The organism is Microbacterium sp. NPDC087592, from assembly GCF_044743585.1.
In the GTDB taxonomy this organism is placed as follows: domain Bacteria; phylum Actinomycetota; class Actinomycetes; order Actinomycetales; family Microbacteriaceae; genus Microbacterium.
In genome coordinates this window covers 228413-283474 of sequence record NZ_JBIUWT010000004.1, presented here as the reverse complement: position 1 = coordinate 283474, position 55062 = coordinate 228413, and the positions used below count along the sequence as shown (strand labels likewise).

General features: G+C 68.9%; 60 protein-coding genes, 1 tRNA gene and 1 riboswitch (2 of these 62 only partly in view). Of the genes, 14 read left to right on the top strand and 47 right to left on the bottom strand.

The genetic code is table 11. The annotated features are described in order from the left end of the window. Nucleotides 1-63 carry the 3' portion of a MerR family transcriptional regulator gene (locus tag ACIOTO_RS19595; RefSeq protein ID WP_372466483.1) on the top strand. Its footprint begins 294 nt before the window's first position, so 63 of the gene's 357 nt are visible here — the last part of the coding sequence; its start codon lies off the left edge, out of view; its stop codon occupies nt 61-63. A 13-nt stretch (nt 64-76) separates the two neighbouring features. Here ACIOTO_RS19595 and ACIOTO_RS19590 read toward each other — a convergent pair whose 3' ends face one another. Together ACIOTO_RS19590 and ACIOTO_RS19585 are read right to left on the bottom strand one after the other, a co-directional pair. Beyond that, entirely contained in the window at nt 77-907 is an 831-nt protein-coding gene (locus tag ACIOTO_RS19590; protein ID WP_400859146.1) for a hypothetical protein, read from the bottom strand. Beyond that, nucleotides 904-1548, bottom strand: coding sequence for a SatD family protein (locus ACIOTO_RS19585; protein ID WP_400859144.1), 645 nt, complete (start codon nt 1546-1548; stop codon nt 904-906). Before ACIOTO_RS19585 ends, ACIOTO_RS19590 begins: the two co-directional genes overlap by 4 nt. A 60-nt stretch (nt 1549-1608) precedes the next feature. On the opposite strand from ACIOTO_RS19585, the gene ACIOTO_RS19580 reads away from it, so the two are divergent. Continuing rightward, the gene (locus tag ACIOTO_RS19580) at nt 1609-2193 is read left to right on the top strand and encodes a DUF1349 domain-containing protein (RefSeq protein WP_400859142.1); all 585 of its coding nucleotides are present in this window, start codon (nt 1609-1611) and stop codon (nt 2191-2193) included. 30 nt (nt 2194-2223) lie between these two features. Here the strand turns inward: ACIOTO_RS19580 and argH are convergent, their stop codons facing one another. From argH to infC, 22 genes are all read right to left on the bottom strand, one after another. Next, on the bottom strand, nt 2224-3654 hold the full coding sequence (gene argH, locus ACIOTO_RS19575; protein WP_372466479.1) for an argininosuccinate lyase: 1431 nt from the start codon (nt 3652-3654) through the stop codon (nt 2224-2226). Then, nucleotides 3654-4583, bottom strand: coding sequence for an ornithine carbamoyltransferase (argF, locus tag ACIOTO_RS19570; protein ID WP_400859140.1), 930 nt, complete (start codon nt 4581-4583; stop codon nt 3654-3656). The genes argH and argF overlap by 1 nt, the downstream gene beginning before the upstream one ends. Next, a complete protein-coding gene (locus ACIOTO_RS19565; RefSeq protein WP_400859138.1) occupies nt 4580-5785 on the bottom strand; it encodes an acetylornithine transaminase in 1206 nt (401 codons plus the stop codon). The genes argF and ACIOTO_RS19565 overlap by 4 nt, the downstream gene beginning before the upstream one ends. Then, nucleotides 5782-6699, bottom strand: a complete 918-nt coding sequence (gene argB, locus ACIOTO_RS19560) for an acetylglutamate kinase (RefSeq protein WP_400859136.1) — start codon at nt 6697-6699, stop codon at nt 5782-5784. Before argB ends, ACIOTO_RS19565 begins: the two co-directional genes overlap by 4 nt. Next, complete coding sequence (gene argJ, locus ACIOTO_RS19555; protein WP_400859134.1) at nt 6696-7853, bottom strand: bifunctional glutamate N-acetyltransferase/amino-acid acetyltransferase ArgJ; 1158 nt, start codon at nt 7851-7853, stop codon at nt 6696-6698. The genes argB and argJ overlap by 4 nt, the downstream gene beginning before the upstream one ends. Continuing rightward, on the bottom strand, nt 7850-8902 hold the full coding sequence (gene argC / locus ACIOTO_RS19550; protein WP_400859133.1) for an N-acetyl-gamma-glutamyl-phosphate reductase: 1053 nt from the start codon (nt 8900-8902) through the stop codon (nt 7850-7852). The genes argJ and argC overlap by 4 nt, the downstream gene beginning before the upstream one ends. A gap of 240 nt (nt 8903-9142) precedes the next feature. After that, on the bottom strand, nt 9143-11293 hold the full coding sequence (locus tag ACIOTO_RS19545; RefSeq protein ID WP_400859131.1) for a bifunctional hydroxymethylpyrimidine kinase/phosphomethylpyrimidine kinase: 2151 nt from the start codon (nt 11291-11293) through the stop codon (nt 9143-9145). Continuing rightward, the gene (gene thiM / locus ACIOTO_RS19540) at nt 11290-12138 is read right to left on the bottom strand and encodes a hydroxyethylthiazole kinase (protein ID WP_400859129.1); all 849 of its coding nucleotides are present in this window, start codon (nt 12136-12138) and stop codon (nt 11290-11292) included. The genes ACIOTO_RS19545 and thiM overlap by 4 nt, the downstream gene beginning before the upstream one ends. After that, a riboswitch (TPP riboswitch) is annotated at nt 12129-12222 on the bottom strand. Its footprint overlaps the gene before it by 10 nt. A gap of 27 nt (nt 12223-12249) precedes the next feature. Then, nucleotides 12250-13212, bottom strand: coding sequence for an NAD-dependent epimerase/dehydratase family protein (locus ACIOTO_RS19535; RefSeq protein ID WP_400859127.1), 963 nt, complete (start codon nt 13210-13212; stop codon nt 12250-12252). 77 nt (nt 13213-13289) lie between these two features. Continuing rightward, on the bottom strand, nt 13290-15800 hold the full coding sequence (pheT, locus tag ACIOTO_RS19530) for a phenylalanine--tRNA ligase subunit beta (protein WP_105710840.1): 2511 nt from the start codon (nt 15798-15800) through the stop codon (nt 13290-13292). Beyond that, nucleotides 15800-16840, bottom strand: coding sequence for a phenylalanine--tRNA ligase subunit alpha (gene pheS, locus ACIOTO_RS19525; protein WP_105710841.1), 1041 nt, complete (start codon nt 16838-16840; stop codon nt 15800-15802). The genes pheT and pheS overlap by 1 nt, the downstream gene beginning before the upstream one ends. A gap of 42 nt (nt 16841-16882) precedes the next feature. Next, the gene (locus ACIOTO_RS19520; RefSeq protein ID WP_029262478.1) at nt 16883-17785 is read right to left on the bottom strand and encodes an amino acid ABC transporter permease; all 903 of its coding nucleotides are present in this window, start codon (nt 17783-17785) and stop codon (nt 16883-16885) included. Beyond that, nucleotides 17782-18429 (bottom strand): amino acid ABC transporter permease, encoded by a 648-nt coding sequence (locus ACIOTO_RS19515; protein ID WP_029262479.1) that lies wholly within the window; start codon nt 18427-18429, stop codon nt 17782-17784. Before ACIOTO_RS19515 ends, ACIOTO_RS19520 begins: the two co-directional genes overlap by 4 nt. A gap of 82 nt (nt 18430-18511) precedes the next feature. After that, nucleotides 18512-19426: a glutamate ABC transporter substrate-binding protein gene (locus ACIOTO_RS19510; RefSeq protein WP_029262480.1), complete on the bottom strand. Its 915-nt coding sequence runs from the start codon at nt 19424-19426 to the stop codon at nt 18512-18514. Between the two features lie 48 nt (nt 19427-19474). After that, a complete protein-coding gene (locus ACIOTO_RS19505; RefSeq protein ID WP_372466466.1) occupies nt 19475-20224 on the bottom strand; it encodes an amino acid ABC transporter ATP-binding protein in 750 nt (249 codons plus the stop codon). 253 nt (nt 20225-20477) lie between these two features. Beyond that, nucleotides 20478-21440 carry a TAXI family TRAP transporter solute-binding subunit gene (locus ACIOTO_RS19500; protein ID WP_400859124.1) on the bottom strand — a complete coding sequence of 321 codons (963 nt, stop codon included), beginning with the start codon at nt 21438-21440 and terminating at the stop codon, nt 20478-20480. Continuing rightward, entirely contained in the window at nt 21437-22813 is a 1377-nt protein-coding gene (locus ACIOTO_RS19495; RefSeq protein ID WP_029262483.1) for a HAMP domain-containing sensor histidine kinase, read from the bottom strand. The genes ACIOTO_RS19500 and ACIOTO_RS19495 overlap by 4 nt, the downstream gene beginning before the upstream one ends. Nucleotides 22814-22816: 3 nt before the next feature. After that, complete coding sequence (locus ACIOTO_RS19490; RefSeq protein ID WP_105710843.1) at nt 22817-23488, bottom strand: response regulator transcription factor; 672 nt, start codon at nt 23486-23488, stop codon at nt 22817-22819. A 35-nt stretch (nt 23489-23523) separates the two neighbouring features. Continuing rightward, on the bottom strand, nt 23524-24336 hold the full coding sequence (locus tag ACIOTO_RS19485; protein WP_091030501.1) for an RNA methyltransferase: 813 nt from the start codon (nt 24334-24336) through the stop codon (nt 23524-23526). A gap of 84 nt (nt 24337-24420) precedes the next feature. After that, the gene (rplT, locus tag ACIOTO_RS19480; RefSeq protein ID WP_029262486.1) at nt 24421-24807 is read right to left on the bottom strand and encodes a 50S ribosomal protein L20; all 387 of its coding nucleotides are present in this window, start codon (nt 24805-24807) and stop codon (nt 24421-24423) included. Nucleotides 24808-24842: 35 nt separating this feature from the next. Further along, nucleotides 24843-25037: a 50S ribosomal protein L35 gene (gene rpmI / locus ACIOTO_RS19475; RefSeq protein ID WP_017828564.1), complete on the bottom strand. Its 195-nt coding sequence runs from the start codon at nt 25035-25037 to the stop codon at nt 24843-24845. 71 nt (nt 25038-25108) lie between these two features. Further along, nucleotides 25109-25759: a translation initiation factor IF-3 gene (infC, locus tag ACIOTO_RS19470; protein ID WP_081860006.1), complete on the bottom strand. Its 651-nt coding sequence runs from the start codon at nt 25757-25759 to the stop codon at nt 25109-25111. A 231-nt stretch (nt 25760-25990) separates the two neighbouring features. Here infC and ACIOTO_RS19465 point away from each other — a divergent pair, with 231 nt between their 5' ends. Next, nucleotides 25991-26389, top strand: coding sequence for a DUF1844 domain-containing protein (locus ACIOTO_RS19465; RefSeq protein WP_029262488.1), 399 nt, complete (start codon nt 25991-25993; stop codon nt 26387-26389). Between the two features lies 1 nt (nt 26390). On the opposite strand, the gene ACIOTO_RS19460 is transcribed toward ACIOTO_RS19465, so the two are convergent. The 7 genes from ACIOTO_RS19460 to ACIOTO_RS19430 all read right to left on the bottom strand — a co-directional run bounded on the left by ACIOTO_RS19460 (nt 26391) and on the right by ACIOTO_RS19430 (nt 31225). Beyond that, entirely contained in the window at nt 26391-26804 is a 414-nt protein-coding gene (locus tag ACIOTO_RS19460; RefSeq protein WP_400859122.1) for a hypothetical protein, read from the bottom strand. A 23-nt stretch (nt 26805-26827) separates the two neighbouring features. Beyond that, nucleotides 26828-27625 (bottom strand): SseB family protein, encoded by a 798-nt coding sequence (locus ACIOTO_RS19455; RefSeq protein WP_029262490.1) that lies wholly within the window; start codon nt 27623-27625, stop codon nt 26828-26830. Beyond that, nucleotides 27609-28355 (bottom strand): bifunctional 1-(5-phosphoribosyl)-5-((5-phosphoribosylamino)methylideneamino)imidazole-4-carboxamide isomerase/phosphoribosylanthranilate isomerase PriA, encoded by a 747-nt coding sequence (priA, locus tag ACIOTO_RS19450; RefSeq protein ID WP_029262491.1) that lies wholly within the window; start codon nt 28353-28355, stop codon nt 27609-27611. Before priA ends, ACIOTO_RS19455 begins: the two co-directional genes overlap by 17 nt. Before the next feature lie 103 nt (nt 28356-28458). After that, nucleotides 28459-29094 carry an imidazole glycerol phosphate synthase subunit HisH gene (hisH, locus tag ACIOTO_RS19445; protein WP_262002624.1) on the bottom strand — a complete coding sequence of 212 codons (636 nt, stop codon included), beginning with the start codon at nt 29092-29094 and terminating at the stop codon, nt 28459-28461. Next, nucleotides 29091-29708, bottom strand: coding sequence for an imidazoleglycerol-phosphate dehydratase HisB (hisB, locus tag ACIOTO_RS19440; protein WP_400859120.1), 618 nt, complete (start codon nt 29706-29708; stop codon nt 29091-29093). The genes hisH and hisB overlap by 4 nt, the downstream gene beginning before the upstream one ends. Beyond that, nucleotides 29705-30790, bottom strand: coding sequence for a histidinol-phosphate transaminase (locus tag ACIOTO_RS19435; protein ID WP_036303599.1), 1086 nt, complete (start codon nt 30788-30790; stop codon nt 29705-29707). The genes hisB and ACIOTO_RS19435 overlap by 4 nt, the downstream gene beginning before the upstream one ends. A gap of 66 nt (nt 30791-30856) precedes the next feature. Further along, on the bottom strand, nt 30857-31225 hold the full coding sequence (locus ACIOTO_RS19430; protein ID WP_400859119.1) for a LysM peptidoglycan-binding domain-containing protein: 369 nt from the start codon (nt 31223-31225) through the stop codon (nt 30857-30859). 290 nt (nt 31226-31515) lie between these two features. Between ACIOTO_RS19430 and lexA the strand changes: the two genes are divergently transcribed. After that, nucleotides 31516-32202: a transcriptional repressor LexA gene (lexA, locus tag ACIOTO_RS19425; protein WP_029262496.1), complete on the top strand. Its 687-nt coding sequence runs from the start codon at nt 31516-31518 to the stop codon at nt 32200-32202. Nucleotides 32203-32223: 21 nt separating this feature from the next. Next, the gene (locus ACIOTO_RS19420) at nt 32224-34089 is read left to right on the top strand and encodes a prolyl oligopeptidase family serine peptidase (RefSeq protein ID WP_400859117.1); all 1866 of its coding nucleotides are present in this window, start codon (nt 32224-32226) and stop codon (nt 34087-34089) included. A 10-nt stretch (nt 34090-34099) separates the two neighbouring features. Here ACIOTO_RS19420 and smpB read toward each other — a convergent pair whose 3' ends face one another. The 3 genes from smpB to ftsE form a co-directional block, all read right to left on the bottom strand. Beyond that, complete coding sequence (smpB, locus tag ACIOTO_RS19415) at nt 34100-34576, bottom strand: SsrA-binding protein SmpB (RefSeq protein WP_021199784.1); 477 nt, start codon at nt 34574-34576, stop codon at nt 34100-34102. 63 nt (nt 34577-34639) lie between these two features. Continuing rightward, nucleotides 34640-35554, bottom strand: coding sequence for a permease-like cell division protein FtsX (ftsX, locus tag ACIOTO_RS19410; RefSeq protein ID WP_029262498.1), 915 nt, complete (start codon nt 35552-35554; stop codon nt 34640-34642). Beyond that, complete coding sequence (gene ftsE, locus ACIOTO_RS19405; protein WP_400859116.1) at nt 35551-36693, bottom strand: cell division ATP-binding protein FtsE; 1143 nt, start codon at nt 36691-36693, stop codon at nt 35551-35553. The genes ftsX and ftsE overlap by 4 nt, the downstream gene beginning before the upstream one ends. 184 nt (nt 36694-36877) lie before the next feature. Between ftsE and ACIOTO_RS19400 the strand changes: the two genes are divergently transcribed. Both ACIOTO_RS19400 and ACIOTO_RS19395 read left to right on the top strand, forming a co-directional pair. Beyond that, nucleotides 36878-37930: a DUF2510 domain-containing protein gene (locus tag ACIOTO_RS19400; protein ID WP_400859114.1), complete on the top strand. Its 1053-nt coding sequence runs from the start codon at nt 36878-36880 to the stop codon at nt 37928-37930. Between the two features lie 25 nt (nt 37931-37955). Then, the gene (locus tag ACIOTO_RS19395; RefSeq protein ID WP_400859112.1) at nt 37956-38912 is read left to right on the top strand and encodes a DUF2510 domain-containing protein; all 957 of its coding nucleotides are present in this window, start codon (nt 37956-37958) and stop codon (nt 38910-38912) included. A gap of 50 nt (nt 38913-38962) precedes the next feature. Here the strand turns inward: ACIOTO_RS19395 and prfB are convergent, their stop codons facing one another. Further along, nucleotides 38963-40072 (bottom strand): peptide chain release factor 2, encoded by a 1110-nt coding sequence (gene prfB, locus ACIOTO_RS19390; RefSeq protein ID WP_029262501.1) that lies wholly within the window; start codon nt 40070-40072, stop codon nt 38963-38965. Nucleotides 40073-40190: 118 nt separating this feature from the next. Between prfB and ACIOTO_RS19385 the strand changes: the two genes are divergently transcribed. Together ACIOTO_RS19385 and ACIOTO_RS19380 are read left to right on the top strand one after the other, a co-directional pair. Then, nucleotides 40191-41444 (top strand): MFS transporter, encoded by a 1254-nt coding sequence (locus ACIOTO_RS19385; RefSeq protein ID WP_105710853.1) that lies wholly within the window; start codon nt 40191-40193, stop codon nt 41442-41444. Continuing rightward, nucleotides 41441-42001, top strand: a complete 561-nt coding sequence (locus ACIOTO_RS19380; RefSeq protein ID WP_400859110.1) for an NUDIX hydrolase — start codon at nt 41441-41443, stop codon at nt 41999-42001. The genes ACIOTO_RS19385 and ACIOTO_RS19380 overlap by 4 nt, the downstream gene beginning before the upstream one ends. A 13-nt stretch (nt 42002-42014) precedes the next feature. On the opposite strand, the gene ACIOTO_RS19375 is transcribed toward ACIOTO_RS19380, so the two are convergent. The 7 genes from ACIOTO_RS19375 to ACIOTO_RS19345 are packed head-to-tail and all read right to left on the bottom strand — an operon-like array spanning nt 42015 to nt 46435. After that, nucleotides 42015-42455: a pilus assembly protein TadG-related protein gene (locus ACIOTO_RS19375; RefSeq protein WP_400859108.1), complete on the bottom strand. Its 441-nt coding sequence runs from the start codon at nt 42453-42455 to the stop codon at nt 42015-42017. Beyond that, nucleotides 42452-42907, bottom strand: coding sequence for a TadE family protein (locus ACIOTO_RS19370; protein ID WP_400859106.1), 456 nt, complete (start codon nt 42905-42907; stop codon nt 42452-42454). Before ACIOTO_RS19370 ends, ACIOTO_RS19375 begins: the two co-directional genes overlap by 4 nt. Continuing rightward, on the bottom strand, nt 42876-43277 hold the full coding sequence (locus ACIOTO_RS19365; protein ID WP_400859105.1) for a TadE/TadG family type IV pilus assembly protein: 402 nt from the start codon (nt 43275-43277) through the stop codon (nt 42876-42878). The genes ACIOTO_RS19370 and ACIOTO_RS19365 overlap by 32 nt, the downstream gene beginning before the upstream one ends. Nucleotide 43278: 1 nt before the next feature. Then, a complete protein-coding gene (locus ACIOTO_RS19360) occupies nt 43279-43509 on the bottom strand; it encodes a hypothetical protein (RefSeq protein WP_400859104.1) in 231 nt (76 codons plus the stop codon). Nucleotides 43510-43542: 33 nt separating this feature from the next. After that, nucleotides 43543-44481 (bottom strand): type II secretion system F family protein, encoded by a 939-nt coding sequence (locus tag ACIOTO_RS19355; RefSeq protein WP_400859102.1) that lies wholly within the window; start codon nt 44479-44481, stop codon nt 43543-43545. Further along, entirely contained in the window at nt 44478-45335 is an 858-nt protein-coding gene (locus ACIOTO_RS19350; protein WP_400859100.1) for a type II secretion system F family protein, read from the bottom strand. The genes ACIOTO_RS19355 and ACIOTO_RS19350 overlap by 4 nt, the downstream gene beginning before the upstream one ends. After that, nucleotides 45332-46435, bottom strand: coding sequence for a CpaF family protein (locus tag ACIOTO_RS19345; protein ID WP_400859099.1), 1104 nt, complete (start codon nt 46433-46435; stop codon nt 45332-45334). Before ACIOTO_RS19345 ends, ACIOTO_RS19350 begins: the two co-directional genes overlap by 4 nt. Before the next feature lie 228 nt (nt 46436-46663). On the opposite strand from ACIOTO_RS19345, the gene ACIOTO_RS19340 reads away from it, so the two are divergent. The 3 genes from ACIOTO_RS19340 (at nt 46664) to ACIOTO_RS19330 (ending at nt 47907) form a co-directional block, all read left to right on the top strand. Next, on the top strand, nt 46664-46879 hold the full coding sequence (locus ACIOTO_RS19340) for a hypothetical protein (RefSeq protein WP_146114827.1): 216 nt from the start codon (nt 46664-46666) through the stop codon (nt 46877-46879). 85 nt (nt 46880-46964) lie between these two features. Then, nucleotides 46965-47046, top strand: a tRNA-Leu gene (locus ACIOTO_RS19335). A 96-nt stretch (nt 47047-47142) separates the two neighbouring features. Next, on the top strand, nt 47143-47907 hold the full coding sequence (locus ACIOTO_RS19330; RefSeq protein ID WP_029262511.1) for a DedA family protein: 765 nt from the start codon (nt 47143-47145) through the stop codon (nt 47905-47907). 32 nt (nt 47908-47939) lie between these two features. Here the strand turns inward: ACIOTO_RS19330 and ACIOTO_RS19325 are convergent, their stop codons facing one another. Next, entirely contained in the window at nt 47940-48749 is an 810-nt protein-coding gene (locus tag ACIOTO_RS19325) for a Ku protein (protein WP_400859096.1), read from the bottom strand. 58 nt (nt 48750-48807) lie between these two features. Here ACIOTO_RS19325 and ligD point away from each other — a divergent pair, with 58 nt between their 5' ends. Beyond that, a complete protein-coding gene (gene ligD, locus ACIOTO_RS19320) occupies nt 48808-50784 on the top strand; it encodes a non-homologous end-joining DNA ligase (protein ID WP_400859094.1) in 1977 nt (658 codons plus the stop codon). Between the two features lie 21 nt (nt 50785-50805). On the opposite strand, the gene ACIOTO_RS19315 is transcribed toward ligD, so the two are convergent. The 4 genes from ACIOTO_RS19315 to murI form a co-directional block, all read right to left on the bottom strand. Next, nucleotides 50806-51726: a cation diffusion facilitator family transporter gene (locus tag ACIOTO_RS19315; protein ID WP_400859093.1), complete on the bottom strand. Its 921-nt coding sequence runs from the start codon at nt 51724-51726 to the stop codon at nt 50806-50808. Nucleotides 51727-51832: 106 nt separating this feature from the next. Next, nucleotides 51833-52426, bottom strand: coding sequence for an RdgB/HAM1 family non-canonical purine NTP pyrophosphatase (rdgB, locus tag ACIOTO_RS19310; RefSeq protein ID WP_372466453.1), 594 nt, complete (start codon nt 52424-52426; stop codon nt 51833-51835). A 2-nt stretch (nt 52427-52428) separates the two neighbouring features. Further along, on the bottom strand, nt 52429-53166 hold the full coding sequence (rph, locus tag ACIOTO_RS19305) for a ribonuclease PH (RefSeq protein WP_029262516.1): 738 nt from the start codon (nt 53164-53166) through the stop codon (nt 52429-52431). 53 nt (nt 53167-53219) lie between these two features. Further along, the gene (gene murI, locus ACIOTO_RS19300) at nt 53220-54050 is read right to left on the bottom strand and encodes a glutamate racemase (protein ID WP_029262517.1); all 831 of its coding nucleotides are present in this window, start codon (nt 54048-54050) and stop codon (nt 53220-53222) included. Nucleotides 54051-54113: 63 nt separating this feature from the next. Between murI and ACIOTO_RS19295 the strand changes: the two genes are divergently transcribed. Further along, on the top strand, nt 54114-55062 hold the 5' portion of the coding sequence (locus ACIOTO_RS19295) for a nicotinate phosphoribosyltransferase (protein WP_262002609.1). 377 nt of this gene lie beyond the right edge of the window; the window shows 949 of its 1326 coding nt (coding positions 1-949); it begins with the start codon at nt 54114-54116; its stop codon lies beyond the right edge, outside the window.

Genomic DNA, 55062 nt, shown 5'->3' with positions numbered 1-55062 from the left:
GAGGTTCTCGCGCAACAGCAGCGACTCGCGGAGAAGCTGGACTGGTACCGCTCCGTGGGCTGATTCGGAACCGTCGTCAGCTGTGCGCCGCCCACCAGACGAGGAAGGCGGCGCCGAGGGCGATGACCCAGCTGACGAGACTGCCCACGAGGAAGTACTCGGCTCTGGCGCCGGTCTCACCGTCGCGGGAGATCTCCGGGAAGCGGACGATCCCCTTCGCCGCCAGCATCGCCGCGAGGATCGGGTACGCGGCGGCGAGCGTGAGGATCAGGACGAGGAGGCGTTCGAGCGGGCCGATCAGTCGCCCGCCCTGGAAGCCGGCCCGCGGATCAGGGGCGGCCGCCACCACAGGTGCCGGATCCATCGTCGGTTCTGCGAGGGCTGTCGTCGGTTCTGGGAGGGTCTGGCTCATCTCCGCGCCGACCGATGCAGCCCCGACGACGGGTGTGGCCTCGGTGACCTGCTCGGCGGGGCGCCAGGTGTGTTCGCCGTCGAGAGCGGCGCGCACCACGAGGTTCGCGGACTCGAGGAGGAACGCCGACACCCCGAGCACCAGGATCGCCAGGTCGAACGTGACCTCACCGAACGGCGAACGCAACTGCCACACCTCGCCGATGAGACCGGCCTGGGCGCGTGCGCCCATCGAGATCACGGCTCCGACGACGACGAGAGCGAGGACGACGGCGGGCCAGAAGCCGGCGCGCGACGCCCGCCCGTCGGGCATGCACCAGACCCAGAGCGCGCCGGACGCGAGCGCGGCGATCATTGGCAGGAGAGCATCGCTGACGCTGCCGAGCAGGAGCAGCACGACGGCCGCGGCCAGGTATCCGATCCAACGCCGCGGGACGAACTGCCGCACGAGGTCTGCGGCTCCGATGGCGAGCAGGGTGAATCCGGCGATGATCATGCCGGCTCTCCCTTCAGGGCGGCGAGTCCTTCGATGAGCGCGGCGGATCCGGCACGTCGCAGCGACTTCGAGACGCTCGGCTGGGAGATGCCCTCCTGCGCCGCGAGCTCCTGCTGCGAGCGGCCGACCAGGCGCCCGTAGGTGAGTCGCCGCTCGCGCGCACTCATCGCACCCACGAGCTCGTCACGCGCGAGCAGGTAGGCATTGGAGACCGCGATCGTCGACGCCATGACCTCATCCTGCCCCGGGGCTCCGACAATCCAGGTGCGCGTGCGCGGCACGGCGCGCTGCTCGCGGGAGTGCACGGTCTCGATCGCGGCCCGCGCGGCGTACCAGCCCGGCCCGTCGGCGAGCTCGCCGTGCACGGAGGCGACGGCGCGCACCTCCCCCACGCCGATGCCGAACCGGAAGGCGATCCCTTCGGGCAGTCGCAACTGGATGAGGAAGAGTGAGCGGAGCGCATCGCCGAGCTCCCGATAGACGCCCTGCTGCTCGTCTCCTACGGTGGGCGTCAACGGCTGCGCCGCCAGCGGCAGGTCGATCTCGGCCTGCGCGATGGTCTCATCCAGCACGCGCTGTGCGGCGCCGCGGTCCCCGAGTTCACGCGAGCCCACGATGTCTGCGATCACAGCGATGACCATGCGATAACCTTATCACGAATATTCTTAGTTATATGCACTATGTGGTTATGGAATGGAAATATGCCTGATTCAAGCATCATTGCCTGGTCCGAGGGAACCTGGACCCACGACCCCGCCGCCGTGGAAGACGCCGAGCACTTCGACGTCACTGCCATCGAAGGCAGCGACGCCTGGCGGCACACCGCCTACGGGTTCGTGCACGACACCGAACACGCCCTGCTCGCACCGCTCGCCGTGGGCGAGGCGATGGAGGTGTCGTTCCGGGCGCCGTGGGACGGCCAGTTCGACCAGGCGGGCATCTTCGTGCGGATCGACGACGAGCACTGGGTGAAGACCGGCGTCGAGTACGCCGACGACCACCTCGGGCTCGGCGCCGTGGTCACCGACGGAGGGTCGGACTGGTCCGTCGGCTTCGTCGACGAGTGGCTCGAGAGCGAGATCACAGTGCGCGTGAGCCGCTGGGCGGACTCCGTGATCGTGCGGGCGCGCACCGCCGAGGAGCCGTGGCGGCTCGTGCGGGTCGCTCCGTTCGACGGCCAGGCAGCGGCATCCGCCGGGCCCTTCCTCGCCGCCCCGACACGTGCGGGTCTCACCGTACGGTTCACCCGGTGGGCGCGGTCCGCGGCCGACGCCGAACTGCACTGAGCTCGACACGGCCGCCGACCGCGAGTCCGGCTACAGGCCGAGCGCGTGGGCGGCGGCCTGGGCGCGGGCGACGAGCTCGGCGCGCTGCTCCGCGACGCGGACCGGTGCGGTGCCGCCGACACCGGTCCGAGACGCGACCGAACCCTCGATCGTGAGGACCTCGCGGACCTCGGGGACGAGATGCGGGGACACCGACAACAGCAGTTCATCGGAAGCGTCTTCCAGCCCGATCCCCTCTTCTTCACACGCACGCACGAGCGCGCCGGAGATCTCGTGGGCGTCGCGGAACGGCACCCGCCGCTTCACCAGCCACTCCGCTACATCCGTCGCGAGCGAGAAGCCCTGGGGCGCCAGCGCCGCCATCCGCTCGGTGTCGAAACGCAGCGTCGCGATCATGCCGGCGAACGCGGGGAGCACCACCTCCAGGGTCTGCACCGAGTCGAAGACCGGCTCCTTGTCCTCCTGCAGATCGCGGTTGTACGCCAGCGGGAGCCCCTTGAGCGTGGCCATCAGCCCGGAGAGGTTGCCGATGAGACGGCCCGACTTGCCTCGCGCGAGCTCGGCGATGTCGGGGTTCTTCTTCTGCGGCATGATGCTCGACCCCGTCGAGTACCCGTCGTCGAGCGTGACGAAACCGAACTCGCGGGTATTCCAGAGGATGATCTCCTCGGACAGGCGCGAGATGTCGACACCCGTCATGGCCGTGATGAAGGCGAACTCCGCCACCACATCGCGGGCGGCGGTGCCGTCGAGGGAATTCTCGGCCGGGCGGTCGAGTCCGAGCTCGGTCGCCACGAGCGCGGGGTCGAGACCGAGCGTGGAACCGGCCAGCGCTCCCCCGCCGTAGGGCGAGACACCGGCACGACGACGCCAGTCCACCAGGCGTTCGAGTTCGCGCACGAGCGGCCAGCCGTGCGCCTGCAGGTGGTGGGCGAGGAGCACGGGCTGCGCATGCTGCAGGTGCGTGCGCCCGGGGAGGATGGCATCGGGGTGGGCCTCGGCCTGGGCGACCAGCGCGTCGATGACCCGCAGGATGTCACGGGCGATCACCCGCGCATGGTCGATCAGATACATGCGCACCAGCGTCGCGATCTGGTCGTTGCGGCTGCGACCGGCGCGGAGGCGCCCGCCCAGCTCCGGCCCGAGCTCGGCGATCAGCGCCTGCTCGAGCGCGCCGTGCACGTCCTCGTCGGTCGGCACCGGGCGCAGGACGCCGTCGGCGACCTTGCGGGCTACGGCATCCAGCCCCTCGTGCATCCGCCGCGCCTCATCGGGCTCGAGATATCCGGCCGCCTCGAGCGCCGTGGCATGCGCGTGGGAGCCGGCGATGTCGTACGGCGCGAGGATCCAGTCGAAGTGCGTGGAGCGGCTGAGCTCCACCAGCTCCGGCGACGGCCCGGTGGCGAAGCGGGCACCCCAGAGCGCGCCCTCGTTGGTGCCTTCGTGCGAGGAGTCGGCCATCACGCGTCCTTCTTGCCGAGCAGCCAGACCAGGAGGGCCTTCTGCGCATGCAGCCGGTTCTCGGCCTCGTCCCAGACCACACTCTGCGGCCCGTCGATCACGCTGGAGTCGACCTCGTAGCCGCGATCGGCGGGGAGGCAGTGGATGAAGATCGCCTCGGGGTCGGCGAGCGTCATCGTCTCGGGGGTGACCTTGTAGCCGCCGAGATCGCGGATGCGCGCGAGCTTCTCCTCCTCCTTGCCCATCGAGACCCAGGTGTCGGTGACGACGACGTCGGCACCGGCTGCGGCCTCGACCGGATCGGTGTAGAGCGCGATCGAACCGCCGGTCTCGGCGGCACGGCGATCGGCGTCCTCGATGACGTCGGCACGAGGGGCGTAGTCCTCGGGCGAGGCGATGCGCACGTGCATGCCGGCCGTGACACCCGCGAGCGCGTAGGAGTGCGCCATGTTGCTCTGGCCATCACCGAGGAAGGTGAGCGTGAGCCCCTTCAGTTCGCCCTTGTGCTCACGGATCGTCAGCAGGTCGGCGAGCAGCTGGCACGGGTGGAAGTCGTCCGACAGCGCGTTGATCACGGGGACGCGCGTTCCTGCCGCCATCTCCTCGAGTCCGGACTGCGCGTAGGTGCGCCACACGATGGCCGCGACCTGGCGCTCGAGCACCCGCGCAGTGTCGGACGGGGTCTCCTTGCCGCCGAGCTGGCTGCTCGCGGTCGAGATGATGAGGGGGGAGCCGCCGAGGTCGGCGATGCCCACCGCGAACGAGACGCGGGTGCGCGTGGAGGACTTGTCGAAGATCACTGCGACGGTCTGCGGGCCCGCGAGACTCTTGTCGGCCCAGCGGTCCTTCTTCAGCTCGATGGCGAGATCGAGGATCTCGGCCTGCTCGGCGGGGGTCAGGTCGTCGTCGCGCAGCAGGTGGCGGGTCATGCGGATACCTTTCCGGCAACAGAGGCCTGGACGTCGGCGAGGGAAGCCGTGAACAGCTCGCGGAACTCGGCGAGTTCGGCGTCGCCGATGGTGAGGGCGGGCGCGATGCGCACGGTCTCGGGGTTGGCGGCGTTGACGATGAGGCCGCGCTCCTGCGCAGCCGCGACCACCGCGCCGGCGACCGGAGCGGTGAGCGCGACACCGACGAGCAGACCACGTCCACGCACGCCCGCGATAAGCGGGGAGTCGAGGCCGAGGAGGATCTCCCGCAGCTCCGCCCCACGACGGGCCGCGTTCTCCACCAGGCCGGCGCTCTCGATCTCGGCGAGCACGGCGTCGGCGACAGCGGTCGCGAGCGGGTTTCCGCCGAAGGTCGAGCCGTGCGAGCCCGGGGTGAAGAGGGCGCTCGCGGCACCGTAGGTGACCAGAGCGCCGATCGGGAAGCCGCCGCCGATGCCCTTGGCGAGCGTGATCGCGTCGGGCGTGATGCCCTCGTGGCTGAACCCGAACCACTCTCCCGTGCGGCCCGCACCCGTCTGGATCTCATCCACGATCAGCAGCGCGCCGTGAGCGAGGGTCAGCGAGCGCGCGGCGGCGAGGTAGCCCTCCGGCAGCTCGACGACGCCGGCCTCACCCTGGATGGGCTCGACGATGATGGCGGCGACGCGGTCGTCCATCGCCGCCTCGAGGGCCTCGATCGTGGCGGGGATGTGCTCCACACCGGCGGGCATCGGCTCGAACGGCGCGCGCATCGACGCCTTCGCGGTGAGCGCGAGCGACCCCATCGTGCGTCCGTGGAAGCCGTTCTCGAGCGCGAGGATGCGCGTGCGCTCGGCGCCACCGTGCAGGCGGGCGAGCTTGAAGGCGGCCTCGTTGGCCTCGGCGCCCGAGTTCGAGAAGAACACCCGCCCGTCGATACCGGCACCCGCGAGACGCTTGAGCCGTGCGGCGAGTGCGAGCTGGGGCGGAGTGGCGAAGTAGTTCGACACATGGGCGAGCGTGGCTGCCTGCGTCGAGACCGCCTCCACGAAGGCCGGGTGCGCATGCCCGAGGGAGGTCACCGCGATACCCGCGAGGAAGTCGAGGTGGCGTCGGCCGTCGGCATCCCACAGATACGAGCCCTCGCCGCGGACCAGCATCGCGAGCCGGTCCCCTGCGTTGAGCACGAGATCGCGTGCCGCGTCGTCCTGCCAGACGGTCATGCCGTCACCTCATTCTTTCCCAAGACCACTTCGGTCCCGATTCCCTTGCTGGTGAAAAGTTCGACGAGCACCGAATGCGGCACTCGGCCGTCGATGATCGCTGCCGCATCGACGCCACCCTCGACCGCGTCGAGGCAGGCCCGCATCTTCGGGATCATCCCCGATTCGAGCTTCGGCAGCATCTCGATGAGGGCTTCCGACGTGAGGTGCGAGACGAGCGAGTCGCGGTTCGGCCAGTCGGCATAGAGACCCGGTACATCCGTGAGGATCACGAGCTTGCGCGCGTGCAACGACACCGCGAGAGCGGCGGCCGCAGCATCGGCGTTGACGTTGAGCGACTGACCGGGGTGATCGAGGTCGGGCGCGATGCTCGACACGACCGGGATGCGTCCGGCGGCGAGGTGATCGAGCACGGGGGTCGGATCGACCTCCACGACGTCGCCGACGCGGCCGAGGTCGACCTCTTCCCCGTCGATCACGACGCCGCGACGGCGTCCGCCGAAGAGTCCCGCATCCTCACCGCTGAGACCCGTCGCGATCGGACCGTGCGAGTTGATCTTCGACACGAGCTGCGGGTTGACCTGACCCGTGAGCACCATGCGCACGACGCTGATCGCCTCGGTGTTGGTGACGCGGTAGCCCCCCTTGAACTCGCTGGGGATCTCGAGTCGCTGCAGCATGTTCGAGATCTGCGGACCACCGCCGTGCACGACGACCGGCAGCACGCCGACGTAACGGAGGTAGGCGATGTCCTGGGCGAAGGCATCCTGCAGCTCCTCCGACACCATCGCGTTTCCGCCGTACTTGATGACGACGATCTGGTCGCGGAACTCCTTCAGCCACGGCAGCGACTCGATGAGAGTGGTGGCCTTCTGCGCGGCGACCTCGGCGGGAGTGTCCTGGATGTCGGTCATGAGGCGTATGCGCTGTTCTCGTGCACGTAATCGTGGGTGAGGTCGTTCGTGAGCACGGTGGCCGTCGAGTCCCCCACCTTGAGATCGATCACGAGGTGCGTGGCGCGCGGCGTCAGATCGACCTCTTCCCGGGGGCGATCCGGGCCGCCCTCGGTGCAGACGCGGACGCCGTTCATCCAGACGTCCACGTCGTAGGGGTCGAACTGCGCGTTCGTGGTGCCGATCGCGGCGAGCACGCGGCCCCAGTTCGGGTCGTTCCCGAAGATCGCGGCCTTGAAGAGGTTGTTGCGCGCGACGGATCGGCCGACCTCGACCGCATCCTGCTCGGACGCCGCGTGCTGCACCTCGATGGTGATGTCGTGGCTGGCGCCTTCGGCATCGCCCTGCAGCTTCACCGCAAGCTCCTGCGACAGCTCGGTCAGTGCGGCGGCGAAGTCGTCGAGGTCGGGGACGACTCCGGATGCGCCGTTGGCGAGCAGCGTGACCTGGTCGTTCGTCGACATGCACCCGTCGGAGTCGAGCCGGTCGAACGTCTGCCCCGTCGCGCGGCGCAGCACGTCGTCGGCCTGCAGCGGCTCGAGGACCGCGTCGGTCGTGATCACCACGAGCATCGTGGCGAGACCCGGTGCGAGCATGCCCGCGCCCTTCGCCATGCCGCCGATCGTCCATCCGTCACGGCTGATCACGGCGGTCTTCGCCACGGTGTCGGTGGTCATGATCGCCTGCGCGGCGGCGTCGCCCCCGTCGGCACTGAGCGCGGCGATCGCCTGCTCCGTGCCGGAGAGCACCCGCTGCCGGAAGGTCTCGTCGCCGGTGCCGATGAGTCCGGTGGAGCAGATCAGCACGTCACCGGCGCTCACTCCGAGGAGCTCGGCGGCTTTCTCGGCGGTCTGGTGCGTGGTCTGGAACCCGAAGGCCCCGGTGAAGCAGTTCGCCCCGCCGGAGTTGAGCACCACGGCCTCGACGATGCGGTCGGCGACCGCCTGCTGCGACCAGATGATCGGGTTCGCCTTGGCGCGGTTGCTCGTGAAGACGGCGGCACCGACCTTGCGCGGCCCCCGGTTGACGACGACGGCGACATCGGGCTTGCCGGTGGACTTCAGTCCTGCGGCGACACCGGCCGCCTCGAATCCTGCGGGGGCGGTGACGCTCACGGCGCGACTCCGTTCACTGAGAGGGCGCGGTTCTCGGGAAGACCCAGCGCGATGTTCATGGACTGGATGGCAGCGCCGGCGGTGCCCTTGACGAGGTTGTCGACGGCTGTGACCACCGTGACCCGGTTGGCGGCGCGATCGATCGCGAGACCGATGAGCGCGGTGTTGGCTCCGAGCACGTCGGCCGTTCGGGGGAAGCGCCCCTCCGGCAGCAACTGCACGAACGTCTCGTCGCCGTAGGCGCTCTGCCAGGCATCGCGGATCTGCGCATCGGTCGCGCCGTCGACGATCGGCGCCGTCGAGGTGGCGAGGATGCCCCGCGACATGGGGACGAGCACCGGGGTGAACGAGATGCGGATGCCCGCGGCATCCGCCCCGGACGCCGCGGCGAGCGCCTGACGGATCTCGGGGATGTGCCGGTGGGTTCCGCCGACCGCATAGGGATTCGCGGTACCGAGGATCTCGCTGCCGAGGAGGTTGGTCTTCAGGCTCTTGCCGGCTCCGGACGGGCCGACGGCCAGCACCGAGACGATGTCGGCGGGGTCGATGACTCCGGCCGCGACACCCGGGGCGAGGCTGAGACTCACCGTGGAGGCGTTGCAGCCCGGGGCAGCGATGCGCGTCGCCCCGCGGAGGTGCTCGCGTTGCTTCACTCCATCGACGAGGAGCTCGGGGACACCGTATGTCCACGGTTCGTGGAAGGTGCCGCCGTAGAACGCATCCCAGGCCGACGCCGACGTGAGTCGGTGATCGGCACCCGCGTCGATCACGAGCGGCGCGTCGCCCAGGGCGTCGGTGTACTGCCCCGACTGCCCGTGCGGAAGCGCGAGGAACACGATGTCGTGACCTGCGAGGATCTCCGGCGTCGTGTCCTCCAGGGTGAGGTGCGCGAGTGAACGCAGATGCGGCTGGTGGTCGACGAGAGGCTGTCCGGCGTTCGAATGCGCCGTGACGGTGCGGATCTCCATGTCGGGATGGTCGGCCAGGAGGCGTAGGATCTCGCCGCCTGCGTAGCCGGATGCGCCGGAGACGGCGACGGAATACGTCATGCTTCTACCTTAACGGTCGGGTCCTTCCTCGAAAGGAGGACCGGGGGCGGGGCCGGAGGCGGCGACACCGGCTCTCGACCGCCGCGCGGGCGCAGGCAGGAGGGCGGGGTCGCCTACAGTCGGCGGCCGCGGCGTCGGCGCACAGCGATGACGCTCGGAGCGAGCGTCGAAGAAGCGGTGGCGGCCGAAGGCATGTCGCGACAGTAGCGCGGCCCCGGCAGCCACCGCAAATCCGGACCGTCATGTGGCCGGCGGCGACTCCAGCGGAGCGGCGAAGAAGGCGAGCTCGTGCTCACTCGATGACACGAATGCCCGCCGCATCCGCGCCCTGGTATCGGCGTCCGCCGCCGCAGCGGCGGCGGTCGCGTGCTCGATCGCCGTCCGGGTCGCCTCCTCGAACGCGGGGTCGGCATATGTCGCGAGCCAGGACGCGTAGGGATGTTGCGGATCGGTCGCGTATTCACCGAACTCTCCCGCGTGCAGACGCCGACCGAGATCCGTGTAGAGCCAGAAGCACGGGAGTACCGCGGCGACGATCTCGGCGTAGTCACCGGCGAAGGCGACGGACCGCAGGTGGTCGAGGTATGCCGTCGTTACCGCGGAGGGCTCCGCCGCGAACGTCGCCGCGCTCACACCCTGCGACGGGGTCAGCCAGGACGCGTGCAGTTCGAGCTCGCCGACGATCGAACCGTGGGCGGAGTCCGCCCAGAACGCCTGCTCGGCCGAGGTCGGCGCGAGGCGGGCGGCTTCGGCCAGCACGCGGGCATAGTCGCGCAGATACAGCGCGTCCTGGGCGAGGTACGACAGGAACGGCGCGCGCTCGAGAGAGCCGTCGGCGAGCGCGCGGATGAACGGCAGCTCGTCGATCCCCGCGCGGATACCGGCGATCTCCTGCCACCAGTCCGCGGCGATGTCGGTCGACCCCGGTCGCGTCGCCGTGCCACCACGCTCCCAGAGGCCGGCGAAGTGGCTGATCGGGCCGTGTCCGCGCCCCACGCGCAGCCCGTCCCCCGCGCGGAGGGACTCGCGGAGCCAGGCGCGTGCCGCGCGTACCGCCTCCTCGGGATCACTCCCCTGTGCCAGCAGCGTGGCCAGGGCCGAAGAGAGCGAGCAGCCCGTGCCGTGCGTGCTCGACGTCACGATGCGCGGGCCGGTGAACTCCTGGCGAAGGCCGCGACGCGTGTCGACCAGCGCATCCGGAGCTTCGTCGCCGGTGAGATGACCGCCCTTGACGAGCACGGCGGCACCGATCTCGGCCGACAGCTCCTCGGCGGCGGTGATGCCGTCGGCCCAATCGACGATGTCACGACCGGTCAGCACCGCGAGCTCGGCGAGATTCGGGGTGACCAGCGTCGCGCGACCGAGCAGACTCCGCAGCTCCGCCTCGGCATCCGGAGAGAGGAGCCTGTCCCCCGACGTCGCGACCATGACCGGGTCGAGCACGACGACGGGCGGACGCACCCGATCGAGCCACTCGCCCACCGCGCGGATCACCTCCGTCTCGGCCAGCATCCCGATCTTCACCGCATCGATCACGACGTCGTCCGACACCGCGTCGAGCTGGGCACGGAGGAAGTCCGCCGGCGGCACATGCACCGCCCGGACACCCTGCGTGTTCTGCGCCGTCAGCGCGGTGAGGACGGCCATGCCGTAGCCGCCGTTCGCGGCGATGGACTTGAGGTCGGCCTGGATACCCGCCCCTCCCGAAGGATCACTCCCCGCGATGCTGAGCACCCGTGGCACCGACCCCGCGAGCCAGCGTCGCCGGAACTCCCGGGCGGTCGCGGCGGGATCCTCGGCCGCACACAGCGCCGAGGCCACGGCGAGCCCGGCGGAACCGGCATCGCGAAGCGCCTCGGTGTCGTCGATGCCGACGCCGCCGATCGCCACGCACGGGAGCGGGCTGCGCCTCACGAAGTCACGGAACCCTTCCACGCCGAGGGGGTCGGGGTGATCCCGCTTGGTCGAGGTCGGACGGATCACCCCGACGCCGAGATAGTCGACGGTTCCGGCGGGCAACGCGAGAACCGCGTCGAGGTGCGCCGCACTGTTCGCGGTGAGGCCGATCAGCGCATCCGGCCCGAGAGCCTCGCGCGCCTGCAGCACCGACGCGTCCCCCTGACCCAGGTGCACGCCGTCGACGCGTGCACCGCGGGCGCGGGCGGCGATCGCGGCATCCAGTCGGTCGTTCACCACGAGCAGCGCACGACCGTCGATCGCCTGCGACAGTGCAAGCAGCTGCTCGGCCGTCTCGGCATCGGACGCGGTCTTGTCGCGGAGCTGCACGATGCGCACGCCCCCGTCGACGGCACGGCGGACGGTATCGACGACGCCGCGGTCGCCGCAGAGCGTGGGATCGGTGACCAGGTAGAGGGAGAGGTCGGCGTTCACAGCGCACCCGCCTGCACACGGGCGTCCGCGATCACGTCGGCGGGGCCCACGGAGGCGAGGGCGTCCAACAGCGCCACGGCGAAGCTGCCGGGGCCGGTCGAGATCGTGGCGGCGCGCTCGGCCGCGATCGTGTACACGAGGCTCGCGGCGGCGACGGCCGTGAGGGCATCGTGTCCGGTATTGCGCGCGGTACCCAGGAATGCGGCCATCACGGCCCCGAGAGCGCAGCCCCCGCCGGTGACCCTGGTCAGCAGCTCGTGCCCGTTCGCGAGGCGCAACACCCGCTCCCCGTCGGTGACGAGGTCGACCGGACCGGACACCGCGATCACGCCACCGGTCCGTCGCGCGAGAGCAGCAGCCGCGTCGGCTGCGGCATCCGTGCTGTCCGTGGCATCCACTCCCCGACCGCCGGCGCTGAGCCCGGCGAGCGCGAGGATCTCCGAGGCGTTACCGCGGATCGCCGTCGGACGCTGCCCCGCCAGCTGATGCGCGAGCGCGGTGCGGATCGGCAGGGCCCCGATCGCGACCGGATCGAGCACCCACGGTGTTCCGGCGGTCGCAGCCCCGGCGACAGCCTCGAGACTCGCCGCGCGCTGCTCAGGAGTGGGCGTTCCCAGGTTGATCAGCACACCGGACGCGACACCGGCGAACATCTCGGCCTCTCCGACGATGTCGACCATGGCCGGGGCAGCCCCCAGGGCGAGCAGCACGTTGGCGGTGAACCCGGCGACGACCGTGTTGGTGATGCAGTGCGTCAGTGGGGGCGTCTCGCGCAGCACCCCCCACAGGGCGGCGGCGGCGCCGGGCAGATCGGTGATGGAATCAGGACGCAGAAGATCGCTCATCGCGACATCCCTTCGCTAGTACGAACTAGATCAGGTTCGACGGGTCTGTTCTCAGCCGCGGATGCGGCACCCCGTGTCACTGCTCAGAGTCTAGCGATCGGCCAGGAACGTCTAACGATCGGCCAGGAGCGTCAATTCCTCCGCGCGGGCGAGTCCGGCACGACGGTCGCGGTCGACCCCGCGCGCCCGCTCATCGGCGACGACGGTACGGACGGTGTCGGTCAGCGGCCGCAGCCGACCACCTCCATCGCGGTACGCGCTGTTAGACCGGGTCATGAAGCCCGTCATCCCCGGGGGCAGCCACAGCGGCAGGGATCTGGGCCCCGCCCAGTGCTGGACCCCGTGTGCGACGAGCCAGTCCTCCTCGGCGACCACGATCTCGCCGGTATGACCCGCGGCGGTCCGGATCTCGCGCAATACCTCGTCGAAGGGCTGCGCGTCGCCGATGGCGTTGACCGGCCCGCTCACGGTCGCCGCGACGATGGATTCGGCGAGATCGTCCACGTCGATCACCTGGGCGCTCTTCCCCTCGAGCGGCGGCGACAGGACCGGTTCCCCACCCGCCCGCGCGAACGCCGCTGCCCAGTAACCGAATCGATCGCTGGGGTCGCCTTCGCCGACGATGAGTCCCGGTCGCACGATGAGCGCACGATCGCCCAGGGTGCCCACGGCGTCCTCGGCCGCAGCCTTCTGCGCCCCGTACTCGTACTCGTCACCGGGGCGGGCGGACGGATGCCGCGGTGCCGACTCGTCCGCACCGACCGTCTCGTCGTCGGAGTAGACCGACAGGGAAGACACGTAGGTCCACCGCGCGACACGCTCGCCGAGGGCAGCGACGGCCGCCTCGACCTGCGACGCCTGCGACGAGATATCCACCACGTGATCCCAGTCCCGCCGGGTGAGCGCGGTGTACGCCGCGGGATCGTCGCGGTCTCCACGTACGAGCTCGGCACCGTCGGACGCAGGCCTCGCCCCGCGAGCGAGACATGTCACCGTGGCCCCCGCATCCAGCCATCGGCGGGCGATGCGCCCGGAGAGCCAGCCCGTTCCACCGAGGATCAACACGTCCGTCATGGACCCATGTCACCAGGAACGCGGCACCCGCGGAAGCCCTTCCGCTCAGAGCAGATCAGGGCCTCCGCGGAGACGACTCAGTCGCGCAGTGCGGCTCCGAAGCGCTGGGCCGCGACCTCCACACCGGCGAGCTTGGCCTCGGTGGCCTCGGCTGCCGTGAGCGTGCGGTCGTCGGCGCGGAAGCGCAATGCGAAGGTCAAGCTCTTCGAGCCTTCCGGCACACCTTCGCCGCGGTAGTCGTCCACCAGTCGCACCGATTCGAGCAGCGCCCCCGCGCCCTCGGCGAGTGCGGCCTGCACGTCGGCGGCCGGTACGTCCGCGGGGAGCGTGAGCGAGACGTCCTGCGTCGCCGCGGGGAACGTCGACAGCGATGCCGCGACGACCCGACCGCCCGCGAGCGTCAGGATGCGGTCGAGGTCGATTTCGAACACCGTCGCGCGCCCGGGCAGATCCGCCCCCTCAGCCACCGTGGGGTGCAGCTCGCCGACATAGCCGACCTCTTCGCCGGCGACGCGCAGCGACCCGGTGCGTCCCGGGTGGAGAGCTGCACGCTCAGCCTGGACCACGTCGATCTCGACTCCGGCTGCTGCCGCGATCACACGGACCGCGTCCAGCGCCTCGGTCAGGCCAGCGGCCTCGGCGGGGCGTCCGGGCTGACGCGGCGCAACGTGGCCCGTCAGCAGCGCCGAGACGAACCGGTGCTGCGGCGGGATCGAGGCGTTCAGTGCCGCGAGCGTCGCATCGGACGGGCGCTCACCCAGCGGCGGCACCTCGTCGGTGCCGTACTCGACACCCGGCTCCGGGAGGAACACGGCACCCGTCTCGAAGATCGCCAGGTCGGTGAGTCCGCGCGAGATGTTGCGGTGCGCGGTCTGCAGCAGGCCAGGGATGAGCGAGCGGCGCAGGAACGGCGCCTGCCCGTCGAGCGGGTTCGCCAGGCGGATGCTCGGCAGGTGCTCTCCCGAGGCGGAGCCGTGGAGGTCGTTCTGCACCTCGGTCGTGAACGGGAACGACGGTGTCTCGACCAGGCCGGCGGCGGCCAGCGCGTCGGCCACGCGGCGGCGTCCCTGCTGGTGCGCTGTGAGCCCGCGGCCGGACGGCGGCGTCGGCAGCACCGAGGGGATGCGGTCGAGTCCGTGGATGCGGGCGACCTCCTCGGCGAGCGTCCACTTGTCGGTGAGGTCGGGGCGCCAGGTCGGCGGGATCACGGTCCATCCGGATCCGCCTTCGGAAGCGGTGACGTCGGCACCGATGGTGGTCAGCGCGCCGGTGATCTCGTCGTCGGTGTAGTCGACGCCGATGAGCCCCTGCACGAAGCCGGCCGGCAGCTCGATCGCTTCGACGAAGACCTCGGCGAACAGTGCACCGCCCTCTTCGGTCAGCGTGCCCCCGGCGAGCTCGACCATCAGGTCGGCTGCACGGCGCGCGGCGACGAACGGGATGAGCGGGTCCACACCGCGCTCGAAGCGCTTGGAGGCCTCACTCGGCAGCTTGTGTCGACGCGCGGTGCGGGCGATCGTGATCGGGTCGAAGTTCGCCGCCTCGATGAGCACGTTGCGCGTGGTTTCGCTCATCTCGGTCGTTCCGCCGCCCATGACGCCGGCGAGGCCGATCGGGCCGGACCCGTCGGTGATGAGCAGGTCTTCGACGTGCAGCGCGCGCTCGACGCCGTCGAGGGTGGTCATCTTCTCGCCGGGGGTGGCGCGGCGGACCGTGATGCCGCCCGCGAGCTTGTCGAGGTCGTAGCCGTGCAGCGGCTGCCCCAGTTCGAGCATCACGTAGTTGGTGATGTCGATCAGGATGCCCAGCGAGCGCATGCCCGCGAGGCTGAGCCGCGCGATCATCCACGGCGGAGTCGGACGTGAGGGGTCGACGCCGCGCACGACGCGGGTCACGAACTCGCTCGCGCCGACGCGGCCACGCACGGGGGCGACGTCATCGACCACGGTCGTGTGTCCGGTGCCGGGCTGAAGCTCGGCGAAGTCGCGCTCCGCCGGGTCGCGGAAGGCCGCCCCTGTGGCGTGCGCGTACTCGCGGGCGACGCCGCGCAGGGAGAACGCGTAGCCGCGGTCGGGGGTGACGTTGATCTCGACCGCGACGTCGTCGAGGCCCAGCAGCGCGATCGCGTCGGCGCCGACGGGCGCGTCGATGCCGAGGTCGGAGAGCACGACGATGCCGTTGTGCTCGTCGCCCAGGCCCAGTTCGCGCGCCGAGGCGATCATGCCGTCGGAGACGTGACCGTAGGTCTTGCGGGCGGCGATCGGGAACGGCCCCGGCAGCACGGCGCCGGGGAGGGTGACTACGACCTTGTCGCCGGCGACGAAGTTGTGCGCACCGCAGACGATCCCGCGGATGCCGCCGTTCGCCTCGCCCACGTCGACCTGGCACCAGTTGATGGTCTTGCCGTTGGACTGCGGCTCGGCCTCGATCGAGACGACCTGCCCGACGACGACGGGACCGGAGATCTCGAACCGATGCACGTCCTCCTCTTCGAAGCCGACGGTCACCAGTGCCGCGAGGACATCCTCGGGCGTGGCATCCGCTGCCAGATCGACGTACTCACGCAACCACGAAAGCGGGACGCGCATCACACCACCATCCCGAACTGCTCGCTGAAACGGACATCACCCTCGGCCATGTCGCGCATGTCCTGCACATCGCTGCGGAACATCAGTCCCCGCTCGATGCCCATGCCGAACGCGAAGCCGCTGTACACCTCGGGGTCGATCCCGGCCGCGCGCAGCACGTTCGGGTTGACCATGCCACAACCGCCCCACTCGATCCAGCGCGCGCCGCCCTTGAAGGTCGGGTGCCACAGGTCGAGCTCGGCGGAGGGCTCGGTGAAGGGGAAGTAGTTGGTGCGGAAGCGCGTCTCGGCCTCGGGGCCGAACAGCTGCTTCGCGAAGTGGTCGAGCGTGCCCTTGAGGTGCGCCATCGTGATGCCCTTGTCGATCACGAGGCCCTCGAACTGGGTGAACACCGGCAGGTGCGTGGCGTCGAACTCGTCGGTGCGGTACACGCGCCCCGGGCACAGCACGTAGATCGGCACGTCGCGGTCGAGCATCGAGCGCACCTGCACCGGGCTCGTGTGCGTTCGCATGACGAGGTGGCGCGAGGTCGGGTCGACGTAGAACGTGTCCTGCTCCTGGCGGGCAGGGTGGTCGACGTCGAAGTTCAGGGCGTCGAAGTTGAACCACTCGTGCTCGAGCTCCGGTCCCTCCGCGATCTCCCAGCCCATGCCGACGAAGATGTCGCAGACCTGGTCCTGGAGCAGCGTGAGCGGGTGCCGGGCGCCGACCCGCGTGCGCGAGGGCACCGCCGTGATGTCGACGCGCTCGGACTCGAGACGCGCAGCGACCTCGGCTGCGGCCAGCTCGGCCTCCTTGGCGGCGAGCGCCTGCGTCACCTGCCCGCGCCCCTGCCCCACGAGCTTGCCGAACGCGGCCTTGTTCTCGGGGGCGACCTGGCGCATCGAGGCGTTCAAGACCGCGAGCGGCGAACCCTCCGCGACGTGTGCGGCGCGAGCCGCCTTCAGCTCGGCGGTGTCGGCGGCTGCGGCGATCGCCGAGAGGGCGTCGGCGACAGCGGCTTCGACCGCTTCCGGGGTGATTTCAGGAGACTCTGACACGAGAATCGAGTCTACCGGGGGCGCGTGGGTCCCTTTCGCTGATCAGCGCGTCGGCTCGGCCCCGTCCCCCTGCAGCACGATGAGCGAGGTGTTCGTCTCGCCGCCGTGCTGACGGGGATCGGGCACTGCGGGTCCGGCCTTCGGCGAGCGCTTGGCGCGACGCTGCAGGCGGTAGGCGACGTAGGAGAGCAGGAGACACACGGCGACGTACATCGATCCGCCGATGATCGCGGCGGGGATCAACGGGGAGCCGTAGGGCGCCTGGTTGCCGATCTGGTTGATCACGTAGAGGAGTTCCTGGTACGTGATGATGAACCCGAGCGCCGTGTCCTTCAGCGCGACGACGAGCTGCGCGATGATCACGGGCATCATGGCCCGCACGGCCTGCGGGATCAGGATGAAGTACATCACCCCGGTCTTGCGCAGTCCGATCGCGTATCCCGCCTCGGACTGTCCGCGGGGCAGCGACTCGATGCCGGCCCGCAGCACCTCGGCGAGCACCGACCCGTTGTAGACGATGAGCGCGATCACGACCGCCCAGTAGGGCGGCATCTTCACGCCGAGCACGGGCAGGCCGTAGTACAGCAGCATCATCAGCACGAGGACGGGCACGGCCCGCAGCACCTCGATGATCCAGCGGACCGGCTCACGCACCCAGGCATGCTCCGAGAGGCGACCGATGCCGAGGACGAAGCCGAGGATGATCGAGCCGACTCCGGCGGCACCGAAGGCCGCCAGCGTGGCCAGCAGTCCTTCACCGAAACGGACCCAGACGGCGGAGAACGTGAAGATGTTCCACTTCTCGGCGGTGAACTGCCCGGTGGCGAACAGCCGCCACACGACCCAGCCGAGCACGGCGAGGACGACGAGCACCGTCGCGACTCCGATGAGGCGGTTGCGGGCGATGGCACGGGGGCCGGGGACGTCGAACAGGACGGAACTCATCGCGCGATCCTCCACTTGTTCTCTAGCGTTCGCTGCACCCAGGCGAGCAGCAGCACCAGGACCACGAAGATGACCATGACCCACAGCAGAACGACGAGCGCGTTCTCGCCGCGCTCGCTGAGTGCCGCGCGGATGGTGCCGAGGTTGACGACCGAGAAGCCGGCCGCCACCGTGGTGTTCTTCATGAGGGCGATGAGGACGCTCATCATCGGCGGGACCACCGAGCGCGTGGCCTGCGGCAGGACGACGTAGCGCATGACCTGACCGAAGTTGAGACCGATCGCTCGCGCTGCCTCGGCCTGCCCGACCGGCACCGTGTTGATGCCGGCGCGCAGAGCCTCGGCGACGTAGGTCGCGGTGTAGAGCCCGAGTGCGATGACTGCGAGCAGCAGGGAGTTGACCCGCTCGCCGAGAAGGATCGGCAGGCAGAACGCGAAGAAGAACATCACGAGGGTGAGCGGGGTGTTACGGATCCAGTTCACGTAAATGCCCCCGACTGCGCGGGCGATCGGCACCGGGGACACCCGTGCCGCTCCCACGATCAGTCCCAGCACCAGGGCGATGAGGCCGCCGCCCAGGAACAGCACGATCGTTCCCCACAGTGCTTCACCCCAGAGATCGAGGTGGTCGCTGATGACTCCCACGGCTGCTCCTGTCGATTCGTGTTCTCGCGATGGCCCTGCTGACGGATGGGGGCGGCCGATGGTGTCGGCCACCCCCATGCGATCAACCGATCGGGTCGACCTCAGGCTGCGTCGCCTTGACGCCGGAGGCACCGAGGTTGTTGTCGAAGATCTGCTGCCAGATGTCGCCACCGTCGGTCAGCTGGGTGTTGAAGTACTCGGCCAGCGCGTCATCGCCCTTGGCGAGTCCGATGCCGTAGCGCTCCTCGCTGAACGGCTCGCCGACGACCTTCAGCTTCTCCGGGTCCTGCGCCGCGTAACCGATGAGGATCGCCTCGTCGGTGGTGACGGCGTCGACCTGCCCGTTCTTGAGGTCCTCGACGCACTTCGAGTACGTGTCGTACTCCTTGGTCGGGACGTCGGGGTAGTTCTCCTTGATGTTCTGGATCGGCGTCGAGCCGGTCGCCGAGCACACCGTGGTCGAGTCGCTCAGGTCGTCGACGCTCGCGATATCGCTGTCGGCTCCGACCAGGAGGCCCTGTCCGGTCAGGAAGTACGGACCGGCGAAGGAGATCTGCTCCTTGCGCTTGTCGGTGATCGAGTAGGTGCCGACGTAGTAGTCGATGTCGCCGTTCACGATCGCCTGCTCGCGGTTCGCCGAGGCGATCGCCGTGAACTCGATCGTCTCCGGGTCGACGCCGAGCGATGCCGCCATCCAGCGGGCGATGTCGACGTCGAAACCGGTGCGGTCGCCGGTCACCGGGTCGAGGTAGCCGAGACCGGGCTGGTCTTCCTTCACGCCGACCTTGATCGTGCCGGAGGACGAGATCCGATCGAACGTCGGGCTCCCGTCGATGCTGACATCCTCGAGGACCGTCCACGGCGTGCCGGAGGTCTCCTCCTCGCCGCCGTCTTCCGGGGCTCCCGAGCTCGACGGCGTGCCGCTGTTGCAGGCCGTGAGCGCGAGCAGTGCCACCGCTGCGATTCCGATGCCTGCCAGTGTCCGTGTGCGTCGCATGTGCGTCTCCTTCGTGTGCTGTGTGTGCAGGGTCTGTGTGGTCGGGCGTCAGTGCGTGAGGAGCTTCGAGAGGAAGTCCTTGGCACGGTCGCTCTTCGGGTGCGTGAAGAACTCCTCCGGAGTCGCCTCCTCCACGATCCGCCCGTCGGCCATGAAGACGACACGGTCGGCCGCCTTCCGAGCGAAGCCCATCTCGTGCGTGACGACGATCATGGTCATTCCCTCGTGAGCCAGCTCGACCATCACATCGAGGACCTCGTTGATCATCTCGGGGTCGAGCGCGCTGGTCGGCTCGTCGAAGAGCATCACCTTGGGCTGCATCGCGAGCGCCCGAGCGATCGCCACACGCTGCTGCTGGCCGCCGGAGAGCTGCGCGGGAAGCTTGGATGCCTGCTGTGCGACGCCGACGCGCTCGAGCAGGATCATCGCCTCTTTCTCGGCATCCGCCTTCTTGAGGCCCCGGACCTTCATCGGTCCCAGGGTCACGTTCTCGAGGATCGTCAGGTGGGCGAACAGGTTGAACGACTGGAACACCATGCCGACGTCCGCACGGAGGTGTGCGAGGCCCTTGCCCTCGGCGGGGAGCTCCTTGCCGTCGATGCGGATCGTGCCGCTGGTGATCGTCTCGAGTCGGTTGATCGTGCGACACAGGGTCGACTTGCCGGACCCGGACGGGCCGATCACGACGACGACCTCTCCCGAGTTGACCGTGAGGTCGATGTCGGCGAGAGCTTGGAAATCTCCGTAGTGCTTCTGGACGTTCTCGACCACGACGAGGGGTGTATCAGAGGTCATCATTTCTCCAAACTAGCCACGTCGGACGCGGGTCTCCAGGCGCCTCGGTGAGATTTACACGTTCGTAATCACCTGATCGCGGTACCAATGCTGCTTTGCACGGGTACCCCACGGCCCGCCCCCACGGGCCGCGGGATCGTCCTGCGGCCTCGCCCCCCAGCGACAGCGGAGCTGCAGGATCCGATCGCGCGCGATCGACCTCACACTGGCAGAGCCGAGGGCCCGGTGTCAGACTTCTTGAGGATTTCTTGAGCAGTCAGCCGCGCAGGTCCCGGTAGTACTCGACCGCGCCCGGATGCAACGGAACCGGGCCGGTGAAGATCGCCGATCGACGATCCAGCAGCGCGGCGGTCGGGACCTCCCCCGCGATCCGCAAGCGGGCATCGAACAGTCCGGTCAGGATGTCGCGCGCGACGCCGTCCGGGGTCGAGGAACTCGTGACGAGGTAGTTCGGCACGGCCATGGTCGGCGCCGAGGCCGCGATGCCGTAGGTGCCGGCGGGGACATCGGCGGGTCGATAGGCATCCGAGTAGCGGTCGTTCACCTCGTTCACCCAATCCTGCTCGATCGGGAGCAGGCGCACGGACGTGGTCTGCGAGAGCGCCGCGATTCCCGGTGTCGGCAGCCCACCCACCCAGAAGAACCCGTCGATCTCGCCGCGCTCCATCGCGGCGATCGACTCCCCGAGGTCGAGCTGGGGATCGCGGACCGACCCGATGCCGACGCCGGCGGTGTCCAGGACGCGTGAGGCGATCACGTTCACCCCGGAGTTCTCCGCACCGAGCGACACGGTGCGCCCCTCCAGCTCCGGGAGACTCGATATGTCGGAGTCTCCGCGCACGACGACCTGCACGTACTCGTCGTAGAGACGCGCCAGAGCCCGCACCTGGAGGGGCGCGTCGAAGGCACCGGTTCCCGCCACGGCATCGGCTGCCGCATCGCCCTGCGCGAAGCCCAGCAGCGCCTCACCGGAGTCCACGCGCAGCAGGTTGTCCACGGACCCGGCCGTCTCCTGCCCGACGATCCTGATGTCCAGGTCTGCAGAGAGCGCCTCGGCGAGATGGCTCCCGTAGTCGTAGTAGACCCCCGTGGGGCCGCCCGCCGCGATCGCGTACTCGGCGTCGGTCCACTCGCTCGCGCGCTGGCTGCATGCGGTGAGCGCCCCGAGCAGCAGGACCGAGAGGATTCCGGCGACCGCCCGCCGCCCAACGGCCATCATGGGGTCGTCCTGTCGGGGAGCAGCAGCACGACCTCGAGTCCACCGCCGTCGGCCGCTGCCACAGCCACCTCGCCGCCGACCGTCGCCAGCAGGTCGCTCGCGATCGCGAGTCCGAGTCCGGAGCCCGGCGTGTCCGCGCTCTCGGCGCTCCGCCAGAACCTGTCCGTCGCCGCCGCCGCCTGCTCGGCGGAGAGCCCCGGACCATGATCGCGGACCGTGATCCGACAGACGTCTCCCTCGCGATGCGCTCCGATGCCGATCCACGCGCCGTCCGGCGAGAACTTCACGGCGTTGTCGATCACGGCGTCCAGCGCGCTCTCCACGACCGTCCGGTCGGTCACGCTCATCACCGACGGGTCCCCCGCCGAACGCAGGGCGATCCCCCGCTGCCCGGCGACGTCGCGCCAGGCCTCGAGACGGCGGGCGGACAGAGTCGCAAGGTCGACGGCGGAGATCGTGGTGTCCACGCGCCCGCCGCGTGCGAGGCCGAGCAGTGTCTCGAGGATCCGCGTCATCCGACGCCCCTCCTCCCTCGTCTCCTCCACGTCGTCGCGCCACTCCCGCCCGAGCCCGGTCGCGAGATGCTCCACGCGCAGGAGCAGCGCGTTGAGCGGGTTGCGCAACTCGTGGGAGGCATTGAGCGCGAACTCCTGCTGCCGCGTCATGACGCGCTCGATCTCGTCGGCCATGCCGTTGAACACCTGCGCCATGCGGCGGAGCTCTGGTGGCCCGGCATCCTCGGGGACACGCGCGTCCATCTCGCCCCGCTCGATGGCCACCATCGCCTCGTCCAGCCGCCTCACCGGGGACAGCACCCATCGGGCGAGCCGGAAGACGAGCAGCACGCCCAGCGCGATCAGCACCAGCGCGATGGCGGAGATGATCAGAAGCTGCTGCACGATCGCGGCCCGGGGGGCGTCGACATCTCCGGCGACCAGCACGGCCCCTATCACGTCGCCGTCGTCGAAGACCGGCTCCGCCAGCGCGGCATCCGCCACCGTCCAGGGGAAAACGGCCGCCGGCTGCTCGGCGCGTCGCCCGGACAGCGCCAGCCGCACCCGTTCCGCGTCCTCCTCCGCGAGCACGGTCGAGCCATGCTCCCCCGCCGCCCAGGGGGCACCGCCGAGATCGAAGACCGTCACCTCGATGCCGTACACCTCCTCGAAACGGACGACCTCGGCATCGATCACGGCCGCGCTGCCCGATCGAAGCGCTTGACGCGCGCTGGTGATGAAGTAGCCGAGGTCGCCGAGCTGCTGCGTGTAGAACGACTGCTGCACGCTCCGGGCCGCACTCCATCCGGCCGCACCGCCCAGAGCGACCAGGATCGCCACGAGCGGGACGAGGAAGACGATCACCAGACGTCGACGCACGGCTCAGGACCCCACGAGACGGTAGCCGACGCCGCGGACGGTCTCGATCACACCGCGGGATCGAGTCTTCTTCCTGATCGCACCGACGTGCACCTCGAGGGAATGCCCGAACCCCCGCCAGTCCGTGTTCCACACCTCACGGATGAGACGCTCCTTCGGAACCGCCACACCCGGATAGCGCGCGAGCACCGCGATGATGTCGAACTCCTTGCGGGTGAGCTCGATCGGCGCACCGTCGACCAGGACCTGCCGCCCGACGAGGTCGATCTCCAGCGAGCCCCCGAGGAGCAGCACCCGCGCGTCGGAATCCGGGCGCATCGGCCGCGAACGCCGGGTCACGGCCTCGATCCTGGCCAGAAGCTCGTGCACGTCATAGGGCTTCACCACGAAGTCATCGGCGCCGGCACGCAGTCCCTTGATGCGCTCGGCGACCTGGTTGCGCGCGGTCACGATCATGATCGGAACCTCGGAGCGTCCGCGGATGCGGCGGCACAGGTCGACGCCGTCCATGTCGGGGAGTCCCAGATCGAGGAGCACGACCTCGGTGTCAGCGCCGAGGAGAGCCAGCGCCGACGCCCCATCGGAGGCGCGCACGGTCGCGTAGCCCGACCGTGCGAGGAACGCTTCGAGCGCCCCAGCGACACGGTCGTCGTCTTCGACGATCAGAATCCTCATCGACCCTGTGACCCGCTTCCTTCGTCGGCCGGACGTCAGCCGACAGAGGTCGCCCGCTGTGCGAAGGCGCTCTCGTACAGGCAGACGCTCGCAGCGGTCGCCAGATTGAGGGATTCGGCCTTGCCGAAGATCGGCAGCCGCAGCACCTGGTCGGCCAGGGCGAGAGCATCGTCTTCCAAACCACGCGCCTCGTTGCCGAAGAGCCATCCGGTCGGCTCGGCGAGCACGCCCTCCGCCCGAGCCTCCAGCAAGTCGTCGCCCTTCACATCGGCCGCCAGGATGCGCAGGCCTGCGGCATGCGCGCGCTTCACGACGTCGGCGAGGTCTCCCCCGACCGAAACCGGGAGGTGGAACAGCGAGCCGGTCGTGGCACGCACGACCTTCGGGTTGTAGGGGTCGACGGTACGACCGGTCAGCACGACGGCATCCGCGCCCGCCGCATCGGCCGCGCGGATGATCGTGCCCAGGTTCCCGGGGTCGCGCACCTCTTCGCAGATCGCCACGAGACGAGGCGAGGCATCGAAGATGTCGCGCACCGAGGTCGGTGTCTGCTGGACGACGGCGACCAATCCCTGCGGAGTGACCGTGTCGGCCATCGCGTTCAATACGTACTCGGTGACGTACTCGACGTCGATGTCGGCGTCGGCGGCCTTGGCACGGATGTCCGGGTGCTTCTCCCACCCGCTTGGCGTCGCGAACAGCTCGACGATCGCCTCCGGGCGATACGTGAGCGCTTCACGCACCGACTGCGGACCTTCCAGAAGGAACAGGCCCGTCTCGGTTCGCGCGCTGCGCTTGGTCAGCTTCGCGACAGCACGGACTCGGGGCGAACGGGGGTTCTCCAGCACGTTCACAGTCTAGGGTCACCGCGGGTGCCGGATACGCGAAACGGGCGCCTCCCCGAAGGAAGACGCCCGTAGGAAGCGAGATGCTTACGCAGCCGACTTCGGTGCGTTGACGTCGGAGGGCAGAGCCTTCTTCGCCGTCTCGACCAGCGTCGTGAACGTGGCAGCGTCGTTGACCGCGAGGTCGGCGAGCATGCGACGGTCGACGGTGACACCCGCGAGGCCGAGGCCCTGGATGAAGCGGTTGTACGTGATGCCGTTCTGGCGAGCCGCAGCGTTGATGCGCTGGATCCAGAGGCGACGGAAGTCACCCTTGCGCTTGCGACGGTCACGGTACGAGTAGACCAGCGAGTGGATGACCTGCTCTTTGGCCTTGCGGTAGAGGCGCGAACGCTGACCGCGGTAACCCTTTGCGCGCTCGAGGATGACCCGGCGCTTCTTGTGGGCGTTTACTGCCCGCTTGACTCTTGCCATTTTCCTGTGTTCCTATTCGTGCGTTCGGGCGCGCGTCAGCGGCCGAGAAGCTTCTTCGCGACCTTGGTGTCAGCCTTCGAGAGCACCTGGTCCTGGTTCAGACGACGGGTGCGACGGCTCGACTTGTGCTCGAGGTTGTGGCGCATCCCGGCCTGCTGCTTCTTCAGCTTGCCGCTGCCGGTGATCTTGAAGCGCTTCTTAGCACCCGAGTGGGTCTTCTGCTTCGGCATCTTCTCTTCCTTCGTATGGCGCCTTCTCAGGCGACGGTGTCAACCCGCGGTGCGGGAGTTCTGGGGCGGATCTACTCCGCGGCAGCTTCTGCCGGTGCGTCGGCATCGCTCTTGGCGTCGCGGGATGCCTGCTTGTTCGCCGCGCGCTGTGCGTCGCGAACCGCGTTCTGCTCCTGCTTGGCCTCGGACTTGCTCTTCAGCGGAGCCACGATCATGACCATGTTGCGACCGTCGATGGTCGGGTTCGACTCGACCGTTCCGAGCTCGGCCACGTCTTCGGCGAACTTGCGCAGCAGACGCACACCCTGCTCGGGACGCGACTGCTCACGACCGCGGAACAGGATCATGGCCTTGACCTTGTCGCCGGCCTTGAGGAAGCCCTCGGCGCGCTTCAGCTTGGTCGTGTAGTCATGAGCCTCGATCTTCAGACGGAAGCGGACTTCCTTGAGGATCGTGTTCGCCTGGTTGCGGCGCGCTTCCTTTTCCTTCTGGGCGGCCTCGTACTTGAACTTGCCGTAGTCCATGATCTTGACGACGGGCGGCTTCGAGTTGGGGGCGACCTCGACGAGGTCGAGATCGGCTTCCTGCGCGAGGCGCAGCGCTGCCTCGATGCGGACGACGCCGATCTGCTCACCCGCGGGGCCGACGAGGCGGACCTCGGGGACGCGGATGCGCTCATTGGTACGGGGATCGCTGATGCGGAACTCCTTAGACGATGTGATTCGGCCACCGCGACGCTGTCTGCATCACGGGCGAAATCGGAATCGTCCCCACCCACCGGCATTCAGACGCCGGCTCCGCACCCTGCCTGCCGGGTCCGTCTTGCGAACGGAGCCGGTGGAGTGCAAGACCCGGTAGCCTTGAACGGCAAGCGCGGGTGGGAAGTGAATCCTCTTTCGATCCGGAGCATGACGCTCCGGAGCCCGCCAAAGTCTAACAGAAAGCAAGGCGAAGTGACGAACCAGGCACCGGACGAGGCTGCACGCGAGCGCGAAGAGCGCTGGGCACGTCAGGAGGAGGCTGCGTCGTCGGCCACTCGAGACATCGCCGACGTACCCGCGGTCGAGGTGATCACCACGGCGGCCGTGCACCTCATGAGCGCCGGCGCCGTCAAGCTCGGCCTCGCCGACGACCCCGACGCGGCGGCACAGCTCGACCTCGACGAGGCTCGCAAGCTCATCAACGCCCTCGCCGGGCTCATCACCGCCGGCGCCCCCGAGATCAGCGACATGCACGCGCGCTCGCTCCGCGACGGGCTCCGCTCCCTGCAGCTCGCGTTCCGCGAGGCATCGACGATCCCCGACCCCATCGGCAAGGGTCCGGGCGAGAAGTGGACCGGGCCGGTCAACTAGTTCAGGATTCGAGGACGATCGGATCCGCGGTCGAGGGGCCGCCGCACGGTTCATCCGAATGCGTCCACGAGATCGATTCCTCGGACTCGTGGATGAGCGTGTTCTGGGCGTCGAACAGGCGGATGTCGAAGCCGTCGGGCGTCGACATGTCGAACCCGAGCACCCACGTCCCGTCATCCTGAGGCGTCACGATGAACAGGTTGGTCGATGAGGTCGGCTCGGTACCCGGCGCCGGCGAGCACTCCCCCGCGACGCAGAACTGGACCGCCACCACCCCCGCTACGGCGCTGGTCTCGAGTGTGACGGCGTTCGTCCATCCGATCGCGGGGCAAGCCAGCGCGCAGCCCGAGCTGCCGGTAACGGCGCCCCCGAGGAGAGCAACGACAGCGATGGCGCGCAGGAGACCTCGGGACATGCCCCGATCGTAGCGAAGCGCGCTCAGACGCTGCGGCGGAGCTTCACCGTGAGCGAGTCCGCCAGGACGGCGATGCGGTCGTCCGACGCCCAGCGCTGAGCCAGACGCGAGAGCACGGCGTCGAGCACCTCGCGCTCCAGACCGTCGACGAGTTCCAGGACCACGATCAGCTCCGGGCCGCGCAGACGTGCGTCGGGGTCGCCAGACGCCACCGCCACGTCGATCACGGCCAGTTCGTGGGCCACACTCTCCTGGAGCGCGGTGTAGACCTCGGTGGAGAGGAAGCTCGGCTCCCAGGCATGCTCCTGGGCGATCGCCCAGACGGCCGGCCGCCGGATCACGAACTCCGTGTCGGCCGTCGGGTCGAGCACGATCAGGTCGGTGTCTTCGGCTGACGCCGCCAGCGCCGCCCGGAGCGCCTCCACAGGAATCGGGCGTGCCGTGGGATCCCACTTCTGCATCGCCTCGACGGAGGAGAAAACCGGCTGCACCCGCCGCCCGTCGGGAGCCGCGACCGTGACGATCGACAGCTCCTGCGTCTTGTCGACGGCGAGGCCGCTCGGCGCGACGCCTTCCTCACCCTTCTCGGCGATCAGAGGGATCAGCACGCGAGCCGAGCGGAAAGCGTCGACGACTTCCACCTGACTGCCTTCGCCGGCGCGGAAGCGCAGCAGTGCGGCCAGCAGCGCCGGGTCGGCCGAGCCGTCGTCCGCCGCGTGCGGATTCGACTCGAAGCTGCGTCCCTCCCAGGGGACACCGGCCGAGTCTCCGTGGTTGTGCGACTCGGGCCCGCAGGCGTGGCCGTCAGTCTCCTGCGACATCCAGTGCCTCAGCCAGCGTGAACGCACCGGCGTACAGGGCCTTGCCGACGATCGCACCCTCGACGCCCAGCGGCACGAGTTCACGGAGCGCGGCGATGTCGTCGAGGTTGGAGATCCCCCCGGATGCGACGACCGGCTTCGGTGTGCGCGAGGTCACCTCGCGAAGGAGCTCGAGGTTCGGGCCGCGAAGCGTGCCGTCCTTCGTCACGTCCGTGACGACGTACCGGCTGCATCCGGCGTCTTCCAGGCGCTCGAGGACCTCCCAGAGGTCACCGCCCTCCTTGGTCCAACCACGTGCGGCGAGCGTGGTGCCGCGCACGTCGAGGCCGACCGCGATCGCTTCGCCGTAACGACCGATCACATCGGCGGCCCACTCGGGGTTCTCCAGTGCGGCCGTGCCGAGGTTGATCCGGGTGGCGCCGCTCTCGAGCGCCGCCTCGAGGGTCGCGTCGTCGCGGATGCCGCCCGAGAGCTCGATGCTGACGCCCTTGAACTGCTTGATGACCTTGCGCAGGATCGGCGCGTTGCTCCCTCGGCCGAAAGCGGCGTCGAGGTCGACGAGGTGGATCCACTTCGCGCCCTGTGCGGCCCACTCCCCTGCAGCGTCGAGCGGGTCGCCGTAGCTCGTCTCGGTTCCGGCCTCGCCCTGGGTGAGGCGGACGGCCTTACCACCGGCGACATCGACCGCGGGAAGGAGCGTGAGCGAGGGAGACTGCGCGAAGTCGTTCATGGGGTCCTTGGCTAGGGAAGGTCTGCAGCCCGGAGCGGGCACGAGAACCGAGGGTAGTCCGCCGGAGAGCGGGTGACAAAACGGATGACGTCCACGATGGGTGTCAGAGACTCCCGACCCAGTTGCGCAGGAGCTGGATGCCCGCCTCGCCCGACTTCTCGGGGTGGAACTGGGTTGCCGAGAGCGGACCGTTCTCGACGGCGGCGAGGAAGGGGTCGCCGTAGGTCGTCCAGGTCAGCACGGGCTCGGGGAACGGCGGGATGACGTCGAGCTCCCAGGACTGGGCGGCGTAGGAGTGCACGAAGTAGAAACGCTCATGTTCCAGGCCCCGGAAGAGCACGCTGTCTGCGCCGGGCTCGACGGTGTTCCAGCCCATGTGCGGCAGCACGGGTGCGTTGAGTTCGGTGACCGCTCCGGGCCACTCGCCGAGGCCCGCGGTGTCGTGCCCGCGCTCGACCCCGTGCTCGAAGAGCACCTGCATGCCGACGCAGATCCCGAGCACCGGTCGTCCGCCGGCCAGACGCCGGTCGATGATCTCGTCGCCGCCGTGTGCGTGGAGCGCGTCACGGACCGCCTGGAACGCGCCGACGCCCGGAACCAGGAGACCGTCGGCCTCCAGGGCGGCCTTGCGGTCGCGCGTCAGCACGGCATCTGCGCCGGCAGCGGCCAGCGCCTTGACAGCCGAGTGGACGTTGCCCGACTCGTAGTCGAAGACGGCGACGCGGGGACTCGCGCTCACAGTGCACCCTTGGTGGACGGGATCCCGTCCACCAGCGGATCGAGTGCTTTTGCCTGGCGGAACGCGCGGGCGAAAGCCTTGTACTCCGCCTCGGCGATGTGGTGCGGGTCGCGGCCGCCCAGCACACGCACGTGGACGGTCAGCGCGGCGTTGAAGGTGATCGCCTCGAAAGAGTGACGCACCAACGAGCCGGTGAAGTGCCCACCGATGAGGTGGTGCTCGAATCCGGCGGGCTCGCCGGTGTGCACGAGGTACGGACGACCCGAGATGTCGACGACCGCCTGCACGAGCGCCTCATCGAGCGGCACGAGCGCATCGCCGTAGCGGGAGATGCCGGACTTGTCGCCCAGCGCCTCGAGGATCGCCTGTCCGAGCACGATCGACACGTCTTCGACGGTGTGGTGCGCATCGATGTCCGTGTCGCCCGAAGCGCGCACGGTCAGGTCGGTCAGCGAGTGCTTCGCGAAAGCGGTGAGCATGTGGTCGAAGAACGGCACCGACGTGTCGATGCGGCTCGCCCCCGTGCCGTCGAGGTTCAGCTCGAGTTCGACGGTGGACTCCGACGTGCTGCGCACGCGGCTCGCGGTGCGCGGGGTCGATGACGGGGTGCTCATGATGCCGATCCTATCGAGGCCAGAGCATCGAGGAACGCGGTGGTCTCGGCCTCGGTGCCCGCGCTGACCCTGAGGTGACCGGGGATGCCAACATCACGCACCAGCACGCCGCGGTCGAAGAGCTGCTGCCATGTCGCACGCGGATCGGCGATGCCGCCGAAGAGGACGAAGTTCGACCAGGATTCGTGGGGCGTATATCCGAGCGCCTCGAGGGTCGCGGTGATGCGGTCGCGCTGTTCGACGATCTCCTCGACCATGCCGAGCATCACGTCGGAGTTGCGCAGAGCGGCGACGGCCGCAGCCTGCGTGAGCGTGCTCAGGTGATAGGGCAGGCGCACCAGACGCAACGCATCGATGAACGTCGGATCTGCCGCCAGATACCCGACCCGCGCACCGGCGAAGGCGAAGGCCTTGCTCATCGTGCGGGAGACCGCCAGGCGCGGGCGCCCCTCGAGGAGTGTCAGCGCGGAAGGCGCGTCGTGCGGTGCGAACTCCTGGTAGGCCTCGTCGACGATCACGATGCCCCGCGCCGCCTCGTAGACGGCTTCGACGACGTCCAGGCCGAGCGGGGTGCCGGTGGGATTGTTCGGGGTGCACAGGATGATCACGTCGGGGTCCGCGGTGCGCACCTGCTCCGCTGCCTCCTCCGGTGTGATCGTGTAGTCGGGCTGCCTCGTCCCGGGGATCCACCGCGCGCCCGTGCCCTGTGCGATGAGCGGGTACATCGAGTAGGTCGGCGCGAAACCGAAAGCCGTGCGCCCGGGGCCGCCGAAGGCCTGCAGGATGTGCTGGAGCACCTCGTTCGAGCCGTTGCCCGCCCAGATCTGCTCCGGGGTGAGGCCGTGACCCAGATACTCTGCGAACGACTCGCGAAGAGTGGTGAACTCCCGGTCGGGATAACGGTTCACATCACGGATCGCGAGCGCGATGTCGTCGAGGATGTCGCTCGCCACCGCGTCCGGAATGGGATGCGTGTTCTCGTTCACGTTGAGGGCGATCGGGAGCGGTGCCTGAGGAGCGCCGTACGGAGTCAGTCCGCGAAGATCGTCGCGTAGCGGGAGATCGTTGAGGGAGAGGGTCACCCTTCCAATGTTAAGCGGCACCCCGAGTCGATGACGCAAAGTTGCCGCAGCTCGGGCGCGACGGGATCAATCCACGTACTGGGCCGGGATGGCGAGCGTCTGGCCGATCTGGAGCTCACCGCCACGCAGCAGGTTCATGCGGCTGATCTCACCGATGACGTCGCGCGGGTCGGCACCGGGGGCGACACCGGTGGCGATCGACCAGAGAGTGTCACCGGGCATGACGGTCACGGTCTCGACGCTGACGGCTGCCGTGTCTGCGCCCGAGGCGATCGCACTGCCACCGCTGAGTGCGGCGAAGGCGATGCCGATCGCGAGCGGCACGGAGGCGAACCCCAGCAGCACGGCGCGACCGCGCGTGGTCAGACGGAGTCGCGTCGCAGGACGGGTCGACGCCGGAATGACTGCCGCGGTGCTGAAGCCGATGCTGCTCATGTGGTGCTCCTTAGCCTGTCCCGGAGCGGTGAAGCTGCCGGGGAAGTTGGCGTAGCGTTCGCATTCCCGCCTCGGCCGGGAGCCGTGAATGCGAAGCTACGTACCGAAGATATCTTCGAGTTCGAACATCTGTCAAGTTGTCTTCGAAACCGGATGCACGATTCTGCCGACACGCTCGAACAGATCTTCCAGATCGGGCCGTTTCTCGGATACGGTTTCGATGAGAACACCACACCACGGGCCTCCGACATTCGAAGAGCGACGTCGGAACACCGCACTTAAGGAGCACCATGAGCGAGAACTCGGCCCCCGAGTCGGAGGCACCGCGGACGCGACGCCGCAAGAGCCTGAGCCCCAAGCAGATGGCGATCCTCGAGGTCATCCAGAACTCCATCGCTCATCACGGCTACCCGCCGAGCATGCGGGAGATCGGAGACGCCGTCGGCCTGAAGTCGCTGTCGAGCGTGACCCACCAACTCGGTCAGCTCGAACTGAGCGGCTACCTGCGACGCGACCCCGGCAAGACCCGTGCCATGGAGGTCCTGATCGATCTCCCCGGCGCCAGCGGCGAGAACCCCGCCGACGTTGCGACTCCGGTCGGCGACGCGGCGCTCGTGCCCCTGGTCGGTCGCATCGCCGCCGGCGTGCCGATCACCGCCGATCAGCAGGTGGAGGAGATCTTCCCTCTCCCCCGGCAACTGGTGGGCAAGGGAGACCTCTTCATGCTCAAGGTCTCGGGCGAGTCGATGATCGACGCCGCGATCTGCGACGGCGACTGGGTCGTCGTGCGCTCGCAGAACAATGCGGAGAACGGCGAGATCGTGGCCGCGATGCTTGACGGCGAGGCCACGGTCAAGGTGCTGCGCCGTCGCGACGGCCACACCTGGCTCCTCCCCCGAAACTCCTCTTTCGAGCCCATCCTCGGCGATGAGTCCGTGGTGCTCGGCAAGGTCGTGGCGGTGCTGCGCGCCGTCTGACGTCAGCCATAGGCTCGATGCATGTCGTCGCCTCACGGTTCCTGGCCCTCTCCGTTCTCCGCAGCCTCCGTCGCGGCATCCTCCCCGCGCATCGACGGGGCGCGCTTCGTCGGCTCCGAGATCTGGTGGGGAGAATCCGTGCCCGCCGAGAAGGGGCGGGTCACGGTGCGGAGCTCTTCCGGAGCCGAGATCCTCCCCTCCCCCTGGGGAGCTCGCTCCCGGGTGCACGAGTATGGCGGTGGGGCATGGACCGTCGATCCCGCAGGCGTCCTGTACTTCGTCGATGCCGGCGATCAGCGCGTCCATCGACTGGTCGCCGGTGCCGAGCCCGTCCCGCTGACACCGGTGGGTCCCGCGCACGGCGGTCTGCGCGTGCAGGGAGGCCGTCTGCTCGCCGTGCGCGAAGATCTGTCGACCGCGCCGCATACCCGCGCGATCGTCGAGATCCCGATCGACGGTTCCGCCGCGGAAGACGCGTCCGGAGTTCGCGTGATCGCCGAGGGCGACGGCTTCTTCGCTCACCCCGCACTCTCGCCCGACGGCGGCCGCGTCGCCTGGATTAGCTGGAACCGCGGACGGATGCCCTGGGAGGCCGCGCACCTGCAGATCGCGCAGAGCGACGGCAGCGACGTGCACGAGATCCCCACTCGAGCGGCGTTGCAGCCCGAGTGGCTCAGCGAGACGGAGCTGATGTTCGCCGATGATCCGGACGACCGCTGGGGGCTCTACCGCCTCGAGCTCGACGGCGCCTCGCCGGTCGGCGCCCCGCGCGCGCTCAGCCCGGCCGACGCCGACACCGGCTACGGACTCTGGGTGCTCGGCAACCGCTGGTATCGGCCGCTCACCGACGGACGCATCGTCGCGACCCGCACGAACGGGCGCGACGAGGTCGTCCTGATCTCACCGGACGGTGCCGCACGCCCGATCGATATCCCGGCCGACGGCCATGTGAGCATCGACGATGTGGACGGGTCGCGCGTGCTGCTCTCCGGCAGTGGCTCCGGCGTGACCGCCGGCCTGTGGTGCATCGATGTGGAGTCCGGCGCGACCGTCGCCGTGCGCGGAGGTGAGCCCGTCGATGCCGAATGGATGCCGCGCGCTGTGCCGATCGAGGTCGACGGAAGGCACGGAGTCGTGCACGCCTTCGCCTACCCCCCGGCGAACCCCGACGCGACAGCCCCCGCCGACGAGCTCCCCCCGTACGTGGTGCTGGTGCACGGCGGACCGACCGCGCACGTCACCGGTGCGGCATCGGCAGCCAACGCGTTCTACACGAGCAGGGGAATCGGCGTGCTCGACGTCAACTACGGCGGCTCCACCGGCTACGGACGCGCCTACCGCGAACGCCTGGACGGCCGATGGGGCGTCGTGGACGTCGACGACGTGATCGCCGCCGCACAGGGCCTCGCGGATGCCGGCCTCGCCGACCCGTCCCGCATCGCCATCCGCGGTGGATCCGCAGGCGGCTGGACGGTGCTGTCCGCGCTCGTGCGTGGCGGGGCCTTCGCCGCGGGGATCAGCCGCTACGGCGTGGCCGATCTGCGGATGCTGGTCGCCGAGACGCACGACTTCGAGGCGTCGTACATCGACGGTCTCGTGGGGCCTCTCCCCGAGTACGAGCACATCTACGTCGAACGGTCACCACTCACCCACGCGGATCGCATCGGAGTCCCCGTGCTGCTGCTGCAGGGCGGAGAAGATCGAGTGGTCCCGCCCTCGCAGTCCGAGGCGATCAGAGACGCGCTGGCCGCCCGGGGCGTCGACCACGAGTATGTCCTCTACCCCACTGAGGGGCACGGGTTCCGCAGTGCCGACACGATCATCGACGCGCTCGAGCGTGAACTGATCTTCCTCGGCCGCGTGTTCGGCTTCGAGCCGACGCTGTGACGACCGGTCGCTACTCGCCCACGCGATTGCGCAGGCGCATGGCACGATCCGCCTCGCGGGTGTCCTGACGTTCGCGCAGGGTCTGCCGCTTGTCGTACTCGCGCTTTCCCTTGGCGAGGGCGATCTCGACCTTCGCCCGCCCATCGGAGAAGTACAGTTTCAGCGGGATCAGGGTGTATCCACCCGCAGAGACGGCATGCGCGATCTTGGCGATCTCCTCGCGATGCAGCAGCAGCTTGCGGATCCGCTTCGCGGAGTGATTGGTCCAATGCCCCTGGGAGTACTCCGGGATGTGCACCGAATCGAGGAAGACCTCGTTGCCCTTCACGAACGCGTAACCGTCACTGAGGTTGGCGCGCCCCTGACGCAGTGACTTGACCTCGGTGCCGGTGAGCACCATCCCCGCCTCGTACGACTTCTCGATCGTGTAGTCGTGACGTGCGCGACGATTGGTCGCGACGACCTTCTCTCCGCGTTCCCTGGGCATGATGCTCTCCTGTTGCCGTGATGAGCTCGATCGATCATTCCGACCGAGCAGCCTTTCAGGATATCAGGTACGGAGCCAACGCCTGATCGCGAAGCCGGCGGACAACGCGGCCAGGACGACGCCGATGCCGATCAGCACCGGGACGACGAGCATCGCGTCCTGCATCGTCACCCAGGTCGTGATGAACGGGACGCGGCCTCGCAGATAGCCGTTCACCCCGAAATGCATGCCGGCGACGACCGCGGCACTGGCCAGCGCCGAGCCGAGGAACGCCGCGAACACGCCTTCGAGCACGAACGGTGTCTGGATGAACCGGTTCGAGGCGCCGACCAGGCGCATGATGCCGATCTCCTTGCGACGCGCATACGCCGACAACCGGATCGTCGTCCCGATCAGCAGGGTCGCCGCTATCAGCATGAGCACCGCTATGCCGACGGCGATATACGTCGCGACGGTCAAAGCGGAGAACAGCGGTTCGAGGTATTGGAGCTGATCCTTGACCTGCTCCACTCCGGCCTGGCCGCTGAATGCCTCGGCGAGCACCTGCGACTGCCCCGGGTCTTTCATCGTCACGAAGAAGACCTCGAATGCCTGGTCGGGCGTGAGCACACTCGCCTGGTCCTCGCCGAGCTGCTCGACGAGCTTGGCGTACGTGTCCTCCTTGGTATCGAAGGTCAGCGAGCTGATGAGCGGTGCCAGCGCGTCGCCTTCGAGCTGCGCCCGGACCGCGGCCACCTGCTCCTCGCTCGCGGCTCCGTCGATGCAGGTGTCGGATTCCGAGACCGCGGAGCACATGTACACGGCGACCTGGGCACGCTCGGCCCAGTAACCCCGCATGACGCCGATCTGCGACTGCATCAGGATCGCCGCGCCGACGAAGGTGAGGGAGACGAAGGTGACGAGGATCACCGAGATGACCATCGAGATGTTCCGTCGGAGACCGCCCAGGGCCTCGGTCAGGATGAGTCCGATTCTCATGAGGTCGGGCCCACTTCCTCGTCGTCTTCGTCGGAGAGCCCGAGGCGATCTGCGACTCCGAGCTCGGCGACATCGACGGTGGGCAGGGTGATCGGGTGCGTGCGCGGTCGGACGACCGCCGGCGGCTCCGTCACGGTCGGCGGCTCGACGACGGCCGGTGGTTCCACGACGGTCGGCGGCTCCACGACAGCGGCGATGGCGCCGGTCGCCAGGACGGCGCTCGGCTCCGGTGGCTCGACCGTGCGCGGGGGTTCGGCCTTCTGCGGAGCACCTGCCGGAGCATCCGAGGCGCGCTCGTCTGCGGCGGCCTTCCGCTGGGAGCTGAGCTCCTCGGCCAAGGCAGCGCGGACCGAGGAGAGGTCCGCTGTCTGACGCTGGACCTCCTGGACCGCCGTCAACGCCGCTGCGGCGGCAGCACCGCGCACCTTCTCCGGCACGAGGCGCGGGATGTTGGAGGTGTCGCCGTATCCGCCGTGAACCTCGTCACGCACCATCTCGCCGTCGCGCAGCTCGATCACCCGGCGCTGCATCTGGTCGACGAAGCCGGCCTCATGCGTAGCCATCAGCACGGTCGTGCCGCCGGCGTTGATGCGCGCGAGAAGCTGCATGATGTCGACGGAGGTCGCAGGGTCGAGGTTGCCTGTGGGCTCGTCGGCGAGCAGCACCTGCGGACGATTGACGAGGGCACGAGCGATCGCGACGCGCTGCTGCTCGCCGCCGGACAGCTCATGCGGCATGCGCTTCTGCTTGCCGTCGAGTCCCACGAGCGCGAGCGCCTCGGGCACTGCCTGCTGGATGAATCCGCGCGAAGAGCCGGTCACCTGCAGGGTGAAGGCTACGTTCTGGTAGACCGTCTTCGACGGCAGGAGGCGGAAGTCCTGGAACACCGAACCGATGTGGCGCCGGAAGTAGGGCACCTTGCGGTTGGCGAGCGAACGGAGATCCCGGCCGAGCACGGCGACGCGGCCTGCCGTCGGTACGTCTTCGCGCAGGATCAGACGAAGACAGGAGGACTTGCCGGAGCCCGAGGCGCCGACGAGGAAGACGAACTCCCCGCGTTGCACTTCGAAGTCGACACCGGAGAGGGCGGGCTTCGACGTCCCGCGGTAGCGTTTCGTGACGTTCTCGAACCGAATCATGACGGTTCGAGCCTAAGCGCGCCCCTCCTGCTGACCGCGAGCGACACCCCGCACCGGCGCGTCCGCATCCGGAGAGCATGGGGATTGCTCCCCATCAGGAACTCCCTGCGAAGTCACCGGCCACTGCTATACATAAGGGTGCGGTCGCACCATGGAGCGGCCGAATCGTCTTCGAGGGGGACCCATGAGCACGACACCTGCAGGTTGGTACGACGACGGCAGCGGACGCCAGCGGTGGTGGGACGGTGAGCAGTGGACGGAGCACTTCGCTCCGGACACGACCGCCGCAGCCGATGCGGAGTCGACACCGGTGGCACCGGATGCCGCCGAGGCGTCGACCGGAATCGAGACACCGGCGACCGACGCTCCCGCCGTCGACGAGGAGCCCTCTTATGACTCACCGGAGGCACCGTCCACCGATGACACCGTGATCCGCACCTCCGCCGAGGCGCCGACCGCCGCGACCACACCGCTCGGCGACGACGTGGCCGCCTACGCGGCTCCGGCAGCGCCCGACTACTCCCCCACGGCCACGCCGGAACAGCCCGTGTCGAGCTACCCGGGCGCGGCTCCGGCATACCCCGGCGCGGGCGCACCGTCCGGCTATCCCGCAGCTGCCCCGTACGTGCAGACCGAGCCGGAAGCTCCGAAGAAGCTGTCGGTGCTCGGACTCGTCGGACTCGGACTGTCGGCCGTCGGCACGATCCTGGCGTTCATCCCGCTGATCGGCTTCATCGGCTTCATCCTCCTCGGCGCGGGCTTCATCGTCTCCCTCATCTCGCTCTTCCTGAAGGGGAAGAAGTGGCCGGGGATCGCCGGCCTGATCCTCTCCGTGGTCGGCGGCATCATCAGCGCCGTGATGTTCTTCGTCTTCTTCTTCGCTATCGCCCAGAACGCGAGTGAAGAGATGAACAACCTGCCCAGCTCCTCGCCGTCGATCGAAGCCACCGAGCCGGGCGAGACCGACGGGACGGACGGCGCCGACGACGGCACGCGTCCCACCTCGGCCGAGGTGGCGGTCGGACTGACCGCGATCCTGGCCGCCGAAGGCACGGAGGGCTACACCGAGCCGCAGATCACGTGCCTCTCGGACCTTCTCGTCGAGTCCGAGCTCGACAACTCGACGCTGCGCGCGATCGCGGAGAGCGACGGCACGCTGACGGATGTCGACGCCGCGTACGGTTTCGCCGAGGTACTGGGCGACACCGAAGCCATCACCGCGTGCTTCGTCCCCTGAGCCGTCGGACGAGCGGAACCATCTGATGACGACTCCTGCCGGCTGGTATGACGACGGCTCCGGCAGCCTGCGGTGGTGGGACGGCACGCAGTGGACCGCGCACGTGCGGACCTCCGACGGTGCGCCGGTGGCCCCGGAACGACCGCCGGTCGAGCCGGTTGCCTCCGCCGTGCCGTCGCCCGGCACAGCGCCCTTCGCCCCGCCCTACACGCTGCCCTCGTCGGGGGTATCGACCGAGCGGGTGATCGCGCCCGACCTCGTCGGAGCACCCGGCGGGGCGTGGGGTGCGCCGGCACCGCAGCCACCCGCGCCCGGAGTGTCGGTGCTCGGAATCATCGGTCTCGCGGTGGTAGTCGTCGGCGTCGTGTGCGCCTGCATCCCGGTGATCTCGATCGTCGGCTGGGCGCTTCTCGGCGTCGGATTCGTACTGTCGCTCGTGTCCCTGTTCCTCCGCGGCCGCAAGTGGCCGGGGATCACGGGGCTGGTGGTGTCGGCGATCGGAGCGCTCCTGGCGTTCGCCGTGTCGCTGCTGCTGATCGCGACCGTCTCGGCCCCGGCCGACGCCGCTGCGAGCGCCGAGGAGCGCACGGACCCCGCGTCGATCGAGGGTGCCGAGATGGTGCCCTTCGCCGAGCTCGAGGTCGGCGACTGCCTGCCGTTCGTCGACTACGAGGACACGGGTCAGATCTACGAGTTGCCCGTCGTCCCGTGCGAGCGGCCGCATACGGATGAGGTGTACTTCATCTTCGAGGTCGATGAGGAGGCGTTCCCCGGCGACGATGCTCTCGGCGAAGCGGCATGGGACGGCTGCGCCTCGCACTTCGACGCATACGTCGGCATCGCCTACGAAGACTCGGTGCTGGATTTCTACACCTATCAGCCGACGGAGACCTCCTGGGCCCGCGCAGACGATCGCACCGTCCAGTGCATCCTGTACAGCTATGAAGACGTGACCGGCACTCTCGAGGGTGCGAAATACTGACGAGTCACACGAAGAAGGCCCCGGAGTTATCCGGGGCCTTCTTCATGGATTCAGTCTTCGATCTTGCGCTTGCGCCAGCGGATGCCCGCGGAGATGAAGTCATCCAGGTCTCCGTCGAACACGGCAGCCGGGTTGCCCGACTCCTGGCCGGTGCGCAGATCCTTCACCAGCTGCTGGCCGTAGAGGAAGTACGAGCGCATCTGGTCGCCCCAGCTCGCGGTGATGTTGCCCGCGAGCTCCTTCTTCTTCGCTGCTTCCTGTTCCTTCTGCAACAGCAGCAGTCGGGTCTGCAGCACGCGCATGGCGGCGGCGCGGTTCTGAATCTGCGACTTCTCGTTCTGCATCGACACGACGATGCCGGTCGGAAGGTGCGTCAGGCGCACAGCGGAGTCGGTCGTGTTGACCGACTGACCGCCGGGGCCGGAGGACCGGAACACATCGACGCGGATGTCGTTCTCGGGGATGTCGACCTCGGTCGCCTCCTCCATCAGCGGGATGACCTCGACCGCGGCGAACGACGTCTGACGCTTGTCGGCTGATCCGAACGGGCTGATGCGGGCCAGACGGTGGGTGCCGGCCTCGACCGAGATGGTGCCGAACGCGTAGGGCGCGTCGATCTCGAACGTCGCCGACTTGATGCCGGCGCCCTCCGCGTAGGAGGTGTCCATGACCTTGACCGGGTACTTGTGGCGCTCGGCCCAGCGCAGGTACATGCGCATCAGCATCTCGGCGAAGTCGGTGGCGTCGTCGCCGCCCGCACCGGAGCGGATGGTGATGATGGCGCTGCGCTCGTCGTACTCGCCGTCGAGCAGAGTCTGCACCTCGAGCTGGTTGATCAGGTCAGTGAGCGAGGCGAGTTCGGTGCGAGCCTCCTGCGCGGACTCCTCATCCCCCATCTCGTTCGCGAGACCCACGAGCACCTCGAGGTCGTCGAGACGCTGCGCGATGCCGGTGATGCGGGCGAGCTCGGACTGACGGTGGCTGAGTGCGCTGGTGACCTTCTGCGCGTTCTCGGTGTCGTCCCAGAGGTCGGGGGCACCGGCCTCCTCGCTGAGACGCGCGATGTCGTCGCGGAGACGGGAGACATCGACGACCTCGCTGATGTCGCCGAAGGTGTGCCTGAGCGCCTGGATTTCGGCGGAGAGATCTAGTTCGAGCATGACACCTCAGCCTAACGTGCCGCCCGCACGCACGGGGACCTCGTCTTCGACGGCACATCGGCCGGAGTAGCGTGAAGACGTGAGCAGTGCATCGGCGGTCCTTCGACAGTTCGGACCCATGGTGTACCTGCCGACGGTCCTGTTCGCGCTCGGCGAGGGCGCCGTGATCCCGCTCATCCCGGTGCTGGCGGCATCCATGGGCGCAGACGTGGCGTTCGCCGCGCTCGTGGCGTCGGCGTTGGTGATCGGCCAGCTGTGCGGCAACCTCCCTGCCGGATGGGCGGTGGGCAGGATCGGCGAGCGGTACACGATGGTGATCGCCGGCGTGATCGCGATCATCGCAGGGATCGGGATGGTGTTCGCACCCTCGCTCGGCGTGCTCGCGGCGTCGGTGTTCCTGCTCGGCATCTGCGCGGCGGCCTTCGGCCTCGCCCGTCACGCGTTCATGACCACCCGCGTGCCGGTCGCCTTCCGTGCGCGCTCCCTCTCGCTGCTCGGCGGCAGCTTCCGCCTCGGAATCTTCATCGGGCCGTTCGTCGCCGCCGGGCTCCTGCAGCTCTTCGGCAGCGAGAGTGCGGCGATCTGGTTCTTCCTGGGCTGCCTCGTCGTGATGGTCGTGCTGGTCCTCTTCGGGCCCGACCCCGAGAAAGCGATCGCTCCCCTTCCGTCGACCACTCACGAGCGCTATCTGGAGGACTCCGGTGAGGCCGTGAGCGGATCCATCCCGACGATCGAACGGCTGGGGATCTTCCAGACCATGTGGCGACAGCGCGCGGTGCTCGGGCGCCTCGGACTGGCCGCCGCCTCACTCTCCGCCGTCCGATCCGCCCGACAGGTCGTGCTCCCTCTGTGGGGACTCTCGCTGGGACTGGATGCCTCGACGATCGCCCTCGTGGTCGGCGTCTCCGGCGCGATCGACTTCGCGCTGTTCTATGCGAGTGGCCAGGTGATGGACCGCTTCGGGCGGTTGTGGGCGGCGATGCCCGCGATGGTGCTGATGGGTGCCGGCTTCCTCGCCCTGTCGTTCACGCACGATGTCGACGCCGCGGTGCTGTGGTTCGGGATGTTCGCGGCGGTGCTGGGCGTCGGCAACGGCCTGTCCAGCGGCATCCTGCTGACTCTCGGCGCGGACGTGGCCCCGAAGCGCGAGCCGGCCGCCTTCCTGGGCTCCTGGCGGACACTGACCGATGCCGGCGGTGCGCTCGCGCCGTTGCTGGTCTCGGCGATCACCGCCGTCGCCGCACTGCCGTTCGCCGCAGCCGCCATGGGTGTGATCGGTCTCGTCGGCGCGGCAGGGTTCGTGCGCTGGATACCGAGATTCGTGCCGCGGGAGCGACCGAACGACAACCCGACCGACGAGGGTGCGGAATGATCACGAATCTGACGGCCGATGCCCATCGTCTGGTCTCGACGTTCGTGCCCCGCTCCGAACGTGACCGCCGCGCACACGCGGACTTCGCCTCGTTCTTCGGGGAGGCCCGGGGGCCGGTGCATCGTGGCTCGGGTCCGGATCATCTGACCGCCTCGTGCGTGGTCTTCGACGCCGCGCTGCAACACACGCTGCTCGTCTTCCACCGCAAGGGACAGTTCTGGGTGCAGCCGGGGGGTCACGTCGAGGGCGGCGACGACTCTGTTGTGAGCGCAGCATTGCGGGAGCTGCGTGAGGAGACCGGTATCGTGACGGACCCACCGGCCGCTCCCCTCGCGTACGACCTCGACCACCATGCGCTGTCGTCCCGCTTCGGCGTCTGCGCCTCGCACCTCGACATCGGGATCGCCGTCGTGGTCGATCGAGATGCAGTGCTCACCGTCAGCGACGAATCCGAGGATCTGCGCTGGTGGCCGGTCGACGCGCTGCCTACCGAGATACCGCCACAGCTCGAGCCCCGGCTCGACGGTCTGCTCGCGCAGCTACGCGATCCCCGCTGAACCGACTCGCTCGTCAACGCAGCGCGGTGCGACTCGTCGCCGTGGACTCCAGGCGGACGCCGTCGGGCACGAACGGGGACGACAGGGGCGGATGCCACGAGGCCGCCACGGTCACTCGCGCAGACACCCCGTCCGGAGTCCTGGCCGAGACGAGTGACGCTTCCCCCGGCAATGCACTCACCAACTCGGCCGCCTGCTCCGTCACCGCGGCATCCGTCAGCTCGGCCCGAACCCCGCCATCGATCGCCTGCACGGTGAATCCGTCCGCCCCGGCGAGCGCGGCGGAGTCGGCGAGCGCGTCCAGTCGCTTCTGCGCGAGATAGAGGTCGGTGGCGCAGACACACACGAAGATCACCACCAGGGCGAGGAGCACATAGCCGAGGATCAACGGAAGCGTGCTGCCGTCATCGCCCATGCCGGCCGCCCGCGCTCCGCGCATACTGCGGCCGCTCACTCCGAGCCCCAGAGCCTCGACATCTTCTGCACGGATTGCGCCTGCACGGGCACCGCGGTGGATCGATCCAAGGCGAGGATCTCCGGCACCAGCGGGAGTCGCGCCCGCGTGGCGACGGTGACGATGATCGTCGCTCCGGCAGAAGGGCATTCGGTGCCCGTGGGGCGACAGGAGAGTGTGAGATCGACCGCGCCGGCATCGAGCCCGTACTCGTCGATCACCTGTGCGAGCACGACGTCGCCGCGTGCCGCGGCCGACGCGGCGTCGGGAGCCTGCGCGATGGCGCGGGCGATGTGGCGAGCGGCCGCCTCCGCTCCGAGAATCTGCTCCTGGATCGTTCCGAGTGCGACGACGAGGTAGATCATCGGCACCAGGAGGATCACTCCGACGGTGATGAACTCGAGCGCCGCGGAACCGGCGTCATCGATCGCCGAACGCCTCCACCGGTGCATGCGCCTCCACCTCCATCGCGAACGGCACGCCGATCAATCCGAGGAGGGGAAAGGTCGAGCGCACTCGCACGTCCACGGTCTCCTGCCCCGTAGCACCCGAGGCACCGATCCGAACGTCCTCGGCATAGGACGCGCCGATCGCGCGGGTGATCACCTCCTGGGTGCGCGCGATCCCCTCCTCCTGCGTCGTGTCGGCGAGGGCCGCTTGATAAGCCCCCTCCACGGCCGCGTCGTGGACGACGTTGCGCACGTACACGGCGAGCGCGAGCTGGAGGACTCCGAGCGTCAGCGCTGTGAGGAGCGTCCCGACCAGCAGGAACTCGACGGGGCTGGATCCCCGGTCGTCGGCGAGTGACCGCGCGAAGTGCATGTCAGAGCCCGGAGACGCGCTGGATCGCCTGCTCGAACAGGGTGGTCAGCGCCGGACCGGCCACAGCCCAGATCAAGACGACCAATCCGGCGGTCATCAGCGTGACGAGCACCCAGCCGGGTACGTCTCCGGTCTCGTCGCGGGCGAAAGCGTCGACGCGGCTCGCGACCGAGCGCCACGGGCGTCGCCGGGTGCCCTGACGATGACGGGTGTCCTGTCGTGGTGCGAACATGGTCGTCCTTTCATGGCTGATCGTCATGGCCGGTCAGCCGATACCGAGTCGGAGGATGAAGAGTCCCGGGTAGACGGCGAACAGCACCGACAGCGGGAGGATGAGGAAGACGAGCGGCAGCAGCATCAGGATCTCCTTGCGCCCTGCCTGTTCGATGAGCGTGCGCTTCGCGTCTTCCCGTGCGTCTCCCGCCTGCGCATGCAGCACGGCGGCGAGCGGTGCACCGTGCTCGAGGGCGGCGATCACCTGGTCGACGGCACGTGACAGCGCGGTCAGGTCGAGGCGTCTCGCCATCTCGGTCAGCGCATCGGCGAGCGGCGACCCGGTGCCGACCGCGACCACGACCCCACGGAGCTCGCCGGTCAGCTCGCCGGAGCCGACAGCGGCCACACGACGCAGAGCATCGAGGAACCCCTCGCCTGCCGACAGGCACAGGGCCAGGAACTCCAGGGTCGTCGGAAGCTCATCGGTGAGACGCACGCGGCGCGCCTTGGCCCGTGCCGACAGCTGCAGATCGTACGCGGTCGCGGCGGCGGCGCCGCACAGCAACGGCATGACGCCCGTGGGAACGGACAGCCGTCCGGTCAGGGCGAGCACGATCAGGACGACGGCGCCGGCCCCGATGCCGGCGAGCGCCCAGCCCAACTGCCTGCCACGGAACGTCGCCGGCTCCATAGCCACGCCCGCCTGGGAGAGCCGCCGCCGAAGCACCTCTCCGCCTCCGAGTATGCGCTCGAACACGTCCCGCAGCCCGCCCCACAGAGTTCGGGCGCTCGCGGGCAGGGTGCCCGCGAGCGGGAGGACTCCCCGCGGAAGGTCCTCATCCGGAACCACGTCTCGAACGTAGGGGCCGATCCGCACGGTCAGTGAGGCGGCCCTCCAGCGCGGGAGGCCGGAGAGGATGCTCAGCACCCCGACGGCGAAGCCGCCACCGACGAGAACGGCGCAGGCGAGGGCCGAGAACCCGCTCACCCGAACCACCGCCGAGGTTCCGGGAGCCGCCCGATGCGGACCATGATCTGGAAGGCGATGACCGAGACCCCCGCACCGACGCAGATGACGATCACCCCTTCCGGTGTGCCGTACGCCGATGCCCCTTCCGGCCGCATGACGAGCAGGCTGAGGATGACCCACGGCGCGATCGCGCCGAGGACGGCTGCGCCACGAATCCACGACTGTCGCGCCTCGACCTCTCCGCGCAGCGCGGCATCCGCCCGCACGGAGGTGGAGAGCGCGCGAAGCACGCCGACCAGCTCGGTGCCGCCGACCTGACGAGCCATCCGCAGCGTCTCGACGATGCGATCGCCGATCGGATCCGCCAACGACGACTTCAGCCGGTCGAGACTCGTCTCGAATCGACCACTCGACTGCAGGTCTCTGGCGAACACGCCGAACGCGGGTCGCAGCATCGTGGGCGCGGACTCGGACAGGCTCGCCACGGCATCGGGGAGGGAGAGCCCGACCCGGATCGACGCGATCAGAAGGTCGCAGACGTCGGGCCACAGCTGCCGACGCAGGCGGCGCAGCCGCAGCCGCCTTCCGCGCAGGAACATGATCGGCGTCAGGGCTCCCGCCGACGCGGCGAGCAGCACGAGGATGGGGAGCCCGGTCAGCAGCCATGCGGTGGAGGCGGCGATGAGCCCGGCGGCCATGATCACGGCGATGAGCGTGCGCGCCGAGAGACTGTCGAACCCCGCCTCGGCGTTCAAACGGATCAGTCGCGCCTTGGGGGCCGTCGGGGCTGCGTCCGGTCTCGGTGGCCACAGCCACGGAGACGCGCACAGGAGCACTCCGGCCGCGAGAACCGCCCCGAGGAGGAACGTCACGACGCGACCTCGGCCTGATAGATCCGGGTGGTGCGGATGCGTCCGTCATCGACGTCGCCGGTGGGAGCGATGATCTCCTGCACCCGCCGTTCCCCGGCACGGTCGCGGACGCAGTGCACCACGAGATCGACCGACGCCGCGAGCGCAGGAGCGATGAATCCGCGATCGATGTTCCGGCCGGCCAGCAACGGCAGGATGCTCAGCTTCTCGAGCGCCTCCGTGGCGGAGCTCGCGTGTACGGTGCAGGCACCGGGGACGCCGGTGTTGAGCGCGAGCACCAGATCGAGCGCCTCGGCGTCGCGCACCTCACCGACCACCAGCCGATCCGGCCGCATGCGCAGCGCTTCTTTGACCAGACGGCGCAGGGTGATCTCGCCTGTGCCTTCCAGGCTGGCCTGACGCCCTTGGAGCGCGACGAGGTCGGGGCCGTCGACGGCCAACTCGAAGGTCTCCTCGACCGTCACGATGCGCTGCGACCCGGCGCATGAGTCCAGCAGCGCGCCGAGAAGGGTCGTCTTTCCGGCATGCGTCGCCCCGGAGACGATCACGCTGCGGCCGTCGTGCATCGCGCCCCGCAGGGTCTCCGCGACGGTGGCGGGCATCATGCCCTGACGCGTCAATGCCTCGAGCGACCGGTACTTCGGCAGGAACTTGCGGATGTTGACGGCCCACGACCCTCGCACGACATCGGCGATGGCCACGTGCAGACGAGACCCGTCGGGTAGCGAAGCGTCGACGAACGGCTGACTGATGTCCACACGTCGTCCGGTGGACTGCAGCATCCGTTCGACGAGATCGCGCACCGCGATCTCGTCGAGTCGCAGCCGGGTCCGTTCCGCTACGCCCTCACGAGCCACGTGCACGTGGCCGGAGCCGTTCAGCCAGATCTCCTCGACCACGGGATCGTCGAGCAGGGGCTGCAGCGCCCCGAATCCGCTGAGGGATGCCAGCACCTCGCGGACGCACGCCGCCTCGTCCTCGATCAGGGCCTCCCCCCGCGCGAGGGCGCGGTCGTCATGACGACGCACCTCCGCGTGAGTGATCCGCCACGCCGAGTCCGGATCGACGGTGGGATCGATCCCCTCGGATCGGAGACGCATCCGCACACGTTCGGCGACAAGGGCGGAAGGATGACTCACCCCGGCATCTTCGCAACAATCCGCCGGGCGGGTCCGAAGTTATCCACAGCCATCTTGGGGACCGCCGGGAGCGCCGCCTCAGCACGACCCTCACCACATCCGTCGCCGTCGCGCAAGGGAGCAGACACCGTGGCCGCACCCTGCTCGACTCGGCGATGCATGACGTGATTTCAGCGAAAGGACACCGACATGACCGAGACCACTCCGTCCCCGTCGAACCCCGACGAGCCCTCTCCGCTCTTCCCCGATGAGCCGCTCGCCCCCAACCCGGAAGAGCCACTGGCCCCAAACCCCCAAGAGCCGCTGGCGCCGAACCCTCAGGAGCCGCTGGCGCCCAACCCCGAAGAACCTCTCGCGCCGAACCCGTCGGAGCCCGGCATCCCACCCTCGGCTCCTCACGCGTGAGGCGCGGCCCGTCGGCCGGCGGGGGCGAACTGCGGGCTGATCCCCAGACACGCGGTTTCAGCGGTCAGTAGACTGATTCCACCGCGCGGGAGTGGTGGAATTGGCAGACACGCAGGATTTAGGTTCCTGTGCCCCAGGGCGTGTGGGTTCAAGTCCCACCTTCCGCACGAGAGACGACGGCGGCCATCTCAGGCCGCCACGACATCGCTCTGTTCTACCGCCGACCAATCACGACCGACGGGACTCCCCCAGTGCTCGAAACCATGCTGCACGCGCCGACCGCTCTCATCCCCTGGCTCGACCCCCAGACGATCATCGGCGCGGCCGGGCCGTGGGCACTTCTCGTCGTGTGCTTCATCATCTTCGCCGAGACGGGTCTGCTGGTCGGGTTCCTGCTTCCCGGCGACACGCTGCTCATCATCGCGGGCCTGCTCACGCACACCAGCAACGTGTTCGGCGTGAACATCTGGGTCGTCTCGCTCCTGATCGCCCTCTCGGCGTTCATCGGCGGCGAAGTCGGCTATCTGATCGGCCACAAGGGCGGCCCGGCGATCTTCGAGCGCAAGGAATCGGGGCTCTTCAGCAAGAAGAACGTGGAGCGGACGAACGCGTTCTTCGAGCGCTTCGGCGGTCTCACGGTCATCCTGGCGCGCTTCGTCCCGATCGTGCGCACCTTCGCCCCGGTCGCAGCGGGCGTCGGACACATGCCGTGGCGTCGATACTCGCTGTACAACTTCATCGGCGCCATGATCTGGGGCTTCGGCCTCACGATGGTCGGCTACCTGATCGCCTACATCCCGTGGGTGCGCGATCTCGTCGTCGAGTACATCGACGTGATCCTGCTGATCGCGGTCGGCGGCACCGCTCTGGTTACGCTCTGGCACTACTTCTCCGAGCGCCACAAGGCGAAGAAGGCTGCAGCGGCCGGTGAAGACGTCGTGACGGATGCCGAAGAGGCGCAGGAGCTCGTCCTGGACGCCGACGTGTTCGACCGCGCGCCCGACCTGGACGGCGACGGCAAGCACTGAGTTCCCGGCGCCGTCACCGCGGTGCCGACCTCTCAGCCCGCGTTCTTGGCGCGTTCCTCCTTGGTGCGCGCGACGCTGGCGCGGAGCGCCTCCATCAAGTCGATGACCTCGCCGCCCTCGGCTGCCTTCTCGGCTTCGCCGAAGGTCTCTGCCACGTCGAATGTGTCGCCTGCCTCGATCTTCGCGTCGATGAGGGTGCGCAGCTCCTTCTGGTACTCGTCCACGAACTCCTCGGGATCGAAATCGGCCGAGTAGCTGTCGACGAGCGATGCCGAGAGCTCGAGCTCCTTCTTCGAGATCCGCACGTCCTCGTCCAGCGCGGGGAACTCGGCTTCGCGCACCTCGTCGGCCCACAGGAGCGTCTGCAGCACGAGCACCTTGCCCCGCACGCGGAGCGCCGCCAGCCTCGTCTTCTGTCGTAGCGTGAACCGCACGATCGCGGTGCGGTCGGTCTGCTCCAGGGTCTTCCGCAGCAGAACGTACGCCTTGGGAGACTTCGAGTCGGGCTCGAGGTAGTACGGCTTGTCGAGCGTGAGCAGATCGACCTGGTCGGACGGGACGAACTCGACCACGTCGATCTCCCGGCTCTTCTCCGCAGGGAGGGCTGCGAGGTCGTCCCTGGTGAGCACGACGGTCTGCCCCTCCTCGACGTAGGCGCGGTCGATGTCGGCGTATGCCACCGTCTCACCGCACACCTCGCAGGTGCGCTGGTAGCGGATGCGCCCGCCGTCCTTCTCGTGCACCTGATGCAGCGGCACGTCGTGGTCCTCGGTCGCGGAGTACACCTTGACCGGCACGTTCACGAGGCCGAACGTCAGCGCGCCCTTCCAGATCGTTCTCATGTGACCAGTGAACACCAGCCGACACCGTCGCGGCCAGACCCTTGACTACGCTGGCTGCATGGTCGGACAGGGGCAGGTCGTGCAGGTCGGCGGCCGTCGTCTGCGCGTGACGAACCTCGACAAGGTCGTGTACCCCGAGACCGGCACCACCAAGGGTGAGGTCATCGCCTATTACAGCACGATCGCCCCCCTCCTCCTTCCTCTCCTGGACGGTCGTCCGGTGACCCGCAAGCGCTGGGTGGAGGGAGTCGGAACCGCGGATGCTCCGGCCGATGCGTTCTTCACGAAGCAGCTCGAACCCGGGGCGCCCGAGTGGATTCCGCGGCAGGCGATCCAGCATTCCGACGGCCCGAAGGAGTATCCGCTGGTCGAGGACGTGCCCACCCTGGTGTGGCTCGCCCAGGTCGCAGCGATCGAACTGCACGTGCCGCAATGGCGCTTCGCCCCGGACGGGCTGCCCGGTCGCCCCGATCGTCTCGTCCTCGATCTCGATCCCGGGCCCGGGGTGGGTCTTGCGCAGTGCGCCGAGGTCGCCCGGTTCGCCCGCGTCATCCTGACCGACATGGGACTCGATCCGTTCCCTGTGACGAGTGGGAGCAAGGGCATCCACCTGTACGCGGCTCTGCCGGGCGAGCAGACCAGCGACGAGATCTCCGCCGTCGTGAAGGAACTCGCGCGCCTGATCGAGAACGATCACCCCGACCTCGCCACCAGCGTCATGTCGAAGGCGGTGCGCGGGGGGAAGGTCTTCCTCGACTGGAGCCAGAACAACGGCAAGAAGACGACTATCTCGCCCTACTCCCTTCGTGGTCGCGCACGCCCCTGGGTGGCCTCCCCTCGCACCTGGGAGGAGCTCGACGACCCCGCCCTGGCGCAGCTCGACTTCGAACAGGTTCTGAACAGGTCGGCTTCGGGTATGGATCCTCTCGCGAGCCTTCGACCCCTCGCCATCGAGTCGACGCCGACGCCGCCGCCCGCGGCGACGACATCGCCGCGTCGATCTTCGCGCCATCCGCGTAGCGGGCCCATCCCGGCGACCGACAGCACCGCCGCCACGCTCGCACCGATGCTCGCGGAGAACGGCACGCCCGGAGTCGCGCGCGCGCTGAGCGACCCCTCTTGGGTCGAGGTGAAGTGGGACGGCATCCGCGCGATGGGCACGTGGGCGGACGGGCGGATGCTGCTGCACGCACGTCGCGGCACCGATATCACCGCCCGCTACCCCGAACTGACAGCGGATGGTGCGCCGTTCCTCCCGGTCACGGACGCCGTCGTGGACGGGGAGATCGTGGCGTTCGACGGCCACGGGCGACCGAGCTTCTCGCTGCTGCAGAACCGCATGCACCTCACGAGGCCGCGTGAGATCGAGCGTGAGGTCATCCGCACGCCGATCGTCTACATGCTGTTCGATCTGCTGCGCCTCGACGGTCATGACCTCACCGGAATGCCGCTGCGGGAAAGGCGCACACTGCTCGAAGACGTGATCGCCGGCCTCGACGCTCCCGTCCAGCTCCCGCCGGTCTTCGACGACGTCGACGCTGCCCTGGCCGCGAGCCGGGAGTTCGGACTCGAAGGGGTCGTGGTCAAGGATCCGCAGTCCCGCTATCGACCGGGGCAACGAAGCCCGTCCTGGCTGAAACTCAAGCACACGCGCATGCAGGAGGCCGTGATCGTCGGCATCCGCCCGGGGAAGGGGGATCGGGAGAGCACCTTCGGCTCGCTGCTGCTCGCGGTGCCGGAGCCTGCTGACGGTGTCGACGGACCGCTACGGCTCCGTTACGTCGGACGCGTGGGCTCCGGGTTCACGGAACGCATCCTGCGCGACCTCCTCACGCGCCTGGAGCCGCTGCGCGTGAAGACCGCTCCCCTCGAGGGCGTGCCGGCCCCCGATGCGTCCGATGCACTCTGGGTGCGCCCCGAGCTCGTCGGCGAAGTGGAGTTCGCGAACTGGACTCCGGACGGCTTCCTTCGCCACGCCCGGTGGCGGGGGCTGCGCCCGGACAAGGAGCCGGACGACATCGTCGTCGAGCCCTGAACACCCACTCGTCGGCTCGCCTCAGGCGTGATGCGGTTCGCAGTCCGACTGTTCCGCCGGCTCGATCTGGAAGGTCGAGTGCTCGACGTCGAAGTGATCTGCGAGACACGCCTGCATGTCGGAGAGCAGTTGCGTCGATCGTCCGTCGGCGATCAACTGCGGATCGACGCTCACGTGGGCCGTGAACACGGGCGCCCCTCGGGTCAGCTGCCAGACATGCACATCGTGCACTCCGACCACACCCGCGTATCCGAGCAGGTGCGTCCGGATGTCGCTGACGGCCGTCCCCTTCGGCGCGGATTCAGCGAGGACCGAGAAGACCTCGCGTAGGAGTGTGATCGCCCGCGGGATGATCATGGCGGCGATGAAGAGGGACGCGATGGCATCCGCCGGCATCCATCCGGTGAGGAGGATGACGATCGCCGCGACGATGACGGCCGCAGATCCGATCAGGTCGCCCATCACCTCGAGATACGCCCCACGCACGTTGATGCTCGTCCGCTGCGCGCGGCTCAGCAACCACATCGAGATGGCGTTGGCGACCAGGCCCACCACGGCGACGACCAGCATGAGCCCGCCGGCGACCTCGACGTCTCCCGGGTTCACGAGCCGACCGATGCCCTCCACCGCCACCCAGGTCGCCAGAGCGATCAGGATCACCGCGTTGATCAGCGCGCCGAACACCTCGGCACGCTGATAGCCGAAGGTGCGCCGGTCATCGGCCGGGCGTGCCGCCACCGTCGCCGCGATCAGCGCGATGACGAGGGCGGACGCATCCGTGAACATGTGGGCGGCGTCCGCGAGGAGCGCGAGCGATCCGGTCAGGATCGCACCGACGACCTGCACGACCATCACGGTCGCGGTGAGCGACAACGAGATCGCCAGCAGGCGTCGACTACTGGCTGAACGAATGCCGCCGGCAGCGGGTGCGTGATCGTGCATGCCCCCAGGCTAGACCGGGAAACCGGGCCGGAAGCCCGGTTCCGACTAGTCGGGAAGGGTAACGATTCTCACCGTCATCTGCGGTTCACTGAAGGACCGTGCGACGTCAGAGCGCGCCGAGCAGCGGCAGCAGTTCGGCGAAAGCGCGGGCCCGATGCGACTGCGACTGCTTCTCGTCCGCGGAGAAGCCACCCACGGTCCGCTCCTGCCCTTCCGGCTGACCATCGGGGATGAAGATCGGGTCGTATCCGAAGCCGCCGTCGCCCGACGACGCGTGCGCGAGGCGCCCAGGCCAGCGCCCCTCCACGACATGCTCGCGTCCATCCGGCAGAACCAGAGCGATCGTCGAGGTGAAGTGCGCGGCCCGGTGCGGGTCAGCGATATCGCGCAGCTGATCGAGCAGGAGCTCGAGGTTCGCCGCGGCATCCTTCTTCTGTCCTGCCCAGTAGGCGGAGAAGACTCCGGGAGAGCCGCCGAGCACGTCGACGCAGATCCCGGAGTCGTCAGCCAGGGCCGCGAGTCCGGTGTGCGCGGACGCCGCCCGCGCCTTGATCAGCGCGTTCTCGGCGAAGGTGACTCCGTCTTCGACCGGTTCGGGTCCGTCGTAGCCGACGACCTCGAGGTCAGGACGCGCCTGCGCCACGATCTGCTGGAACTCCGCGACCTTGTGGGCGTTGTGGGTCGCGAGGACGACCTGCATCGTCACTCCCCCGCCAGCGCGGCGAGCTGCTTGCCCTTCAGGTCCTCGCAGCCGGCCACGCCGAGCTCGAGCAGCGCATCGAGTTCGCGCTTGTCGAACGGCGCTCCCTCCGCAGTGCCCTGCACCTCGACGAAGAGCCCGCGCCCGGTGACCACGACGTTCATGTCGGTCTCGGCCCGGACATCCTCGGTGTATGCCAGATCGAGCATGGGCTCGCCGTCGATGATCCCCACCGACACGGCGGCCACGGAGTCGAGCAGCGGCGTGGAGTTCTTGCCGATGAACTTCTTCTCCCGACCCCACTCGATCGCGTCGGCCAGCGCTACGTACGCGCCCGTGATGGCTGCGGTGCGCGTGCCACCGTCTGCCTGAAGCACATCGCAGTCGATCACGATCGTGTTCTCACCGAGTGCCTTGGTGTCGACGACGGCGCGCAGCGCGCGGCCGATGAGGCGGGAGATCTCGTGTGTGCGACCGCCGATACGCCCCTTGACGCTCTCGCGGTCGTTGCGGCTGTTCGTCGCACGCGGGAGCATCGAGTACTCGGCCGTCACCCATCCCTTGCCCTTCCCGGTCAGCCAGCGCGGGACGCCGTTGGTGAAGGAGGCGGTGCACAGCACCTTCGTGCCGCCGAAGCTGATCAGGGCGGACCCCTCGGCGTGCGCGCTCCAGTTGCGCTCGATGGTGATCTCTCGCAGCTGGTCGGTGGAACGGCCGTCGACGCGGACGATTTCGGTCATGTGCTTCTCTCGGTCGGGGTGGACGAATCGAGTCAGGACGATTCGAGGAGGCCTTACTCGAAGGCGATGCGGGGAAGGGGGATCACGCCGGTCTGCACGAGCTGCACGTCGCGGACCTCACGACCCATGAGCCGGTTGGCCAATGCCGTGAACTCATCGGCCGAGGCTCCGGTGGCCTCGTAGACGTAGGTCGCCGTCGCGTCGGGCGACGCCAGGAGGTCGCCTCTGACCAGCTGGCGGTACACGTCGCCTGCGGTCTCGTCGTCGCTGGAGACGAGGGTGACGCCCTCTCCCATGACATAGCTGATGGCACCGCGGAGGAACGGATAGTGCGTGCACCCGAGCACGAGCGTGTCCACGTCCGCGTTCCGCAACGGGGCGAGGTACTCCTCGGCAACCGCGAGGACCTCGGGCGTACCCGTGATCCCCGCTTCGACGAACTCGACGAACCGCGGACAGGCCGCCGTGAAGACCCGCAGTCTCTCGTTCACCTCGAGCATGTCTTGGTAAGCCCGGGATCCGATGGTGCCCACCGTGCCGATGACCCCGACCCGCCCGTTGCGCGTCGTGGAGACGGCTCGGCGCACGGCGGGGCCGATGACCTCGACGACGGGGATGTCGTATCGCTCGCGCGCGTCACGGAGCATCGCCGCCGACGCCGTGTTGCACGCGATCACGAGCATCTTCACACCCTGGTCGACAAGTGTGTCGAGCACCTCGAGCGAGTAGCGGCGGACGTCGGCGATCGGCTTGGGGCCGTACGGGGAGTGCGCGGTGTCGCCGATGTAGACGAAGGACTCTCGGGGCAGCTGGGCGCGGATGGCCCGCGCCACCGTGAGCCCGCCGACACCGGAGTCGAAGATCCCGATCGGCGCGTCGTTCATGACTCCCCAGCCTACCCGCGCGCGGCCCGACGCGCGCATCAGCACGCTCAGTAAGCTGAGCGCATGACCACGTCGACGGCGCTGCTCACCGACCGCTACGAGCTGACGATGCTCGCCGCTTCCCTCCGGGACGGGACGGCCTTCCGTCCCAGCGTCTTCGAACTGTTCTCCCGCCGCTTGTCCGGCGGTCGCCGGTTCGGCGTGGTGGCCGGCACCGGTCGCCTTCTCGGGCTGCTGCGCGAGTTCCGCTTCGGTGAGGAGGAGCTGCGCTTCCTGCGTGACGCGCAGGTCGTGGACGCCGAGTCGCTGAAGTACCTCGAGGACTACCGGTTCACCGGATCGATCCGCGGTTACCGCGAGGGTGAACTGTACTTCCCCGGCTCCCCCATCCTCACCGTCGAGGGGACGTTCGCCGACGCGGTGGTCCTGGAGACGCTGGCGCTCAGCGTGCTCAACCACGACTCAGCAGTCGCGACCGCCGCCGCGCGGATGAGCATCGCGGCGGGCGAGCGTCCGCTGGCGGAGATGGGTTCGCGACGTGCGGCCGAACGCTCAGCCGTGGCCGCAGCCCGCGCCGCCTACATCGCGGGGTTCGGCGCGACGAGCAACCTCGAAGCCGGGCGGAGCTGGGGCATTCCCACGATGGGCACGGCCGCCCACTCGTGGACGCTGCTGCACGACACCGAGGAGGAGGCGTTCCGCGCCCAGGTGGAGAGCATGGGCGCCGACACCACGCTGCTCGTCGACACGTACGACATCCGCACCGGCGTCGAGACGGCGATCCGCGTCGCCGGCCCCCGTCTCGGCGGTGTGCGCATCGACTCCGGCGACCTTCCGATCGTCGCCGCGGATGTGCGCGCACAGCTCGACGAGCTCGGTGCCGCCCACACGCGCATCACCGTGACCAGCGACCTCGACGAGTACGCCATCGCGGCTCTCGCCGCATCACCGGTCGATGCCTACGGTGTCGGCACATCCGTGGTCACCGGCTCCGGATACCCCACGGCGAGCA

Bases quoted from the DNA above. Each gene is read 5' to 3' on its own strand.
- ftsE (WP_400859116.1), bottom strand. From the start codon at position 36,693: ATGATTCGGTTCGAGAACGTCACGAAACGCTACCGCGGGACGTCGAAG.
- ACIOTO_RS19420 (WP_400859117.1), top strand. From the start codon at position 32,224: ATGTCGTCGCCTCACGGTTCCTGGCCCTCTCCGTTCTCCGCAGCCTCC.
- ACIOTO_RS19520 (WP_029262478.1), bottom strand. From the start codon at position 17,785: ATGAGTTCCGTCCTGTTCGACGTCCCCGGCCCCCGTGCCATCGCCCGC.
- ACIOTO_RS19360 (WP_400859104.1), bottom strand. From the start codon at position 43,509: ATGTTCGCACCACGACAGGACACCCGTCATCGTCAGGGCACCCGGCGA.
- ACIOTO_RS19345 (WP_400859099.1), bottom strand. From the start codon at position 46,435: ATGCGTCTCCGATCCGAGGGGATCGATCCCACCGTCGATCCGGACTCG.
- smpB (WP_021199784.1), bottom strand. From the start codon at position 34,576: ATGCCCAGGGAACGCGGAGAGAAGGTCGTCGCGACCAATCGTCGCGCA.
- rpmI (WP_017828564.1), bottom strand. From the start codon at position 25,037: ATGCCGAAGCAGAAGACCCACTCGGGTGCTAAGAAGCGCTTCAAGATC.
- ACIOTO_RS19400 (WP_400859114.1), top strand. From the start codon at position 36,878: ATGAGCACGACACCTGCAGGTTGGTACGACGACGGCAGCGGACGCCAG.
- ACIOTO_RS19455 (WP_029262490.1), bottom strand. From the start codon at position 27,625: ATGTCGCAGGAGACTGACGGCCACGCCTGCGGGCCCGAGTCGCACAAC.
- ACIOTO_RS19500 (WP_400859124.1), bottom strand. From the start codon at position 21,440: ATGATGGCCGTTGGGCGGCGGGCGGTCGCCGGAATCCTCTCGGTCCTG.
- rdgB (WP_372466453.1), bottom strand. From the start codon at position 52,426: ATGCAGGTCGTCCTCGCGACCCACAACGCCCACAAGGTCGCGGAGTTC.
- ACIOTO_RS19460 (WP_400859122.1), bottom strand. From the start codon at position 26,804: ATGTCCCGAGGTCTCCTGCGCGCCATCGCTGTCGTTGCTCTCCTCGGG.
- lexA (WP_029262496.1), top strand. From the start codon at position 31,516: ATGAGCGAGAACTCGGCCCCCGAGTCGGAGGCACCGCGGACGCGACGC.
- ACIOTO_RS19380 (WP_400859110.1), top strand. From the start codon at position 41,441: ATGATCACGAATCTGACGGCCGATGCCCATCGTCTGGTCTCGACGTTC.
- ACIOTO_RS19365 (WP_400859105.1), bottom strand. From the start codon at position 43,277: ATGCACTTCGCGCGGTCACTCGCCGACGACCGGGGATCCAGCCCCGTC.
- ACIOTO_RS19585 (WP_400859144.1), bottom strand. From the start codon at position 1,548: ATGGTCATCGCTGTGATCGCAGACATCGTGGGCTCGCGTGAACTCGGG.
- ACIOTO_RS19565 (WP_400859138.1), bottom strand. From the start codon at position 5,785: ATGACCGTCTGGCAGGACGACGCGGCACGCGATCTCGTGCTCAACGCA.
- ACIOTO_RS19430 (WP_400859119.1), bottom strand. From the start codon at position 31,225: ATGAGCAGCATCGGCTTCAGCACCGCGGCAGTCATTCCGGCGTCGACC.
- murI (WP_029262517.1), bottom strand. From the start codon at position 54,050: ATGAACGACGCGCCGATCGGGATCTTCGACTCCGGTGTCGGCGGGCTC.
- ACIOTO_RS19580 (WP_400859142.1), top strand. From the start codon at position 1,609: ATGCCTGATTCAAGCATCATTGCCTGGTCCGAGGGAACCTGGACCCAC.
- ACIOTO_RS19535 (WP_400859127.1), bottom strand. From the start codon at position 13,212: ATGACGGACGTGTTGATCCTCGGTGGAACGGGCTGGCTCTCCGGGCGC.
- ftsX (WP_029262498.1), bottom strand. From the start codon at position 35,554: ATGAGAATCGGACTCATCCTGACCGAGGCCCTGGGCGGTCTCCGACGG.
- rph (WP_029262516.1), bottom strand. From the start codon at position 53,166: ATGACCGAAATCGTCCGCGTCGACGGCCGTTCCACCGACCAGCTGCGA.
- ACIOTO_RS19385 (WP_105710853.1), top strand. From the start codon at position 40,191: ATGGTGTACCTGCCGACGGTCCTGTTCGCGCTCGGCGAGGGCGCCGTG.
- argC (WP_400859133.1), bottom strand. From the start codon at position 8,902: ATGACGTATTCCGTCGCCGTCTCCGGCGCATCCGGCTACGCAGGCGGC.
- pheT (WP_105710840.1), bottom strand. From the start codon at position 15,800: ATGCGCGTCCCGCTTTCGTGGTTGCGTGAGTACGTCGATCTGGCAGCG.
- ACIOTO_RS19315 (WP_400859093.1), bottom strand. From the start codon at position 51,726: ATGCACGATCACGCACCCGCTGCCGGCGGCATTCGTTCAGCCAGTAGT.
- ACIOTO_RS19330 (WP_029262511.1), top strand. From the start codon at position 47,143: ATGCTGCACGCGCCGACCGCTCTCATCCCCTGGCTCGACCCCCAGACG.
- ACIOTO_RS19370 (WP_400859106.1), bottom strand. From the start codon at position 42,907: ATGCACCGGTGGAGGCGTTCGGCGATCGATGACGCCGGTTCCGCGGCG.
- ACIOTO_RS19510 (WP_029262480.1), bottom strand. From the start codon at position 19,426: ATGCGACGCACACGGACACTGGCAGGCATCGGAATCGCAGCGGTGGCA.
- ACIOTO_RS19590 (WP_400859146.1), bottom strand. From the start codon at position 907: ATGATCATCGCCGGATTCACCCTGCTCGCCATCGGAGCCGCAGACCTC.
- ACIOTO_RS19490 (WP_105710843.1), bottom strand. From the start codon at position 23,488: ATGAGGATTCTGATCGTCGAAGACGACGACCGTGTCGCTGGGGCGCTC.
- argB (WP_400859136.1), bottom strand. From the start codon at position 6,699: ATGACCGACATCCAGGACACTCCCGCCGAGGTCGCCGCGCAGAAGGCC.
- hisB (WP_400859120.1), bottom strand. From the start codon at position 29,708: ATGAGCACCCCGTCATCGACCCCGCGCACCGCGAGCCGCGTGCGCAGC.
- prfB (WP_029262501.1), bottom strand. From the start codon at position 40,072: ATGCTCGAACTAGATCTCTCCGCCGAAATCCAGGCGCTCAGGCACACC.
- thiM (WP_400859129.1), bottom strand. From the start codon at position 12,138: ATGAGCGATCTTCTGCGTCCTGATTCCATCACCGATCTGCCCGGCGCC.
- argF (WP_400859140.1), bottom strand. From the start codon at position 4,583: ATGACCCGCCACCTGCTGCGCGACGACGACCTGACCCCCGCCGAGCAG.
- ligD (WP_400859094.1), top strand. From the start codon at position 48,808: ATGGTCGGACAGGGGCAGGTCGTGCAGGTCGGCGGCCGTCGTCTGCGC.
- argH (WP_372466479.1), bottom strand. From the start codon at position 3,654: ATGGCCGACTCCTCGCACGAAGGCACCAACGAGGGCGCGCTCTGGGGT.
- ACIOTO_RS19340 (WP_146114827.1), top strand. From the start codon at position 46,664: ATGACCGAGACCACTCCGTCCCCGTCGAACCCCGACGAGCCCTCTCCG.
- ACIOTO_RS19325 (WP_400859096.1), bottom strand. From the start codon at position 48,749: ATGAGAACGATCTGGAAGGGCGCGCTGACGTTCGGCCTCGTGAACGTG.
- rplT (WP_029262486.1), bottom strand. From the start codon at position 24,807: ATGGCAAGAGTCAAGCGGGCAGTAAACGCCCACAAGAAGCGCCGGGTC.
- ACIOTO_RS19505 (WP_372466466.1), bottom strand. From the start codon at position 20,224: ATGATGACCTCTGATACACCCCTCGTCGTGGTCGAGAACGTCCAGAAG.
- priA (WP_029262491.1), bottom strand. From the start codon at position 28,355: ATGAACGACTTCGCGCAGTCTCCCTCGCTCACGCTCCTTCCCGCGGTC.
- ACIOTO_RS19395 (WP_400859112.1), top strand. From the start codon at position 37,956: ATGACGACTCCTGCCGGCTGGTATGACGACGGCTCCGGCAGCCTGCGG.